Here is a 56,208-nt window from a genome sequence, read left to right as displayed (position 1 = left end):
CCACCGCCGCGTCCTGGCGGTGCTGCGCTTCCTGCGAGTTGCCACCACATAACACGCGATCTCACCCGCATACCCGGGCAACAACGATGCTGATCGCCACGTGACGGGGAACGCGGCCCCCTTCGGACAAGGTGCTCTTCACCACGCTTCGCCGTCCAGCCAGCCCCACACCACGCGCACATCCACCCCGCCGGCCTAGACACCCCCAGCCCCCAGCCCCACCCCCACCCCACACCCACCCCCTCCCACCCGCACAAAACCAACACAAACCACCACACCGCCGGTCGCCGTCGCCCGGGCGGTCCTCGGGTCTGTACTCCCAAGTGGGGCGTCCCGCGGGTCGAAACACGATGTGGTTGTCCAGGACGGCTCCGTTGCCATGATCACCCTCGCCGCCACGGCATGCCTGGACCAACGACGGACTGCCCCAGACGAAGCTGCCTAGAGTTCCGCGAGGTTGTCGACCAGATCGTCAAGGCCGAGAGAGCCCTGGGAAAGCGCCTTCATGTGCCAGGCTTTGAGGTCGAAGGAGGCGCCACGACGACGCTTCGCCTCCGCACGGCCCTGGAGCCAGGCGCGCTCGCCGAGCTTGTATCCGATGGCCTGTCCGGGCCAGCCGAGGTAGCGGTCGATCTCGCTCTTGCGGCGGGCCGCCGGACTGCCGTTGTAGGTGGCCATGAATTCCGTTGCGAGTGCCGGTGTCCAGCGCTCGCCAGGGTGGAAGCCCGAGTCGGCGGGGATGGCGAGTTCGAGGTGCATGCCGATGTCGACGATCACACGGATCGTGCGCAGCATCTGCCCGTCCAGGAAGCCGAGGCGGCGCGCGGGCTCGGAGAAGAAGCCCAGATCGTCCATGAAGCGCTCGGCGTACAGGGCCCAGCCCTCGATGTTGGCGCTCACCATGCCCTCGGTGACCTGGTAGCGGCTGAGCCGGTCGGCAACCGCGACCCACTGGGCGAGCTGGAGGTGGTGGCCGGGAACGCCCTCGTGATACCAGATGCTGACGAGTTGCCAGGTCGGAAAGGTGTCCTGGCCAAGGGTAGGCAGGAAGGTGCGTCCGGGGCGGCTGAAGTCGAGGCTCGGGCCCTGGTAGTAGGGTCCGGAGGCACTGCCCACGGGCGCTATCCGGGACTCGATCTGGCGGATCGGGCCGGACAGGTCGAAGTGGCTCCCGTCGAGAGCGGTGATCGCCTCGTCCATGAGCCGCTGCAGCCAATCACGGATAGCCTCCTCGCCCTTGACCGTATGACCGTGTCCGTCCAAGTGGTGCATGGCTTCCAGGAGGGTGGAGCCGGGCAGTACCCGCTCGGCTTCGACACGCATCTCGGCGAGCGTCCGGTGGAACTCGCTCCATGCCCAGGCGTAGGCCTCGTCCAGATCCAGCTCGGCACCCGTGTTGTAGCGCGCGGCGCGCAGGTAGCGCTCGCGGCCGACGGCGTCCGGGGTGTCCGCCGCCGCGGGGAGGTAGGTGTCGCGCAGCCAGTCGCGGAACTCGGCGACAGCGGCGGTGGCCTTCCGGGCGGCGGCGTCCAAATCGGGGCGCAACCGGTCGGGGCCGTCCGAGACAAAGGCGGCGAACCAGCCCGCGTCCCTGCCCGCGTGCCGCCCAGCCGCCTCCCCGGTCCAGTCGGAGAGCTGGCCGATCACCCCGGTGACCTGCCGGGGAGCGGCAAGCAGGCCGCGGGAGACACCCTCCGTAAGGGTGACCCGGTAACCGTCCAGCGCACCGGGGAGGTTGCGCAGTCGTCCGGCCACAACCGCCCAGTCCTCATCGGTGGTGGTGGGCATGAAGGAGAAGATCGTCCGCACCTGGTCGACGTGCGCACCGACGGTGCGCAGCTGGCGGAAGTTCTCGCCGGCGTCGTCCATCGCGAGCTCGGCGGTGAGGCGTTCGCGCAGTAGCCGGGCGCAGGCTCGTTCAGCCGGATCGTCCGATGCGGGAGTGGCGTCGAGTGCTGCGAGAGTGTGGCGGGCGATCTCGGCGTGGGCCGCGAAGCCTTCCGGCGAGAGATCCGGCTGCCGGTCGTCACCACGTCTCAAGCCCAGCCAAGCCGAGGTTATCGGGTCATGCGCGGCCACTTGGTCCAAGTGTCTGTCGGCAATGGCACGCGGAGTAATCGATTCATCTACCATGCGGGCATTCTGACGTACTGTCGGACACCTGTCTCAAGGCGGTCTCTGTCGCCGGCGCCCGATGCCTCGGTCCCTCATGCCTCCCGGGGCATACCGAAGGCGTCCAGTGTGCCGACCCGGTCCCGCCAGGCGTTCACGGTCGAGGTGGAGGACGCCCTCGCGGCCCTCGGCTGGAGCGCGTCTGACCTCGACCCCGCGTTGCCGGCGCACGTCGCCTTCGGTGGCAACGACTACCTGGTGCCGGCCGCGGCCTCCCGCGAACGGCCGGCCGCGCTCGACTACGATGTCGACGCGCCCGCCGGCGTCATGCACCGGTACGGCTGGACCACCATCGACCTGGTGTGGCGCGAGTCCCCCCGCCCCTTCCACGCCCGGAACCCGTTCCCGTCGGCGGTGTCGTGGAAGACCCGGCGACGGGCGCGGCGGCAGCCGCGTTCGGCGGCTACCTCCGCGACCTGGGCCTGTTCACCGGGCCTGCGGACATCACGGTGCGGCAGGGGGAGGACATGGGCCGCCCGAGCGAGCTCGTCATCGGCGTGACACCCGAGGACGCCCGGGTCCGGGTCACCGGCACAGCCGTGCTCCTCCCCCGCTGACGCCTTTGCCGACACGCCAGGCAGGATCGCCCCCTCAGACGTCGGCCGGCACCCGGCGAGCTGTACGGCGGACGGCAGCAAAGCGGCGAACATCAGGGTGTAGCCGTCGACGACCCGGTGCAGGCCGGTGACGCCGCCGCCGGCGTCGCGCCGGATGGAGGGCAGGAGACGTTGACAACGACGGCGTCCAAGGTGATGGCGAGAGGCCAACGCCGCGGCCGCCAGCGCCGCACGGGCGGCGCCATTTCGGCCGGGCCTGAACGGCAGCCGCGGCCTCGGAGCAGGTGAGCACCGTGCGGTGCATGGCGGCAGGGGGTGGGGCACGGGCTCGGCATGTCGTGATGGCGCGGCGCGCGATCCGGCTGGTGCGTCGTGCCGACCCGTGCCGGCGCGGGGTGGCGTCGGTCTGGCGTCACTTGCCGCCGTAGACGGGGAAGACGCTGTGCTCGCCGTAGTCCAGGTCGCACAGGTCTCGCAGGTTCGCCACGTGGGAACTGCGTGAGACATTCCGTGCGATGCAGGCGGCGTTGGTGGTCTGAACGGCCGGAGCGTTTGTCAGGCTGCTGTCATGAGCGGGCGTTTGCCCCAGCGGATGCCCTTCTCGCTTCGGAGTCGTCGCACAGGTGCGGTTAGGCCTCCTGCGGGGCTCCCGACCCGGTGTGCTCGATGGCCTTCCACCGTTCGTCGGTGAACCGGGGGCCGCAGCCCGTGCACACCGGACGGCGGGCCTCCCGCTCGGCCCGGCGCAGCTCCTCCTGGTGCTCCCGCCGGCGGACGGTGTACTGCGCCGGTCAGCTCAGGTCGGCGAACACGGGGCGGACGGCCGGCTCCGCCCAGTCTCGAAACCGTGGGCGGGGTCCGTATCGATCAGGAGAGGACGCCGCCTGTCCGCTTCGGCAAGAAGTCGGGCAGGCGTGCTGACGTCCGTACGCGTCTTGCCCTCGCCTCCGCGTCGGACCCGCTTCTCATCGAGCATTTGCTGCGCCAGGCGCTCAACGCCCGGGACCGCGTCGGGCCGGCCTGGAGCGTCTGCTTCAGGCCGGCTCTCCCCAACGACTTCAGCTTGCGGCGGGAACTCGGTCGCGGGTTGGTGCGGGCGTCTGCTTGGGATCGGGCTCGGCCGGCACCGTAGAAGGAGCGGGGGTGGGGGCGTAGGGGATCTCTCCGCGCAGGACGGCCCTGGCGCGGTCCTCGTCGAGTTCGCCCTCCCAGCGGGCGACGGCCAGGGTGGCGACGCCGTTGCCGACCAGGCTGGTCAGGGCGCGGGCTTCGGACATGAACCGGTCGACTCCGAAGATCAGCGCGAGGGCGGCGACCGGGACGTGTGGAACCGCGCTGAGCGTGGCGGCCAGTGCGACGAAGCCGGAGCCGGTGACGCCTGCGGCACCCTTGGAGGTGAGCAGCATGACGGCGAGCATGCCCAGCTGCTGGGTGAGGCTGAGGTCGATGCCGACGGCCTGGGCGAGGAAGACCGAGCCCATGGTCAGGTAGATGGCGGTGCCGTCGAGGTTGAAGGAGTACCCGGCGGGCAGCGTGATGCCGACGACCGGTTTCGAGGCGCCCGCGTGCTGGAGCTTGGCCATCATGCGCGGCAGGACGGGCTCGGTGGAGGAGGTGCCGAGGACGATCAGCAGCTCTTCCCTGATGTAGTGCAGGAAGGGCAACAGCCGCAGTCCGTTCAGGCGCATCACGGTCGCGAGGACGACCAGGACGAAAAAAAGGGCGGCCAGCCAGAACGAGCCTACCAACAGGGCCAGGTGACGCAGGGTGCCCAGGCCGTAGTTGCCGATGGTGAAGGCCATCGAGCCGAACGCGCCGACGGGGGCGAGCCGCATGATCCAGCGGATGAGCGTGAACAAAAGCGCGGAGAACTTCTCGATGCTCCGGGCGATGCTCAGGCCGGCCTCCCCGCTGGCGTGCAGGCCGAAGCCGATGAGCACCGACACCAGCAGCACCGGCAGGATCTCGTTGCCGGTCAGGGCGCTGACCAGGGTGGCCGGGATGATGGCGAGGAGGAAGGCGGCGAAGCCCTCGTGGGCCGTGGCCGCCTCCGGCGGCAGGCCCTTGGTGGACAGGGTCGAGAGGTCGATGTGCAGACCGCTGCCCGGCTTCACGACGTTGACGACGACCAGGCCGATCACCATGGCCACGGTGGTCAGCACCTCGAAGTACACAAGGGCCTTCAGGGTCACGCGGCCGACCGTGCGGACGTTGCCCATAGAGGCGATGCCGTGGACGACCGTGCAGAAGATGATCGGCGCGATGAGCATCTTCACCAGCGCGATGAAGCCGTCGCCGAGCGGCTTGAGGTCAGCACCGGCAGACGGCCACAGCCCGCCCACGGCGGCGCCGAGGAGGACGGCGATCAGGCACTGGACGTACAGGTGGGACAGCATCCGTCGGATGCGGCCCGGTGGTGGGGTGACGGTACCCGGGGCGGCGTCGTTGCGGCTCATGCGGGGCGTCCTTCCAGGACGGGAACGAGGAGTTCGGCTCGGGCGATACGCCGGGCGGCGCGGTGCAGGAGCACCGTGGGGGACGCGCCCTCCGGTGCGGGGACGGCTCGGGTGGTGACCACGCCGGCGGGGGAGCCCAGGCGCAGCGTGCCGTCGGCGGTCTGCCGGGCGACGCGGTGGGCGAGGGTGCCGGAGGTGGCGGCGGCCGTGGCCAGGGCCACGGCGGAGGTCAGGCCGATCGCCGGGTGCGGGGCGTGCATGGAGACCATGCGCACGGCCAGGTCGTACTCGTCCTGGTTGACGAGTGTGCCCTGAGTGGTGCGATAGGGGGCGGGGCGGGCGACGATGCCGACTTTCGGCACCGCGTGGCTGACCGGATCGCCCTCGCGGGCCAGGCCCATGGCGAGTGCTGCCTGGCGGCGCAGCAGCGTCAGCGCGGGCACCGCGGTGGCGAACGCGGTGAGGGATTCCGTGCCGTCGAGGCCGAACGCCTTGGCCTCGAACAGCGCGGCGGGCGCCCCGGCGTCCACCAGGGATACCTCGACGGGGCCGTCCGGGCCGGTCAGCTCGTCCAGTGCCCGGCCGGTCGGCAGTGCCCGGCCGGTCGTCGAGCCCGCCGGGTCCTGAAACCCGAGCAGGACCGGCACACCCGGCGCCGAGGTGCCCGGCACCACGGCCGTGCCCTCCTCCGGGGCCACGCCCGCGGGGGTGGGGATGGTGCCGGTCAGGCGGGCCCCGGTGTTGACGTTGAGCATGCGGACGGTGGTGGTGTCCGATGTGATCGGCACGAGATCGTGGTGGACGGCGTACAGGGCCACGGCGGTGGCGCAGTTGCCGCAGTTGCTGGCCCATTCCACGCGCTCGTCGCCGATCCCGACCTGCGCGAAGGCGTACTCGACATCCACGCCCGGCCGGGTCGACGCCTGTACGACGGCGGCCTTGGAGGTGGTGGAGGAGGCGCCCCCGACACCGTCGATCTGGCGGGGGTCGGCGGCGTTGAAGGCGGCAAGCAGGAGGGTATCGACGTCCACGCCCGTGGCGGCCACGTCGCGGTGGTCGAAGATCCAGCACTTGCTGGTTCCTCCGCGGATCATCTCACCCTGCAGACGCAGCACAACCGACTCCTCACAGCCATGAAAGGGGAAGTCCACCGACGGTCTCGCCGTGCGTGGTGTCCTCCACGGTGGGTTACGGCAGCGTGAAGTACAATCTCGGAAATCTGCATGGCTATTAAGCTGGAGTGAATACTGGAGGTGGCGGCATGCTCGACGTCCGGCGCATCCTGCTGTTCACGGAGGTCGCCCGGCGCGGCTCGGTGACCGCGACCGCCCGCGCCCTGAACTACACGCCGTCAGCGGTGTCGCAGCAGATCAGCCGCCTGGAAACGGAGGCGGGCCAGCCCCTGCTGGAACGCCACGCCCGGGGCGTCACCCTCACCGACGCCGGCCGGGCGCTGGCCGAACGAGGACAACGGATCGAACGCGAACTGCAGGCCGCGGAAAACGAACTCGCCGACTACGCCGGCCTGCGCGCGGGCACCCTGCGCATCGGCACCTTCCCCACCGTCGGCGCCTCGCTCCTCCCGCAGGCCGTGATCGCCTTCCGTGACGCCCACCCCGGCGTACGGCTGACCGTCCGCAGCGCCCGCATCGCCGGGCTGTGGACCATGCTGGAGAACCGGGAGATCGAGCTGTCGCTGATGTGGGACTACGACTGGAACCGGATCGACCGGAAGGACATCGTCGTCACCCCCCTCCTCGACGACCCACCGGCCCTTCTCGTCAGCGACCACCATCCACTCGCCGGCCGCGGCACCGCCTCACTCGCCGACTTCGCCCACGACCCCTGGATCACCCGCGCCGACCATCACCCGGTGGCCGAAGCCCTCGTCCGCGGCTGCCGCGCCGTCGGCTTCGAGCCCCACATCGTCTACGAGGCCCACGACTACCAGGAAGCCCAGGCCATGGCCGCCGCCGGCATCGGCGTCGCCCTCGCACCCACCCTGGCTCTGGAAGGCACCCGCCCCGGCGTCAGCGTCCTGCCCCTCCAGCCGCCGGCCCCGATCCGCCGCATCCTCCTGGTCCACATGACCGATCACCCGCTCACCCCCGCCGCCCTGACCTTCGCCGGACTCCTCCACGACACCGCCGCGGCCCGCGCACCCAGACCGTGACACTGCTGGAGTCCGGCCGCCTCAACGCCTTGAGGAGTGAAGACACCAGCCATCCCGGACAAAACAGCCCATTATCGTGTGGCCTCATCAGTGATCACAGGACGAAGCCGGCCGCGCCGCAGGCGTGTTGGATCATTTCGTTTCAAGAGGTCTCCGGTCCCGGCGTGAGCCAGGGCATGTCTGCCATGCGAGACAGGTCCACCGGCCGGCCGCGTTCAGACCCACCTGACGGCGGCGGCGCCAGCAGGGCCGGCACAGTGCGCGTCCGGCTATCCGCCGGTGGCGGTGAACTGCCAGATCGCACCGGACTTCTGATGACGCGCGGGCCGGCATGGTGTGAGTGTGGTGCCGGCACCAGGACGTATACCGTCGAATCTCGTACGGGCCAAGCGGTGTGAACCGCGCTGTGGCCTTCATGGGGTGCTGGTCGGTACCGGATTCTCGGGGAGCTGCCAGTCGCCACCGCGGTCCTGCGCGGAAAGGCGCGCGGCCAGGTCGGGAGGTGCAGGAAGCAGGCCAGTGCGGTGGTGGCCCGGAAGACGTCGATGGCGCGCTGGGCCATCGGCAGGCCCAGGCGCAGCAGGCGCGGGTTGACTTCACCTTGGATCTGGTTGACGAATGGCCGCAGCACGCGGTCGTAGTTCGCCATGCCCTCGACGAACCGCTCGGACTGCCACCCCGCACCGCGGAACCCGCTCGCCCAGAACTCCTGCTGACGCTCGAACGTGAGGGTCTGCCGGTCCCTGCCCGAGGTGTTGGCCATGATCGTCGTCTTGGCCGGTATACGGGCAGGTACTCATGACCACGCGCACGCCGAACCACCAGCTGGGGAACCTCGTCGCCGACTCCGGGCTGACCTATGCGGCCCTGGCCAAGGCGGTCCGGGCGGTGGCCGCCGAGTGCGGCACCGCTTTACGGACCAACAAGTCCACCGTCGAGCACTGGATCGCTGGGCGCCAGGCCCGCCGGCGACACTGGCCGCTACCTCGCCGTCGTGCTGTCCCGGAGCCTGGGCCGCCTGCTGCTGGTCCCCCGTCGCGCCGTCCGCCTGCTCGCCGCCCTCCTCGGCGTCAGCTGATAGCGCCCGCGGTGATCGGATCCGTCGAACTCGCCGAACTGCGCGGCTGGTTGCGGACGGCCAAGGGCATCCGGACCTTCGACGGCACCGCCCGGCGGGCCGGCGCGCTGGGGCTGCATGTGTGCGCGTGCACGCCGCGCCGGGCTCTGGACGGTCGGCTGCCCACCCGCCGCACCGTGATCACCTTCGTCCGGGGCGCCGGCGCCGACGAGGCGAGGGCCGGACAGCTGTGACAGGCCACCGCGGCCGCCGCCCACCGGCCGCCCGCCCGCGCCCGGTACGTGCCAGGCCGGATCCTGGGCCGGGCTATGCGGCTCATCCGCGCCGCGGCCGGCAGCCCGTCCCCGCGTACCCTGGCCGCCGCGTCCGAAGCCGCAGGCCGGCCGGCTTCACGCGTAGCGCGCACCCCAACACCCTGACCGCGAGCATCTGCTGCAGCAGCCGGTCGCACGCCGCGCCGGACCCGGCGCGTACCGGCCGTGTGGTGCCCGCCGCCACGGGCGTGGGGTGGGCGGCCCGTGGTGTATGTACACACCTCAAGAGAGTGCCGCTCCGACAATCCCTTCCGGCCCAATGCGAAGCACAGGGCCGGAAGGGATCAAGCTATGCCCTGTCGAGGAAGAACTTCTCGTCGCCGCCGCCGTTGGCGTTGTACTGGCAGTTCACCGTTCCGCCGGGGCCGGTGGCGGTGGTGACCCCGCTGCCGGTCACCATGCGCAGGAAGATGTTGGTGAAGGTCGCCGACTCGAAGGAGAACGAACCGTCTGGCTGGGCGCGCGCACGGAACTTCTCGTAGGGGCCAATGAAGGACTGGCAGTTGACCGTACCCCCGCCGCTCATGTTGGTCGGCACCCCGGTGCCGTCCATGCGCAGGAACACGCTGGGGAAGGCCACCGACTCGAACGCGTACGAGCCGTCGGCCTGCGGCCGGACCTTGAACGTCGTCCAGGCACCGGTGCCGTACTGACAGTTGACCTTGCCGCCGCCGGGATCGCTGGGGGCGGTCACGCCGGTCCCGTCCATACGCAGGTACACGTTCGGGTAGTGCGTCGACTGGATCGTGATCGGAGTGTCTCCGAGCTTCGCGAAGTCGGCTTCCGATAAGGCCATGTTGGCCGTTCCTTCCGTCTGGAGCTATCGCGGACGAGATGGATGAGCGCCGTCGTCGGCAGATGTCGCGGCGCTGATGTGATGACGTGAACGGGGCCGCAGCGAGGTTCCCGTTCAGCGAATACCGCGTCGCGGCGGGGATCCTCTGGATCGAACCGAATTGCCCTACCGGGTCCGTGCCCGGCCTCCCGTGAGCGTGAAGGGAGAAGTCCGTCAAAGCGCAGGAGAGCGTTGAATGCCGCAGTAAGAAACGCTTTCCGCCCCCTTTTCCTGCAGTAGCAGGCCCGGTACGGACTGTATGGGGGTGGGCACAGTCTGTCTACCCCCGGCACTTCGGAGGGGTATGCAGCGCCCTGGTTCCCGCAGCCCCTTCCGGTGGGTCGGCACACCGGCCTGATCCCGGTCCCGGACGCGTCGTCTTACCAGCAGTCCCGGACCCGCCGTCGAGGTGCTGGACGTCGACGCCATCCCGATGACCAGTGAGAACGTGGCTGAGCAGGACGCTGTCGAGTCGGCAGCGGCTGTGTCGGTGAAGGCCGTGGACGCCCAGCTGATCGACGAGCTGGTGAGCCGCGCCCAGGCCGAGGGACTGCAGTTGACCGGCGAGGGCGGACTGTTGCAGCAGCTGACCAGGCGGCTGCTGGAGTTCGCGCTGGAGGGCGAGATCACCGATAACCTCGGCTATGACAAGCACGCTCCGGCGGGCAAGAACCGGTGGCAACTCGCGCAACGGCACACGCTCCGAGACGGTGCTGACCGACGTGAGGCCGGTGGAGATCGTCGTGCCTCGCGACCGGGACGGCTCCTTCGAGCCGAAATGCTGCGGCTCCCGGGACGTGTCGGGGGTGACGCGCGGTGAGGGCATGGCGGGCAGCGGGTTGCAGGCGAGCGGCGCCCACCGGTCGGCGTTAACGTTGCGCCGGTACCAGTCGGCGGTCTCCCCCAGGCCGGCCTGGAAGTCGTGGTCCGGCTTGTAGCCGAGGGCGGCGAGCTTGCCCCAGTCCATGGCGTACCGCAGGTCGTTGGACATTCGAGGAGTGGGTGACGCAGACCGGCGCCCCATACGTGTGCCAGTGGCTGAGGGCGACCGGATCGCCGGCGGCCTTGGAGGCGGCGTGGGGGACGGTCGGGCGCAGCGGGTGGTCCTCGGTGGCCGCGCCTGGCTGGCCCAGACCTCGCGGGGCAGGCCGAGGGCCTTGGCGGCGTCCCGCAGGATCCGTTTGCCCTGGGGCGGGTCGCTGATCTTGTGCTCGGCGGGCAGCTGGTAGGAGAGCTCGATCAGGCCGCGGAGTACCGCGAGGAGGGCTTCCGGTGAACTCCGCCGCCGCGTGACCCTCGTCCACCGGGGTCTTCTCGGAGGACCAGGTCAGTCCGGGTCCCCGGTGGCCTGGAGGCGGCGCAGGGCCAGGATCAGATTGCCGCTGCCGAACGTCGCGAGCGCGGCGACGCCCCACAGGGCCGCCGTGACACCGGCCCGGTCCAGCACGGCGCCCGCGGCCAGGAAGCCCAGCGGCCCGGCCAGGGTGCCGATCGTGATCACCGCCTGCAACACCTTGGGCCCGAAGCCGTCCGGCAGCCGGGCGGAGAGCACGCCCATCAGCGGCGCGTTCGCCAGGGGCACGGCGGCCGATGACAGGCCGACGGCGACGACGAGCACGCCGGCTGGCGCGGGCACCAGGAGCATCCACAGGGGCAGGGCGACGCAGACCAGGGCCGTACAGGCGAGCCGTACGGGGGCGACCCGTGCCGCCAGCACATAGGCGGCCACCGAGCCCACCATGCCACCGGCGCCCACGGCGGCGATCAGCAGGCCGCCGACCCTGGCGTCCCCGTCGAACCGGGCGAACGCCAGCACCGGCATGGTGATCATCAGGGTCCGCAGCATCAGCCCGAACACCACGGTGGACAGCATCGCCCGGCTCAGGAACCAGTCGCCGCACAGATGCCGCACCCCCGCCCACACGCCGCGGGGCCCGGCCGCGGACCCTCCGGCCCCGCCACCCCCTGCCGGGACGCGGCGCAGCAGCAGCAACCCGGAGAAGGCGAACGTGGCCGCGTCCAGCCATACCACCGATGTGGTCCCCACCAGCGGGATCAGCGCGCCCGCGAGCGCCGGTCCGGCGAACGCCGAGCCGTTCTGCACACCCCCCAGCGCGCTGTTGGCGCGGGCCAGAGAGCGGGCGTGCGGGCTCAGCAGTTCCATCGCCAGCACCCGCTGTGCCGCGTAGTACGGAACGGCCAGCGTCCCGAGTGCCGCGACGATCGCCACGAGGACGGCCAGATCGAGCGCGCCCAGGGTCTGCAGCAGCGGGATCAGCGCCACCACCGGAGCGCGGGCGAGATCGGAGACGACCATGGTCCGGCGGGCGCCCAGGCGCTGGATGACCTCTCCGCCCGCGAAGCCGAGCAGCGCCATGGGCAGCACCTGGGCCGCGAAGACCAGGCCCGCCCGGGTGGCCGAGCCGGTGGTCTCCAGCACGAGCCAGGGCAGCGCGAGCATGGTCATCTGGGTGCCCAACGCCGTCACCGCGCCCGCGACATAGACCGCCGTCAGCGCACGGCTCGGCCTGCCGCCCGGTGTGCCGTTCGGCGCTCCGCCGCGCGGGACGGGGGCTGTGCCGGGCCGGGTCGCCGCGATCGTCATCGGGTCGCCTCTTTCTCCTCGGTGGGTCCGGGCCATGTGGTCGCCCCCGCACCCTGTCGCCCGCCCACCGTCCGGTGCCAGGGAAGGACCGGCAACAGCTCACTGCCGGTGCCGCCGCGCTTTCTTCCCTGCCACGCGGACCGCCCGTCCGGCAGTGTGATGGCCGTCGGAGCCCACCACAGCCAAGGGCACCGACGAAGGCCACCGGCGGCGGAAGCGGACACCAGCGAAGGGAGGGACGGCGATGAGCGGCGGTATCGGAACGGCGGTGCACGTCCCCTCCTTCGCCGCCCGCGACGGACGGCGAGCGGTCGAGACCCGGTATGTGGACGGTCTCCCGCAGATAGTGGCCTGGGATCTGACGACGGGTCAGCGCCGCCAGGCGACCACCGCACCGCTGGGTGTGGAGACCGCCGCCATCGAGCCGGACGGCCACGGCCTGTGGTGGTTCGACGCCGCTCCCGGCGGTCAAGGCCACTGGCTGCGCGGGCCGTTCGAGGGCGGGCACCCGCGCCCGGCGCTCGACGGCATACCCGCCGGGCGGATGCACGGCCTGGCCTTCGACCCCCGCAGCGGCCTCGCCGCCGTCGGCGTCGGGGTCGCGGACCGCACGCGGTACTACCTCGGCCGGCCGGGCGAGCGCGCCCGCCTGGTGGCCGAGGAGCCCGGCTATGCGGCAGTGGTGGGCCTGGCCCCCGGCGGCCGGCTGCTGGCCACCGCGGGGTACCCGGCCGGACCGGCCGCGGTCCGGCTGTGGTCACCGGCCTCCGGCGTGCTCGTGGACGCCATCCCCGGCGCAGCGGGGGACGGCGACGGCGGCGCGGTGTGGGCGCTGGGCTTCCGCCCGGACCTCGCCACCGCACGGCCGGAACTGCTGCTCGTCCTCGAACGCGCGGGCCGCTACACCCTGGCCTTCTGGCGGCAGGGCGAGGGGATCCGTACGCACGGTCCCGGCTCCGCCCTCGACTTCGACACGGAGATCACCGCCTGCTGGTACGGGCCCGGCCGCACGGCGCTGGTCCAGCAGGACCGGGCGGGACGCAGCCGCCTGCTCCGCGCCGACCTCGACCGCGGTACGACGACGGCGCTTCCCACGCCCGAGGGCACGATCATCGACTTCTCCTGCGCACCCGACCGCACGGTCCACTGTCTGTGGAGCCGCGACGGCGAACCGCCCCGGCCACTGATCTGCCACCCGGAAAGTGCGGAGCACCCGGAACCCCCGAAACATCCCGACCGCACCGGCCACTCCGGCCGCTCCACGACGGCGTCACGCGGCACGGCGCCCGGCGGAACGACCGGATCCAGGCGCCGCGAGCTGTGGACACGTCGGCCGTACGGGCAGATCCACAGCTTTGTGGCCACCCCGCCCGGCCGCAGCGCGGGCCACCGCCCCTGGCCGACGGTCTTCCTCGTCCACGGCGGGCCCCACACCCACGACCGGGACGCCTATGACGCCCGGACCGAGGCCCTGGTCCGGGCCGGATTCGCCGTGGTGCGCACCAACTACCGCGGCTCGACGGGCTACGGCCCCCGCTGGCGGGACGACTTCGGCCACCGGGTCGGCCTCGCCCAGCTCGAAGACCTCGCCGCGGTGCGCGGCCACCTCATCGACGCGGGAGTCTCGGAGCCGGGCCGTACCGGCCTGTGCGGCTACTCCTGGGGCGGCTATCTGACGCTGCTGGCGATGGGCGTCCAGCCCCGGCTGTGGGACGTGGGGCTGGCCGTCGCCCCGGTGGCCGACTACACGGCGGCGTACCGGGCGACGACGCCGGCGCTGCGGGAGGTCGACGACCGCCTCTTCGGCGGCACCCCCGAGCAGGTGCCACACCGCTATCGCGCGGCCTGCCCGATGACCTATGTGGGCCGCGTACGCGGCCCGCTCTTCCTCGCCGCCTCGGCGGACGACGAGAAGTGCCCTCCGGAACAGATCGAGCGCTATCTCGCCGCGCTGCGGCGCCGCGACGTCCCGCATCGCGTCCGGTGGCTCGGCGGCGGACACGACGTGGGCCGTGACCCAGCCGGATACGCCGCCGCCTGGGCCGCCATGGTGCGCTACGCCGACGACGCGCTGCGCGCCTCCCCCAGAACCGCCGACCGCCGCAACAGCGGGCGGACCGGCTCGCACCACCCCGTCCACCACACCGAAGAAAGGTCAACCCCATGAAGCGTCACGGACTGCGCGTCGACCCCATCAGCGCCACCGAGCGGGAGCGCGGCCTCATCATTCCGCCGAACACCCATGCCGCCCTGGACCAGGCGGTCCCGGTCCGGCCGAACGGCCCGGCGCGGACCTGCGCCACCCGCACGAAGAAGAACACGGAGAAGAAGTCGCCTCTGCAGTGAGCCCAAGCAGCGCCGTAGCGGGGTGCCACGCCCGGCACCCCGCCGCGGCGCCGGCCGTACCGGTGAGGACAGGAAAACATCATGACCACAGCTACGGCAGCGACGGCAGCACCCCGGACGAACAGCCCCCGGCCGGACAAGCCCGGGACGACGGAACCGCGCCAGAACCCGCCGACGTTCCTCAGCGACCCGTACCCGACCCTGGCCAGGTTGCGGCAATCGGCCCCGGTCTCCGTGCTGCACAGCGACGGCGGCCTGCGGCTGTGGATCATCCCGCGCTACGTCGATGTCCGGGCCGCGCTCTTCGACCGCCGCTTCGCGCAGGATATGCGGCGCGCCCAGGCCCTGGCCGACAGCCGGGTCGAGGGCGTCAACCTGGGCACCGAGATCACCCATATGCTCAGCAGCGATCCGCCCGACCACACCCGCCTCCGCCGCGTGGTCCAGGCGGCGTTCAGCCGCAAGCGGGTCGAGGCGATGCGGCCGATGGTCGAGCGCATCACCCTCGAACTCCTCGACGGCCTGGACGCGGCAGCCGCGCGCCACACGACCCGCACCACCACCGCCACGGTGGACCTGGTCCGTGACTTCGCCTTCCCGCTGCCGATCCTCGTCGTCTGCGAACTGCTCGGCTTCCCGCCCGAGGACCGCGACCTCTACCGGAAGTGGTCGACCGCCATCGTCACCCAGGAGGGCGACCACGCGGCGTTCCAACGAGCCGTCCAGGAGATGGGCTCGTACGTCCTGGCCATCGCCGACCGGCGCATCCGCCGCAATGACCGTCCCGCCGATCTGCTCACCGAACTGCTGGCGGCCCGCGAGCGCGGGGAGCTGACGGACGACGAGATCGTGGGCATGGTCGCCCTGCTGCTGATCGGCGGGCATGAGACCACCGTGAACCTGCTGAGCACCTCCTGCCTCGCGCTGCTGCGCGATCCCGGCCAGGCCGCATGGCTGCGCGCCGATCTCACCCGGATGCCCAGGGCCGTCGAGGAGTTCCTGCGCTACGACTCCCCCATCTGCATGGCCACCACCCGCTTCACCACCGAGCCGGTGGACGTCGGCGGGGTGGAGATCCCGCAGGACGAGTTCGTGCTGCTGTCCCTCGGCGCGGCCAACCGCGACCCGGCACGCTTCCAGGACCCCGACCGCCTCATCCTCGACCGCCGGGACGCCGGCCATCTCGCCTTCGGCGGTGGCATCCACCGCTGCCTCGGGGCCCTGCTCGGCAAGCTGGAGACCGAGATCGCGCTCACCGCGCTCCTCGACCGCTTCCCCGGAACGACCCTGGCCTGCCAGGAGCACGACCTGCGCTGGCGCAACACGATGATGCTGCGCGGCTTGGAGGCGCTGCCCCTCACCCTGCGCCGCTGACCCCCGCCCTGCCTCCCGCACCGTCGCGGCCTGGGCCGGGCCGGTCAAGGAGAACGGGACACGGGGTGCGCAAGGTGGAACCGCGCCAGACGTACGGCAGGCGAACGGGCCGCCGACCGACGCCGACCCGCCGGTCCGCCGATCAGGCGCCCGCCCGGGACGGCCGCCTGCACTACACCGGGCACACCACCATGCCGTCCCAGGCCGCCGGCCACGCCCTGGCCGGCGAACTGACTCCGCCGAGGGGCACGTATCCGTGGGAGGGATGGACGCTCTCCGCAACCCCGCGCCCCTGGCCTGACCGACTCTGTGGAAGCATCCCGGCTCCTGGCCGACCTGGCACGCGCCGGATGGTCCGCCACCACAGTGGATCTCAGAGGCCGCGCAGAGAGGTGGCCGGTCATGGGCGGCGTCGGGGACGTGTGTCCCAGCGGTGGGTGGTCCAAGCTCGGCGGAGCAGATTACGTACGGTGGACCAAGACCGCCTCCGCGTGGCGTGGACGCGACGGGGGTGGCGCGCGGAGTACCGGTTCCGGCTGCTCCGTGAGCCTGACGGCGCGGAAGATCAGGGCGCGACGAGTGCGGCGCTGTACCGGAAGCCTCCGATGGATGTGCCGAGATGGTACGGCCCTGTGATCTGTGTGGCGTTGGATGTACCGGCTGTCGGTCAGTCACGTCCGCACCGGGCGGGGCCGGCTGTCAGCTGACGTCTTGCGGTGGCGGGAAGCGTCGGCGCTTCTTCATCCACAAGGCCGCGCCCCCGGCCGTGATCACGCCGGCGATGGCAAGGGCGGGCCCGCCGAGGGTGATGATTCGCTGGAGGGACGCGGCGGCACCGTAACCGGCGCCGGCTTCGGCGGTGGCCCACAGGCAGGCGGCGGTGGCGCTGTAGGGGGCGATGCAGCGGTAGGACAGGCTGGTGGCGCCTGCGAAGTGGGGGGCGAGGGTGCGTACGACGGGAATGAAGCGGGCCAGCAGGATGGCTCGGCCGCCGTGGCGGGCGGTGAGGGCCTCAGCGCGGTGCCAGAGGGGGGCGGGGACGCGGCGGGCCGCGCGGCCGGTGCGGAGCCGCTGACCGAGAAAGCGGCCGGTGCGGTGGGCGAGGAGGTCTCCGGCGATGACGGCGCCGGCCGCGGTGGCGATGACGAGAGGGAGGCTGATGTGGCCGGCGCGGGCCAGCGCGCCGGCGGTCAGCAGCAGGGTGAGGGTCGGGACGAAGGCGCCGACCAGGAGGATCGACTCGGCCAGCACGGCCAGGGCCAGCACCCCGTAGGCGGCCGGCGGGGGGAGGTGGGCGAGGAGGTCGGTCAGGACGTGCATCTACGGACTCACCTGGTCCAGGCGGCGCTGTGCTGACCGTCGGCGGAGGGCTGGGAAGGCAGCGGGGGGAGTTGCAGGTGCCAGACGTGGGCGGGTGGCAGGTTGGCCCACACGCTCCAGCGGGCGGTGGCGTAGCGGCGCTGGTAGGCGGTCATCACGTGGTCCACGGCGGCGTGCCGGCGTGCTTCGGACTGTGAGGCGAGCAGGGTGCGGGCGCGTCGGGTGCCGAGGTAGGCGAAGTAGGTGAGGGTTCCGCCGGGGTGGAGCAGCTCCAGATAGCGGCCCATGATCCGTTCCACGGTGTGGGGGGCGAAATTGGTCAGCGGCAAGCCGGAAACGATCACGTCGTACCGCTGGTCGGTGTCGAGGTCCTCGACGAGGCTCTGGTGGACGGTGATGTCCGCGGACCGGGACGTCGTGCGGGGGTGGGTGGCGGCGAGGATGCGCAGCTGGTCGGCGAAGCGGGGATTGGCCTCGACGATGTCGAGGCGGCTGCCGCGGGGAAGGCGGGGGATCAGATGCCGGGTGACGGCGCCGGTGCCGGCGCCTGCTTCCAGGACGGCCAGCGGGCGGGGCGAGCGGCTGCGGACGGGCTCGGTCAGGGCGTGGGCGAGGGCCTTACCGCTGGGGGCGACCGCGCCGGTGGTGCGCAGATCACGGGCTGCTTCGATCAGAAACATCCAGCCGTCGGCTTCGCGCTGCGCCAGGACACGTCGGTGGGAGGTGGTCCAGTCATCCATGTAGATGACGCTAGGAATCGCCGCCCGGCAGCAGATCCGCCGTTCTTCGACGGCTTTCCCCGACGAAAGTAGGGGGTGGGCGTCGCCGGTCGTCGGGGGGCGGCGGGCGGCTGTCTGCCTAGGATCGTGACGGTGAACAGCAGCAGCATTCAGGCGTGGGTGGTGGCCGTCGGGCGCGGCGCGGCCGTGACGTTCTTCGCCACCGTCGCGACGGTGAGCGCCGCGCAGCGGTTCAGCGACGGCCGGTATGTGGTTGCCATCATTGCCTCGGCCGTGGCGTGCGCGGTGGTGCTGCTCGTGCCGCGGCTACGCTGGCCCATCGCGCCCATCGTGGTCGCCGCCGTCACCGCGTGGTGGGGGTGGGTCGGCACGTTGCTGCTGGCGCTTGTCATGTATGACCTGGCTGCGGCCCGCCGGACGCGGGCGGCGGTCCTCTGCGCCGCCGCCGCGCTGGGCGCCAACCTCGTTGGCTATCCGCCGACCCGGCTGTGGCACCAGCAGACGTACGTCACCGCGCTGTTCCTATGGGCCTTCGCGTATGTCGTCGGCCTGTGGATCGGCAACCGCCGGCGTCTGGTGCGGGCGCTGGCCGCCGATGTGGAGCACCTGCACGTCGAGGCGCAGCTGCGCGAGGAGGCCGCGCGCATCGCGGAGCGGTCCCGGATCGCGGCGGAGATGCACGACGTCCTCGCCCACCGGCTCAGCCTGATCGCCCTGCACACGGGCGTGCTGGCCACCCGCAGCGACCCCCTTCCCGGACCAATCGCCGAACGACTGGCTCTACTGCGGGACGCCTCCACGGAAGCCCTCGCCGACCTGCGGGACGTGCTCGGTGTGCTGCGTACTCCCGGCACCGCACCGAACAGTGCCGATGCTGTGCCCGCGCCGGTTCCCGGCGACGTCCAGCAACTGGTGGACGACGCCCGCGCCGCCTCCCAGCCCATTGCCATGACGGTCCACGGCCGGCCGGAGGACGCGCCCACCACCCACCGCCTGGCCGTGTACCGCATCGTGCAGGAAGCCCTGACCAACGCCCGCAAGCACGCCGACGGCGCCCTGGTGACCATGAGGATCGACTACCGGCCGCCGGCCACGCTGGTGGAGGTCACCAACCCCGCCGGTCCCCCCGGGCCGGCGGCCGCCGCCGGTTCCGGTTACGGGCTCGTCGGCCTGCGCGAACGCGTCAGCGCCCTCGGCGGCCATCTGACCGTGGGACCGGCCGGCGCGGGCTCCTGGCGCCTGGCCGCGCGCATCCCCCACCCGGCCGACACTGAAGAGAACGGCACTCCCGCATGATCCGCGCAATGATCGTCGACGACGCCCTGGTACGCCTCGGCCTGGCCGACCTCCTCGACAGCGACCCGGAGATCGACCTCGTCGCCCAGGCCGCCGACGGCCTCCAGGCGATCGAACGGGCCAGCGCCCACCGCGTCGACGTCGCCCTGGTCGACGTGCGCATGCCCCGCATGGACGGCATCACCGCCACCGCCCGGCTGAGGGCGCTGCCTCACCCGCCGAAGGTCATCACTTTGACCACCTTCGACCTCGACCAGTACGTCTACGACGCCCTTGCCGCCGGAGCCGACGGCTTTCTACTCAAGGACACCGATCCCGCCGAGATCCTGCGCGCCGTCCACCTGGTGGCAGCCGGCTCCGCCATGCTCCACCCCGCCGCGGCCCGCCGACTCATCGACCGCTACCACACCGGCAACCAGCCGAAGGCCACCGCCGCGCGGGCCCGGCTTGAGCGGCTCACCCCCGGGAGCTGGACGTTCTGGCCCTGCTCGCCCAGGGCGAGACCAACGCTGACATTGCCGCCCGCCTCGCGATGCGGGAAAGCACCGTCAAAGCCCACGTCAGCCGTATCCTCACTGCCCTGGGCGTCACCAACCGCGTCCAGGCCGCCCTCCTGGCCCGCGACGCGGGACTGCCCACCTGATCAAACGGGCAGGTGGCTGGGTGACGTCGTGCCGGTTGCCGCCGGTGAGCGTGACGGCGAGCGGGGTTCCGTGACGGTCGACGATCAGGTGGTGTTTCGAGCCCGGGCGGGCGCGGTCGACGGGCGAGGGGCCGGTGTGTTCCCCCCTCTTGAGGGCCCGGACGTGGGACCCGACCGCGGCGCAGTCGTCCAGGTCCAGCGGGTCGGCGCGGCGCAGCTCGGTCAGCAGGGCGGCGTGCAGGCGAGGCCGGACGGCTGCCGCGGTCCAGTCGCGTAGCCGGCGCCACGCCGTCATGCCGGTGCAGCCCACGGTCTCCGCGGGGACGTCGCGCCAGGCGTCCCCGGTCCGTAGCACGTACAGGACGGCGGCGAGTGCCGCGCGGTCAGGGAAACGCCCGCGCCGGGATGGGCCGGCTCGGTTGACCCGAGCCTTAGGGCTACGCCGATCCGTGTGCGGTGAGCCGGGCGCGCAGTCGGGCCGCGTCCTGCATCGGTGGCAGGCCGTGGATGGCCCGGTACTCGCGGCTGAACTGGGTCGCGCTCTCGTACCCGACGGCGTGGGCGACCTGGGCGGCGGTGACGTCACCGGTCAGCAGGCGGCGTGGGGCCGCCAGCAGCCGCAGGTGCTTGACGTCCCTGCCTCGGCCGCGCTCTCCTCCAGATCGGCTGTGCGAACCGGTCGACGACCTGGGCGACAACCGCGCGGAAGGAAGACGTACGCGAACGCGCTGCTGGCCACCACGGAGGCCGCCCGGCGACTAGAGGTGAACAAGATCAACGGGGCCAGGGGAGCAACCCCGGCACTCTTGACAGCCCAGGCGTTACCGGACAGCATGTCTACTACTGATCAATTTGTATGCTCCTCTGTTGAGAAAGGTCCCGGTCCCGCGGGCGGTCTCCGGCAGCAGTCGATGCTGACCAATGACTGTGGGGACGTATCTCGTCTGGATCCGCGGGGAGCGCATCGAACCCGGACTCAGGAAGGCACACTCTCGTGACCGCCGCCCCACCCTCTCCTGGCGCCCCGCGCTGGTCCGCGCTGCACGGCAAGCGGATCCTCGACCTGTCCCGGTTGCTCCCCGGGCCGTATGCGACCTCGCTCCTCGCCGACCTTGGGGCGGACGTGATCAAGGTCGAGGACCCGCGAGGTGGCGACCCGCTCCGCCTCGCCCCGCCGCTGTTCGACACCCTCAACCGCAACAAGCGATCGGTGGCCCTCGATCTGCGCACAGCCGACGGCCGGAGCGCCTTCCTGCGGCTTGTCCGCACCGCCGACGCCGTCGTCGAGAGTTTCCGGCCAGGTGTCCTCGACCGCCTCGGGCTCGGCTTCGACGCCCTCCACGAAGCCAACCCTCGGCTGATGCTCTGCTCCCTTACCGGATACGGGCAGACCGGTCCCTACGCGAGCAGGCCCGGCCACGAGCTCAACTTCCTCGGCCTGTCAGGATTCTTCGCCGTCCCCGGCCGCCTCGATGGAACCATTACCCGCCCCGGCGTCCGCATCGGCGACATGGCCGGCGCCATGCACGCCGCCCTCGCCCTCACCGCCGCCCTCGCCGGCGAGGGCGAGGGTCAGCACATCGACGTGTCCCTCAGCGAGTCCATCACCGCCTGGTGCTCCCTGTTCGCCCTGCCGCTGGCGGGGACAGAAGACCCACTCGCAGCCGGACTCGTCCAAGGCGACAACGACGTCTTCACCACCGCCGACGGACGCTCCCTGTCGCTGGCGACCTACGAGGACAAGTTCTGGCTGCGCCTGCGCGACGAACTCGGCCCGGAGTTCCCAGAGCTGGCCACGGACGCCTACGACCACAGGGCCGACCGCACCGCCGCCAGAGACGAAGTGAACGCCCTGCTGCGCCAGGCATTCGCCGCCCGCCCCTACGACTGGTGGCAAAAGCGCCTCACCGACATCGACGCACCCTGGGCACCAGTCGTCACCAACCCCGCCGACCTCCTGACCGACCCCCACGCCGTAGCACGCGACCTCTTCACCGAAGCCCTCCCCGAACGATCAACGCCCCAGGCACGCTTCCCGGTCTCCTTCAGCGCCGGACTCCACACCTTCCGCCGACCCGCGCCCACGCTGGGCGAACACGCCCCGGACCTGCTCGACACCGCAGATCAGGTCAGCTCTTCGTCTCCGGCTCTTCCTCCACAGTGACGCGCGAGACAGAGATCGCTGACAGGGCAAGGGAGGGCCCGACCGCGCCGGGCGAGCCTTAAGAGGAGCTGACGTCGGGGGCCGGTCAGGTCCGCCGGCGCTGTTCGCGCAGACGGCGGCTGCGCGCCGCTCGTCGCCGGCCTTCCCTGCACGCCCGCTCGGCCTCGGCACGGTGGCGCAGCGCGCTGACGGGCCGTCTGCGACGGACCGTGGACAGCGACTTCGGAGCGTCCGCAAGGGACTCCTCGACCTGCCTGCGACATCATCTGACTCCGGCGCCTTCGAAAGTCATTCTGGAACGATCAGTTGCGCAGCCGTATCAGCCGAGATGTCGAGCGAAGAACCGCAGCGCGCTGTCCAGCTCGAATGCCGGGATCTCCCCGTGCTTGCCGGGGTTGGCGTGCAGCGTCTTCTCGGCCGAGGCAAAGGCGTCGAACAGCGCCAAGCTCTGGGCCCGCGGCACCCGCTCGTCGTCCCACTGCACCAGGAACTCCACCGGGATGGTGATCCGCGCGGCCGCCTCGGCCGATGCCAGCGCCCCTCCCAAGCCCAGCACCGCCGCGCGGACCCGGGGTTCGTCGGCAACGAACGGAACGCCGAGTCCGCAACCCAACGACACTCCCCAATAGCCCACCGGACCAGCACCGACGTACTCGATTTCCTGGATCGCGTCCAGGACCGCCCGCCACTCCGGGACGGTCTGGCGAGCTACGAGCGCCTGGAAATGAGCGATCAGCGGAGCCGGTTCCTCTCCGGCCTCCACGCGAGCCTGGTTCTCGGTCGCGATCCGGTTGTACCTCTCATCCACCGGCCGGTCGCCATGGCCGGGCACGTCGACCGCCGCCACCGCGAACCCGCACTCGGCCACAGAACGGCGCGCGCGGACCACGATGTCGGGCGCCTTCTTGTGCTGGCCGCCGCCGTGTCCGATCAAAATCAGAGGACGGGTACCGGCGGCACCGTCCGGGGTCCACAACACGCCGGGTATCTCACCGAAGGTGAAGAGCTGTTCGGACACGCCGTCGGACGACGTCTGCAAGGTGAAGCGCATAGCGTTTCAAGCCTTTCGGGATGCCTTCTGCGGGCACTCCCTAGACCATGCGAGAGAGGGAGCCCCGACCTGTCACAGCGTTGATCGGTCTCACCTCCCCGGTTCGCATCGATGCACGGCGGCGGCGACGGTATCACAAAGGACTTCACCCGCGTCCGGACAAGAACGTCGACGGGGCGAACCACGCCTGATGCGGCTCTGGTTCGGGACGACGGGGCTGAAAGCTGTCCCGCATTGCAGCGGCAGTCCCGGGTGCCTCACTCGCCGGTCTCGCCGTCGAGGAGCTCGCGCGCGACGTCGAGGTGACCGACGTGGCGGGCGTACTCCTGGAGCAGATGGAAGAGGATCCGTCCGAGGGACGGGGCCTGTTCGATGGTCTTGAAGCGGCCGCCGAGGCGAGCCTTGTCACTCAAGTCAGCGGCCAGAGCGACAGAGTTCGCGACGGTGACCTCTGCTTCGTAGGCGGCCAGGGCCTGCGCGGTGGAGGTTCCGGCGGCCACCGTCCACTCCTCGGCGGCGAAACCCCATCGCAGCCATCGGCGCTCGACCCAGCCGAGGTGCTGGACCAGGCCGAGCGGCGACCAGCCGAGCGGTTCGACGGGCGTGCGCAACTGGTCGTCGGAGAGCCCGGCGAGCTTGCGCATCAGGGCCGCGCGGTACCAGTCCAGATAGCCGAGGAGGAGTTCATGAGCGTCGGAGACGTCGACGGCCGGGCCATCGAGGAGCGCGGGAACCTGTTCCAAGGGCTGCTGCATCCCGGGAACGTAGCGCGGTCACGGAGCGGGCCGCACGGCCCTGCCATGATCGAGTGCTGTGACCCGATAGGTTCGCCGGGTCGGTGGACGAGGAGCGGACCGTGGCGGGCGCGGGGAGGCGGGCGATGAGTGACAACTGCCTGACGGTGATCCCAACCGATCCGTACTGGCAGCCCAGTAAGGATGTGTGAGGAGATCCGGCCGTATCCGCCCTGCCGCCTGGTCCGTGTCCGTCCGTCACGCGACGGAGGACCTGAGCCGTGCCCCGAGGGACCGTGAGATCCCGCGGGCCGCGACCTGCACCAGCGGGGCGAGGGCGTGCGGGTTCACGGTGTCGGCGTGGGCGACGACCGAGACGGCCGCGACGACGGTGTGGTCCGGACCGTACACGGGGGCGGCGACCGACACGGCGTCCATCGTCACCTGCCGGTCGCTGACGGCGACCCCGGTGCGGCGCACTTCGGCGAGGGCGCGGCGGACCTCGTCCGGGGTGCACAGGGTCTTCTCCGTGTGCCGGACGAGCGGCCGGGAGAGCACCTGTTCCTGGACCTCCCGGGGTGCATGGGCGAGGAGGACGAGGCCGACGCCGGTGGGCGCGAGGTCGAACCGCCCGCCGACGCGGGTGAGGACCCGGACCGCGTCACGGCCGGCGAGGCGCTCCACGTAGACGACGGACAGTTCCTCGCGGACGGCGAGCTGCACGTTCTCGCGGGTGATGTGCCCGAGGTCGGAGAGGTAGGGCAGGGCGGCCTCGCGCAGGCCGAGGCCGCGCGGGGCGAGGGAGGCGATCTCCCACAGCCGCAGCCCTATGCGGTAGCCGCCGTCCGGCTCGCGTTCGAGCGCGCCCCAGCCGGCCAGTTCCTTCACCAGCCGGTGGGTGGTGGTGAGGGGCAGGCCGGTGTGGCGGGAGATCTCGGCGAGCCGCAGGACGGACCGGTCCGGAGTGAAGGCTTCCAGCACCTGCAGAGCCCTGGCCGTCACCGAACAGTTCTCGGTCGGGGCTCGGCGCTGCATGCGGACCTCCTTGTCCGGGTGCTCGCCGCTCCACGGCGGGCTCGGGCACGTCACCGAGAAGCTAGGCAATTCCCTGACGGCCGTCAATGCTCTGGCAAGTATTCGAAGCGACGGGATGCTGGTCGGATGGCGAGCGGTCCGGCATGAGCGGAACGCCCCGGCGGCAACGAGCGTGGCGGTCCCCCGAGGCACGGGTGGGCGCTCGGGCCCTCGCAAGCAGGCTCCCGCCCTTCTCTCAGCCTCCTCAGGGGTCGGGTGGGGAGCGGCTGCCCGTGACCGGAGTGTCCGGGCTACGTCGGCGGTGGGGCGCCACGCGAAACCTTCTGTGCGGGCCGTCCTGACAGCACGCCCCGGCCGTCGCACCGGTCCGTCACGCGATCGTCGAAGATCCGGGAGGAGCCCCATGCGACACCGGGTGTCAAAGATCCAGGACGAGCCTCGGGCACGCCGCCCGGGAGACGCAGATCATCATCGTGTCGTGCGCCTCCTGTTCGGCGGGGGTGAGGAGGGAGTCGCGGTGGTCGACCGTGCCCTCCAGCACGGCCGTCTCGCAGGTGCCGCACGTGCCCTCCTGGCAGGAGAAGAGGACCTGCACCCCGGCCTCCTCGACCGCCTGCAGCACGGACTTGTCCGGCGGGACGGTCACCGTGATGCCGGTCTGTGCCAGCTCGACCTCGAACGCCCCGTCCCGTGCGGGCGCCTGAAGCTCCTTCGGCGCGAACCGCTCGACGTGGAGGGTGCCGGGCGGCCAGCCGGCGCACCGCTCCTCGACGGCCTTGAGGAGTGGTTCCGGGCCGCAGCAGTAGACGAGTGTGCCGGGCCGCGGCGTCCCCAGGAGCGCGTCGAGGTCGAGGAGCCCGTACGCGTCCTCGGGCCGGACCCGCACTCGCTCCCCGTACCGCGTGACGAGTGCGCCGCGGAAGGCCATCGACTCAAGTGTCCGCCCTCCGTACACCAACTCCCATGCGGATCCATGCCGTTCTGCCTGCTCCAGCATCGGGATGATGGGGGTGATGCCGATGCCGCCGGCGATGAAGAGGTACCGCTCGGCGCGCTCCAGGGGGAAGTGGTTGCGCGGGCCGCGCACCCGGACCGGGTCCCCCTCGGCCAGCTTGTCGTGCACCTGGAGGGATCCGCCGCGTCCGTCGTCCTCCCGCAGGACGGCGACGCGCCATACCTGGGCGTCGTCCGGCGAGGAGCACAGCGAGTACTGCCGTACGAGATCCGGGGCGAGCACCAGGTCGATGTGCGCGCCGGGCGTCCAGGCGGGCAACGGGGCGTGGTCGGCCCGGCGCAGGTCGAGGGAGACCACACCGTCGGCCTCGTCGGTGCGGCGGGCCACGACGAGGTCGAGTTCGGCCTCGGGTGCGGTGGTGCTTGTGGTCATCAGAGGTCCTTGAGTACGCGAGTACGCGGGTCAGGCGCCGACGAGTCGGTGGGGGCGGGGCGCGGGGTCCGGGGCGGGGGCGGTGCCCGGGCCCGGGTGCCCGTCGGGATGGGCGAGCAACCACTCCCACAGCTCCACCGGGTCCTCGGACTCCCGGGGCTCGCCGCACCAGCACCAGCCGCGCAGCCGGTCCGTGCCGGGGACCCACACGATCCGGTAGACCGTGTCTCCGTCGAGCATCGTCGTGGGCTGCGGGCTCATCGGACGGCCGCCGCGGCTTCGGCCGCCGTGGGTGTGGCCGTGCCGGCCTCGACGAGCCGCTGGAGGATGCGGCGGGCGGCCAGGCCACCGGTGTCGATGTTGATGCTGAGTTCCTGCGTCCCGGCCGGCTCGGAGGCGATGACCTGCTCCAGCCTGTTGAGTGCGACGACGTCCTGGAGGACGACGGTGCGGTTGTTCTCCCGCAGGAAGTCGGAGACCTCCTGGTCGTCCAGGGCGAAGTCGCGGGCCACGGCCCAGAAGTCGTGAGTGCTGTTCTCCGTCTCCGGAGTGATGGCGTAGACGACCTCGACGTGGAAGGCGTCCGGGTCGCCGCCGTCCGCGTCCGGGCCGGGTGCGCCGACCGGGGCGATGCGCGAGTGCAGGAGGTACAGGCAGGGGGCGTGGTACTCGATGTCCTGCCAGCGCGTGATGCGGCCGGTGATGCCGGTGGACTTGGCGTAGAACGGCGGGCAGGCCGCGTCGTCCATGTGCCGGCTGACGTGCACGACGCCCGCCTTGTCGTCGACCTCTGTGGTGATGGGGGTCTCGGCGACCTCGGGGGTGCCGATGTAGCCGCCGTGCAGGTACGTCTCGTGGGACAGGTCGAGCAGGTTGTCGACGAGGAGGCCGTAGCGGGCCGCCAGCGGTTCCATGCCACGGACGGTGGTGTAGTCGGGCGAGTCCAGCCAGGGGGCGCGGGGGATCAGGGCCTCGTCGGCCTTGTCCTTGTCGCCGATCCACACCCACACGAAGGAGTCCCGCTCCTTGACGGGGTAGGAGGTGAGCCGGGCGGTGCGCGGCACGCGCTTCTGACCGGGCACGCTCACGCACACGCCGTCGGCGCCGTAGGTGAAGCCGTGGTAGCCGCAGACAACCGTGTCGCCGTCCAGTCGGCTCGGCTTCTCGGAGAGCGGGAAACGGCGGTGGACGCACCGGTCCGCCATGGCGGTGACCTCCCCCGCCTCGGTGCGCCAGAAGAGGATCGACTCGCCGCAGATGGTGCGGGTGAACAGTTCCCGCCCGATCTCGCTGCCGTAGGCGGCCACGTACCACTGGTTGCGCGCGAATGACGTCGTCGTCATCGTCATCTCCCTTGCGTCGGGCGAACCCGCCGCATCGACGGATCGGGGACTGCGGACTGGGGTGGTGGGTTTTGGGATCGAGGGTGGGGGTTCGCGGGTTTCGGCTGCCGGTTGCCCCGAGGGGTCGGGGTGGAAGGTCGGCGGTTTCCAGAGTGCTGCGGACACGGGCCCGTGAACAGGGCGCCTTCCGTTGAACGGAAGACCGAGGCGGGGCCCGTTCGACGGGGCGGGCGGCCCATGCCGCCGCCTTCGACGGCGAGGATGTGCCCGGAGATCCATCACTGGCCAGGAGCAGGGCCGCGTACGCAGGGTCTCAGGGCGTTCCCTCCGTGCCGAGGACGATGGCGCGGCGGCGGGCCTCGCGGGCCTCCGGCTGGGATGTTGCGGGCCGCCGTCGACGACCAGATCGCCCCGATCGGTAAGCAGTTGACGCGGATGCCGCGCGGTCCCAGTGTGCTCGCCGCGCCCTTGGTGAGCTGATCCAGGCCGGCCTTGGCCACGCTGTAGACCATGCCGGGACCAGGCCTCCGGGCACCCACGGAAGGGATGTTGACGATCGCGGACCCCCTCCCCCACCATCGGCTCCGCGTGCCGGGTCATCACCAGGCGCTCTTGAGGTTGACGCCCATGAGGCGGTCCCAGTCGTCCGTGCCGACCTCGAAGAGACCAGACCGTTCGCCGGGGGCCACGTTGTTGACCAGGGCGTCCAGGCGTCCGCCGAAGCGCTGCGCGCATACGGTGACGGCGCGTCGGCAGTGCTCGTCGCGGGTGGCTCCGGTGACGAGGGCGCCGCGGCCGCGCAGTCACGGGCCGTCGGCGACGGGGTCTGCGGCGGCGATCGGGTCGTCCGGGGCATCGAAGTCCGCGGTCGCCTGGAGGTCTCCTCATGCATGTCGGCCCGGCCGAGGACGTCGTTTGAGACGGGGCTGTTATACGGGAGACCGCCAGGCGGATCACCGCCTCAGCCGGCAGCCCCGTGCCGCAACGGGCACGGATGCGGGTACGTCGAGGTGAGGGGCCGGCCAAGGCGCCGGCCGGCATTTGTCACGCTCGCAGCGGCACCGTCTCCAGCACCTCCTCCGCCAGCGCCCGGGACGCCACGTCGACGCGGGCGTTGGCGCGGCGGAAGACGTCCTCCGCCGCGGCGGCGGGCCAGTCGGCCGGGAGGTGCTGGATCGGGAGGTGCGGGTCGGCGCGGACGATCTGGAGCCACTCCGTCAACAGACGGAGTTTGACGGCTAGTTCGTCGACGTCCGAGGCATCGCGGCCGTCCGCGAACGCGAACCAGCGGTCGAGGAAGGCGGTGTAGCCGGCGGACGGGGTCGCGAGGTCCCAGGTCTCGTGCACCATGCGGGAGACGTCGGTGGCGGGGTCCGCAGTGGAGCGGAACACCCGGATGTGGGGGCCGAGTTCGGTGTCCTCCGTGATCGCGGTGACGTCCGCCTGGCCCGGTGCGATCCACAGGCCGCCGATGAGCGGGCCGAAGCCCGCCCAGGTCAGCTGGGAGCGCAGGTCGTGGCGCTGCCGCTGGCTGGATTCAGGCAGGGAGAAGGCGAGCAGCGTCCACGTACCGTCCCAGTCGTCGTTGACGGCGCCCTGCTTCCAGATACGGTGCTCGCCGTCGCGGAGGATTGCCGCCGCCCGGTCGGTGAGGCCGAAGTACATGCGGCGGCCCTCGCGGCGGCGCTGCAGCAGGCCGCGGCCCACCATGCGGGTCAGGGTGGAACGGGTGGCGTGCTCGCCCACGCCAGTGCGGCCGAAGACCTCGATGATGCTGCCGGAGTAGACGCAGACGTCGCTGCCCAGCACGAAGTTGCCGAGGAACGTAAGCATGAGGGACTGGGGGCGCAGGGTCACCTCGGAGCCCGGACCCGTCCGGAGTTCGTCCCCCGTGGCCTCGTACACCGCACCCTCGCCACGCCCGACGTCTCCGCCCGCCGCACCGCTTCTGCCGCCTGCCATGTCGCCCTCCCGCCTCACGTCACCGTCGCACGCCCAATGTTACGCACTCTCTTGACCGTTGCAAGGAGAATGCCTAGCGTTGCGCGCAGATCGAACGAGCGGAACGGGACCGGGCACACCCCGTGGGGCGGTGCCACCTCCGCCGCTTCCTCTGCGCTCCCCATCTCTCCGCCCTCAAGGAGATTCACCCATGGACCTTTCCGGCAAGGTTGCCGTCGTCACCGGCAGCGGGCGCGGCCTCGGCCTCGCCTACGCCCGCGCCCTCGCCGCCGCCGGCGCCTCGGTCGTCGTCAACGACGTGGACGCCGAGGCGGCCGAGGCGGCCGCCAAGCAGATCGCCGAGGACGGAGGGCGCGCGGTCGCCGAAGTCGTCGCCGTCGGCACCAGCGAGGCCGCCGACGCCCTGGTGAACCGGGCCGTGGCCGAGTTCGGGCGGCTCGACGTCATGGTCACCAATGCGGGCGTGCTGCGCGACCGCGTGCTGTGGAAGATGTCCGACGACGACTTCGACACCGTCCAGCAGGTGCACCTGCGCGGCACCTTCACCTGCGCCCGCGCCGCCGCGATCCGGATGCGCGAGCAGGGCGAGGGCGGCCGCATCATCGTCGCCGGCTCCCCCGCCGGACAGCGCGGCAACTTCGGCCAGACCAACTACGCAGCCGCCAAGGCGGGCATCGCCGCGATGGTCCGCACCTGGGCCATGGAGCTGGCGAAGGCCGGCATCACCGCCAACGCCGTCGTCCCCAACGCGGCCACCGAGATGACAAAGACCATGCCGCTGTTCTCCCCTTACATCGAGGCGTACGAGAACGACGGCACGCCCTTCCCGGACTCCCTGCGCAAGGGCATCGCCTTCGGAACCGCCGAGGACTGCGCGGGCCTGGTCGTCTTCCTCGCCTCCGACGCGGCGAAGGACGTCACCGGCCAGTGCGTCGGCATCGGCGGAGACAAGCTGTCGCTGTGGTCGCACCCCCAGGAGGTCTCGGCCGCGTACACCGACGGCGGCTGGTCGGCGGACGCGATCGCCGCCGCCTGGCCGACCTCGGTGGGCCAGCGCCCGGAGACGTACGGCATCCCCGCCCCGCAGCTGTAAGGAGACGACCGCCAGATGGCCGGCATCGACATCGACGCGATCACCGCAATCGACGTGCACACCCACGCCGAGGTCTCCTCGCGCGGACGGGGCTCGCTCTCCTCCGAGCTGGAGGAGGCGTCCAGCAAGTACTTCAAGGTGGAGGACGGTCACCGCAAGCCGACGCTCCCCGAGATCGCCGCGTACTACCGCGAGCGGAAGATGGCGTGCGTCGTCTTCACCGTCGACGCGGAGGCCGCGACCGGCGTCCCGGCCGTCCCCAACGAGGAGATCGCCGAGGCCGGCGCCGAGAACCCGGACGTCATCATCCCGTTCGCCTCGATCGACCCCGCCAAGGGAAGGGCGGGAGCCCGTGAAGTCGGCCGCCTGGTAAGGGACTTCGGGGTACGCGGCTTCAAGTTCCACCCGAGTGTCCAGGCGTTCTACCCCAACGACCGGTCCGCGTACGTCCTGTACGAGGCGATCGAGGAGGCCGGTGCCGTCGCCGTCTTCCACACCGGCCAGACCGGCATCGGCGCGGGCGCACCGGGCGGCGGCGGCATCCGCCTGAAGTACTCCAACCCGCTGTACATCGACGACGTGGCCGCCGACTTCCCCGGCATGCCGATCATCATGGCCCACCCGTCCTTCCCCTGGCAGGACGAGGCGCTGTCGGTGGCCACGCACAAGCCGCAGGTCTACATCGACCTGTCGGGCTGGTCGCCGAAGTACCTCCCGCCGCAGCTCGTCCAGTACGCCAACAGCCTGCTCAAGGACAAGGTGCTGTTCGGGACCGACTACCCGCTCCTCACCCCGGACCGCTGGCTGAAGGACTTCGCCGCGCTGCCGATCAAGGACGAGGTCCGGCCGAAGATCCTCAAGGAGAACGCGGCCCGGCTGTTCGGCTTCATCAAGGACTGATCCGACGCACGAAGGAGGGGTCCACTTCACCGAGGACTGATCCGATCCGCCGACGACCGGCCCGCCTCACCAAGGACCCATCCGCGCCCGTTCTCGCAGCACCCAGGGACGCAAAGGAGCTCCCTCATGCGCAACCACGGCATCGGCTCCTGGACCGCACGACGCGCCCGCAAGACCCCCCACCGCCTCGCCGTCGTCCACCAGGGGTCCCGGTACACCTACGCCCAGCTGCACGATCGCACCACACGCCTCGCCCACCGCCTCCGCTCCCTCGGTGTCCGCCGCGGCGACCGCGTCGCCTTCCTCGGCCCGAACCATCCCGCGTTCCTGGAGACCCTGTTCGCGGCGGGCCGGCTGGGCGCCGTCTTCGTCCCGCTCAACATCCGGCTCGCCGACGCCGAGTTGAGGCACTGCCTCACCGACTCCGGTACGTCCGTGCTCGTCCACTCCCCGTCGTTCGGTGCGTTCGCGGCCGCCTCCGGAGTCGGCCGGCTCGTCGCCGTCGACGACACGTACGACAAGGCGCTGGCACAGGCCCCGAACTCCCCCCTCGACGAGAACGTCACCCTCGACGACCTCGCAATGATCATGTACACCTCGGGGACCACGGGCCGCGCGAAGGGCGCCGTGCTCAGCCACGCCAACCTCACCTGGAACAGCATCAACACACTCGTCGACGCCGACTTCGCCTCCGACGAGGTGACCCTGCTGTCCGCACCCATGTTCCACACGGCGGCCCTCAACATGACGTGCCTGCCGACGTTCCTCAAGGGCGGCACGCTGATCCTCGAGGAGTCGTTCTCGCCCTCGCGCACCCTCGACCTGGTCGAGGAGCACGGCGTGACGGTGATGTTCGGCGTGCCGACCATGTTCCAGCAGATCGCCGCGGAGGAGCGGTTCGCCGAGGCCGACCTGTCGTCCGTACGGAAGATGATGTGCGGCGGTGCACCGGTCCCGCAGGCGCTGATCCGTACGTACGAACAACGCGGCCTGCGCTTCCTCCAGGGCTACGGCATGACCGAGGCCGCCCCGGGCGTGTGCCTGCTGGACGCGGAGAACGCCCTGGCCAAGGCGGGCAGCGCGGGCGTGCCGCACTTCTTCAACGACGTGCGGATCGCCGACCCCGCCGGGCACGACGCCGAACGCGGGGAGCGCGGCGAACTGCTCGTCGAGGGCCCCACCATCATGTCCGGCTACTGGGGCCTGCCGGACGCGACCGCGGCCGCCTTCACGGACGGCTGGTTCCGCACGGGCGATGTGGCCATGGCGGACGAGGACGGATACGTCACCATCGTCGACCGCGTCAAGGACATGATCATCTCGGGTGGGGAGAACATCTACCCGGCCGAGGTGGAGAAGGCCCTGTACGAACACCCGGCCGTCGCGGACTGCGCCGTGATCGGCATACCCGACGAGAAGTGGGGCGAGGTGGGTCGCGCGGTCGTCGTCCTCGCGCCGGACGCGGAGGCCGGCGCCGAAGAGATCCTGGCCTTCCTCGACGGCCGTCTCGCCCGCTACAAGATCCCCAAGTCCGTCGTCCTCGCCGACACACTGCCCCGCAGCGGCGCCGGCAAGCTGCTCAAGCCCCGCATCCGGGAAACCTACGGAACCACCGACTCTTCTGGAGCCCCCGCATGACTGCCCTTCGTACCGTCAACGGCCTCGACGAGATCAAGGCCCTCGCCGGCGCCGACTTCGGCCGCACCGACTGGATGGAGATCACCCAGGAGCGGGTGAACACCTTCGCCGACGCCACCGGCGACCACCAGTGGATCCACGTCGACCCCGAGCGCGCGGCGACCGGCCCCTTCGGCGCCCCGATCGCCCACGGCTACCTCACCCTCTCCCTCGTCATCCCCCTCTTCAACGACCTGCTCGCCATCGAGGGCGTCTCGATGAGCATCAACTACGGCCTGGACAAGGTCCGTTTTCCCAGCCCGGTCAAGGCCGGAGCGAAGATCCGCCTGCACGGCGCCGTGGACTCCGTGGAGGAGGTCAAGGGCAACGGCGTCGAGATGCGCCTGACCTTCACGATCGAGGTGGAGGGCTCGGAGAAGCCGGCGTGCGTGGCGTCGGCGATCTACCGGCACTACGTGTAGAACCGGCACGACGCGGAGAAGTCCGCTCGCCCGCCCGAGCCGCCCGCTCCCCTCCCCACCGCATGCGAGGTGCTGTCATGCGTTCCCGTCCATGCACCGAGGACCACGAACTCTTCCGGGACACGGTCCGGGAACTGGTTGACGCATTCCTCATCGGCGGCCGGCACCCGTCGTAGGGCTCCTCCATCAGCATCTCGGCCGGGGTGCGCAGGTGGTGCCGGGCGAACTTGGCCTGGTGGATCGAGTGTTCGCCGCGTCATACACGGCGGTGAGCGCGTCGTCGTTGAAGGTCTGCTTCAACTCGCCGGTGTCGGGGTCCTTCTCGGCGCGGGTCGGCGGGCGCGGCTCGGTCATCAGCTCCAGGCCGGTCGTCGCGGTGCTGCCGCGCGGTGTCGTCACCCGGGCCGCGTACAGGCCGAGGTGGCGGGCGAGGTCGGCCGGGTGCATCGTCGGCAGCTGCGGGTCGTCGCGCTTGTCCCACTCGCTGGCGTCCAGTGCGTTCCAGGGCAGGATGCACAGCTGGACGCAGCGCCGCTGGGAACCTTCCGGGTCGCGGTAGACCCCGGGCCCACGGTCCGAATCCGCGCTGGGTGAGCTGGAGTCCGGCCCGCTCGATCTGCCTGAGTACCTTGTGGCCGGCCGCCAGCCGTCCCGCGCCCTGCTCTTCCTGCGACAGGGCGGCGGGCAGGCCGTAGCGCTCCAGCGCGGACGCGGTGAGGACGAGGATCGGGTCGGCGTCGCGGCCGTTGCGGTGCAGACGTGCCTGCCCGAGGCGGGCCTCGGGCAGCGTCCAGTCGACCAGCGACGGGACGGACTTGGCGGGCACGTCCAGGACCAGGCCGTCGACGCAGTACCCCGACACCTGCCCGTCCTCGCAGTGGATCGCTGCGAGCGGTCCATCCTCGAAGCGCGGGTCGGCGGCGGCCGCCGGGCGTCGTGGTCTTCTTCGCCACCGCCGTCTTCGCACCCGGGCGTCGGGACGATGCGGCGGGCGCCGGACGTGCGGCAGCAGCCGGGGCCGGTGCCGTCGGCGGCGGCCGCCGGGGCGGGAACGGGTGCGGAACCGGTGAACGCCCGACCAGCGTCGCCGACTTGGTCCAGGCGGCCCTCGGACGGCGCGGTGGCTCCGTTCGGATCGGTCGCGACCTCTACAAGGCCACCCACGCTGCTACGCCGCGGCTTTGGCCGCCGACGTCCGGACCGCCGGCGCCAAGGTTCGTGCGGACACCAGCTTCTCGCCGGCAGCCGTCGAGGAGTACGTCCGCGACCACTGCCTGGACGCGGTCGTCGAATCCGCCCTCGCCGACCCGGACGACTTCCGTGCGTCGTCGACCTCCCGGCACCGGATCGAGGTCGTCGCACTCGCGACGCCGGAGGCGTGGAGCCGGCTGGGCATCCGCGTTCGCTTCCTCACCGAGGCCGCCGGCGGAGCGAGCGGCCGGTTCGTGACCTGGGTGAACCACGATTTGTGCGCCACGAACATGCTCGCGACGCTCGCGGTCATCGAGGAGGAGCAGCTCGCCGACCGCATCACTGTGGTGACCCGCGACGCGGTCAAGGCCGTCCGGACGGCGCGTTGAGCACCGCAATGCCCGTGGGAGTGGCGACGTGGGCGGTCGTCCCGCGGTCGCGGTGGGTGTCGATCAGGCCCGCGTTGCGCAGTGTCGTGGCGTGCTCGCTGGCGCTGGCCTTGGCGATGCCGACGAGCGCGGCAAGTTGCTGGGTCGAGCAGCCCGGGTGACAGGCGATGGTGCTGAGCACCGCAGCCCGGGTCTGGCCCAGCACGGATCCAACGGCGTCGACCGCCGGCGCCACCCGGCCATCGCCGGACGGGAAAGCCGCGAACAGCGGCATGACCGCGCCTTTCTGGAGCTGAGCAACCGGATAGGTGAGGACGGGTTGCGGCACCGCGTCGAGGTCGACGATCGGGGCCTCGATGGCGAACACCGACGGCTGGAGCAGCATCCCCTGTCCGGCCAGGTGCACGTCGGCGTCCAGAGCTGAGGCCATCGCGATCTCCAGCACGGGCGCCCGCCAGCGTACTCGCCGCGGGTTGATGCGTGTGAGAAGGGTTTCGATGCCGCCGCTGAGCATCTGACGGGAACGCACCGCGGCGTCGGCCGCCGTCATGGCCTGGATCTGCTGCCAATGAGGGATGAGGGCGTGGCCGGCCACGTGCTCCAGGCTGTCGCACAACTGCTGCAGTAGCAGCGGGTCGTCGGGCAGCCGGTGGGCCCATGAAGGCAGGGGCTGGTGCTGAGCCGTGTGCTCCAGGCTGGCGCGTAAGCGGCTGCGGGACGTGGAACGGATCTGTTCGAGCAACTCGGCGGGTGTCGCGCCGTTCGTGCCGCTCAGGAAGTCGGTTATCCGCCCGCGACTGGGCATGAGTGCGAAGACCATGCGCGAGGCGGGATGCAAGGCGGACAGGGTGCGGTGGCGCCAGGCCCCGAACCGTACCGTATGCGTGCGTTCCTGCAGTTGCCGTGCCGCGGTGCTCAGCTCGATGCAGGGTGCGGGTCCGTCGGCGATGCGGGTCCGCGCGAGATCCCCCACGGTGAAGTGAATGCGTAACGGCACGTCCTCGTAATCCCCCGAAGCCTGACCGGCCTCTGCCGGTGCTGCCGTTCTCCTGCGCTCGGCGGCCATCCTCGTTGAAAGCGGGCGCGCGGGCCAGTAGGGATCAAGCCGACGTCCGGAAGAGGCGGTCGGCTCTGCGAGGAAGTGCTGAGCGGCGACGAGTCATGAGGACGGCGAGCTGGAGTGGGCTGGCGGTTCGTGACCTGGGCGAACCATGACTTGTGCACGAGGAACATGCTCGCGACGCTCGCGGTCGTCGAGGAGGAGGAGCTCGCCGACCGCATCACCGTGGTCAGCCGCGACGGCACGGTGCTGTACGACAACGAGCGTGCCGACCGACGCGGGGCGACCGTCATCTCCATCGGGGCCGCCGGGATCGGGCCGCTGCGCATCACCGAGCACGGCGGCAAGCGGCAGGAGGAGACGTTCACCGACCTCGTCGCCCCGGCGGCCGGGATCATCCTCGGACAGCGCGGCCGAGGGGTGCCGGCGGTCGTCCTGCGCGGCATCGCGTTCGAGCCCAGCGACGAGGGCGTCTCTGCGATGCTCCGCCACCAGCCGTGACGCCTCCCTGGACGACCGTGGCGTGGAACCATCACCCAGCCCGAAGCGGCAGGGCCGCGTCGGGGCCGTCAGGCGGCCACCGGCTGCTCGCGGTCGGCCGAACCAGCCCGCCCCGCCTGCTCGTGCTCGCCCTTGTTCCGCTCGCCGCCCGGGGTCGAGCCGCGCAGAGTCTTGAGGGCGACCACCAGGGCCGTGGAGGCGCACACGCCGGCCGCTACGGCGATCAGGTAGAGGAACGGGTTGCCGATCAGCGGGACCACGAAGACGCCGCCGTGCGGGGCGCGCAGGGTGGCGCCGAAGGCCATCGACAGGGCTCCGGTGAGCGCACCGCCCGCCATCGCCGACGGGATGACCCGCAGCGGGTCGGCCGCGGCGAACGGGATCGCGCCCTCGGAGATGAAGGAGGCGCCCAGGACCCAGGCGGCCTTGCCGTTCTCCCGCTCGGTCTCGGTGAACAGCCGGCCGCGCACGGTGGTGGCCAGGGCCATCGCCAGCGGCGGCACCATGCCCGCCGCCATCACCGCGGCCATGATCTTCATCGCCGAGTCGCTCGGGTCGGAGACGGCGATCCCGGCGGTGGCGAAGGTGTAGGCGACCTTGTTGACCGGGCCGCCGAGGTCGAAGCACATCATCAGGCCGAGCAGCGCGCCGAGCAGCACGGCGTTGGCGCCGCTGAGCCCGGACAGCCAGTCCGTCATGCCCTTCTGCGCGGTGGCGATGGGCTTGCCGATGACGACGAACATCAGGAACCCGACGACGGCCGAGGAGATCAGCGGGATCACCACCACCGGCATGATGCCGCGCAGCGCCTGCGGTATCCGCACCCGCTGGATCGCCGTCACCACCGCGCCGGAGATCAGTCCGGCCGCCAGGCCGCCGAGGAAGCCGGCGTTGATGGTCAGTGCGATCGAACCGCCGACGAAGCCGGGGACCAGGCCGGGGCGGTCGGCGATGCCGTAGGCGATGTAGCCGGCCAGGACCGGGACGAGGAAGGCGAAGGCCACCCCGCCGATCTGGAACATCAGCGCGGCCCAGCTGTCGGTCTGGGTCCAGACGAAGTGGTCTATGACCGAGGGGGCCTTGTTGACCTTGTAGCCGCCGAGAGCGAAGCCGATCGCGATCAGCAGACCGCCGGCCGCGACGAACGGGACCATGTAACTGACGCCCGACATGAGCCACTTGCGCAGCTTGGTGCCGTAGCCCTCGCCGGGTTCTCCGGTGCGTTCGACCGGGGTGCCGGCGGCGGCCGGGGCGGTCGTCTCACCCCGGGCGGCCTTCTGCCGGACCTCGGTGATCAGTTCGCCGGGGCGGTTGATGCCTGCCTTCACGCCGACGTCCACGGTCGGTTTCCCGGCGAAGCGGTCCTTGTCCCGTACGGGGACGTCGTGGGCGAGGATCACGCCGTCCGCCGCGGCGATCAGCGCCGGGTCGAGGCGGGTGAAGCCGGCCGAGCCCTGGGTCTCGACGACGAGTTCGACGCCCGCTTCCCGGCCGGCGTTCTCCAGCGACTCGGCGGCCATGTAGGTGTGCGCGATGCCGGTGGGACAGGAGGTGACGGCGACGATCCTGAAGGGGTGCTCGGGGATGGGATCGGCGGTGGCGGGGTCCGTGGTGTCCTTCGGGTCCGTGGTGTCCTTCGGGGCGGGTGCTTCCGAGAGGGCTGGGGCCGCGTCCGGTGTGCCCGCCTCCGCCGGGGCCGCGTCGTCGGCCGGGGAGGCCTGCGCGGAGCCCGAGGCCGCCTCACCCGAGGCGGGGGCCGCATCCGTCTGCGCCGCGGCGGCCTCCTGCGGAGTCACGTCCCCCGGATCAGCGCCGCCGCCGTCGCCGTGTCGGCGACCGAGCGCAGCGCGGCCGTGAACTCGGCGTTCATCAGCTGGCGGGCCAGGGCGGACAGGATGGTCAGGTGGGCGTCGTCCGCACCCGCCGGTGCGGCGATCAGGAAGACCAGGTCGGCGGGCCCGTCCGCGGCGCCGAAGTCGATCCCGGCGGCGCTGCGCCCGAAGGCGAGCGTCGGCTCGGTGACGTGCGCGCTGCGGCAGTGCGGGATGCCGATGCCGCCGTCCAGGCCGGTCGGCATCTGCGCCTCGCGGGTGGCCACGTCGGCGAGGAAGCCCGCCAGGTCGGTCACCCGGCCCAGGGCCGCCATCCGCTCGGCGAGGGCGCGCGCCGCCGCTTCCTTGGTGTCGGCGGACAGGTCGAGGTCGACCAGGTCCGCGGTGATCATCTCGCTCATCGCGGGCTCCTTCGCACGCGTGTCGCCCGGGCGGCGGGGGAAGCCGGGGCGGGGGTGGGGACGGGGATGCCGTGTGGGGTGGCGGGGGCCGGGGCCGAGGCCCCGGCAGAGGTGCCCTGGGACGGGGCGGAGGCCGAACAGGCCGTCTGGGCCGCGGCCGGGGAGCCCGCGGTCGGGCTCCGGGTCCGGGTTCGGCTCTGGGTTCCCCGCAGAGCGGTGGGAGCCGTGGGTCGGGTCATGGCGCGGGGTCCGTCAGGGGGCGGTCGAGGGGGATATCGGCCGTCACCGTGACCGCCGCCGGGGACAGGTCGGCCGGGGTGGGCATCACGCTGCCGGGCAGTTGGACGGCGGCCGCGCCGTGCGCGACGGCCGAGGCCAGGGCCTCCGGGCCCGCGCCGCCCGCGATGAGGAAACCGGCCAGCGAGGCGTCGCCCGCGCCGACGTTGCTGCGGACGGCGGCCACCGGCGCGCCGCCGTACCAGGCGCCCGCGCCGGTCACGAGGAGTTGCCCGTCGGCGCCGAGGCTCGCCAGCACCGCGCCCGCGCCGAGCGTGCGCAGGTCCTCGGCCGCCTTCAGTGCGTCGCCCACCGTCGCCAGGGGGCGCCCGACGGCCTCAGCGAGTTCCTCGGCGTTGGGCTTGACCACGTCCGGGCCCTCGCGCAGCGCCGCCAGGAGGGCGGGCCCGGAGGTGTCCAGCGCGATGCGCACCCCGGCGGCATGCGCCCGGGCGACGAGGTCGGCGTACCAGGAGGGGGCGAGTCCGCGCGGGAGGCTGCCGCAGCAGGCGATCCAGTCGGCGCCGTACGCCTGGCGCCGTACGGTCCGCAGGAGCAGTTCCCTTTCCTCGGGGCCGAGTTCCGGGCCGGGCGCGTTGATCTTCGTCAGGACGCCGTCCGCCTCGGCGAGGGCGATGTTGGAACGGGTGGTCCCGGCGACCGGGACCGGTTCGACCTCGATGCCCTGCGCGGCGAGGAGTTCGGCGACAAGGGCGCCCGGCGCGCCGCCCAGGGGCAGGACGGCGACGGTGCGGCGGCCGGCGGCGGCCACGGCGCGCGAGACGTTGACGCCCTTGCCGCCGGGGTCCATGCGTTCGCCAGTGGCGCGGACGACCTCGCCGCGGTCGAGGGAGGGGACCTCGTAGGTGCGGTCCAGGGACGGGTTGGGGGTGACGGTGACGATCACGCGCGGACCACCTCCGTGCCGGCGCGCTCGATGGCGGCGGCGTCCTCGGGGCTCAGGGCGCTGTCGGTGATCAGCAGGTCCACGTCGCCCAGGTCGCCGAAGCGGGCGAAATGCTCCTGGCCGTGCTTGGCGGAGTCGGCGAGCAGCACCACCCGGCGGGCGGCGGCGACGGCGGCCCGCTTCACGGCGGCCTCGGCGAGGTCGGGGGTGGTCAGTCCGTGCGCGGTGGAGAAGCCGTTGGCGGCGACGAACAGCACGTCGGCGCGGATCTCGCCGTACGCGCGCAGCGCCCAGGCGTCCACGGCGGCCCGGGTACGGTGCCGTACGCGACCGCCGACCAGGTGGAGCTGGAGGCCGGGGTGGTCGGCGAGGCGGGCGGCGATGGGCAGGGAGTGGGTGACGACGGTCAGCTCGCTCTCCAGCGGGAGCGCGGCGGCCAGACGGGCCACGGTGGTGCCGGCGTCGAGGATCACGGTGCCCTCGACGGGCAGTTCGGCCAGGGCCGCCTTGGCGATGCGGTCCTTCTCGTCGGCCGCCGTGGACTCGCGTTCGGTGAGGTCCGGTTCGAAGTCGAGGCGGCCGGCCGGGATGGCCCCACCGTGCACCCGGCGCAGCAGTCCGGCCCGGTCGAGGGCCTTGAGATCGCGGCGGATCGTCTCCGCCGTCACCTGGAACTCCTCGGCGAGCGACACGACGTCCACCCGGCCGCCGTCACGGGCGAGCCGGAGGATCTCCTGCTGCCGCTCCGCTGCGTACATGTCCGTCTGCCTCCAGCTGATGCCCGAATCTGTGGTTTAACGGGGAGGCTACGCTTGTAGAGCAGGAAAGTAAACAGATACGGGTGCCGTTCGGGCATGAACGGACATCGACAGGGACAATCGGACACGCTCGGGCCGGCCCTCCCTGCTTACGGTCCTCCCTGTTTACAGCGCTACGAAGCCGCCCCCGCGCAGACCGTGGCGTCCGGCCCCGCCGGGGACGCGGGCAGGGTCCGGTCGGGGCGGGGCAGCAGGAGCGGGGTGGCCAGGATGAGGAGGTCGGCGGCCGTGAGCGCGGTGGCAGACCGGGCACGGCTCCGCCCCGATCACCGTGTCGGTGAGCACCATGCCGATGCTGGCGTACAGGCCGGCGAGCACGTCGCGGCGCCGGACGACTTCCTCGCGGTCGAGCCGATACCGGGTCGGCGGCTCACCCCACGCGGCGCGGTAGCAGTCTTGGTGTACCCGCCGGCGCGGAAGGCGGTGTGCTCCTGGTCAGCCTGGTGGATGATGGAGGGTCACCCAGGTGCGGCAGCTCCGGCGCAGACCTTCGGGACGCTCGCGGTCGCTGCGCGGATTGAACACATGCAGTGGCGTATGCGGGTTCTCGGTGAGCAACTCGAAGACGTAAAAAGTCGATGGACAGCCTCCGAAGCGGGACGCCACCAGGGCCACCCCGGGCACGCCGGACGGTCAGGGGGCGGCCACGAGCGGTGGCGGTCCCCAGTCGGCGGTCAGGCCGTGCCGCAGGGCCCGGACGGCGTCCGCGCCGACGCGCTCTGCGAGCACCGACTCGATGACCGCGATGGTCGCCTGGGCGCGCTCGTGGACCCGCCGCCCTTCACCGGTGGTACGGATCAGTCTGCGGCGCGCGGACCCCGGGTCGGGAACCTGTTCGAGCAGTCCCATGCCGATGAGCCCGTGCACCGCCTGATGGGCCGTCTGCCGGGTCACGCCCATGCGGCGGGCGAGTTCGGACACTGTCGTGCCCTCCTCGCCGAGCAGGGCGAACACCGACGCCTGCGCCGTCGTCACCGGCTGCTCCCCCGCCGCCTCCATGCTCGCGAAGAGGGCGTCCTCGAACCAGCGTCTGGCCTCGGTGAACAGCTGGGGCAGGTTGGCGGCGGGATGACTCATGGGGTCAGCGTACGCACCGGGCGGCGAACTCCAGCGTCGCGGTGAAGCACCGCTCCACCCCGGCCTCCGCCACGCCCACCCACAGGTGGTCGCCGCCGCAGACCGGCCGGAAGTCGACCGGGACCCCGGCCCGGCGCAGCGCGGCGGCCAGCCGCTCGCCCTGCGCGAACGGCACGATCGCGTCCCCGGTGCCGTGCAGGATCAAGAACGGCGGCGAATCCGCCGTCACATGGGCGACCGGGCTGGCGTCGCGGGCGCGCTCGGGGACGTCCGCGGGCGCCGCACCGAGCAGGAGCGCCTCGTAGGTGGCGGGGTCGCAGGCGTCACCATGCACGGCGTCCTCGAAAAGGTGGACGAGGTCTGAGGGCGCGTACCAGGTCGCGCAGCCGCGGACCGTGGCCGTGTCCGCCGCACCGGGCGCCGTCACAGCGGCCAGCGCGGCGAGATGGCCGCCGGCGGACTCGCCCCACAGGACCGTGCGGCCGGTGTCCAGGCCGAGCTCGCCGGCCCGGCCGTGCAGCCAGGCCAGCAGCATCCGCAGGTCGTCGAGTTGCGCGGGGTGGGTGGCCTCGCCGCTGAGCCGGTAGCCGGGGCAGACCACGGCGAGTCCGGCCCGCACCAGCCGGGCGAACGGACCGGGCGTCCAGTGCCGGAACCGGGGGCCGAGGTCGTCGCGCAGTCCGGTGCGCCAGGCTCCGCCGTGCACGAACACGACGACCGGCACGGGCCCGGACCGCTCCTCGGGCAGCCACAGGTCCGCCTCCAGCGGCCGGGCTCCGTCCGGGACGCCGTAGACGGCACCCCGCAGCAGCCGTACCCCCGGCACGGCGCGGGCGGCCGGCGGCAGCGGCAGGCGGGCCGGGTCCGGCGGGGCGAGCAGGTCCATGGGGAACGCGGGGACAGGGGATTCAGGGCTGGGCATGGGATGTGCGCTCCTCCGGGGGTCGGCGGGCCGGGTCAGCGGCCCAGGCGCGGCAGCAGGGTGCGTGCGTTGGAGGTGGTCAGGGTGCGCCAGGTGGTGCCGTCCACGGGAGACGGGGCCGCGTCGAAGGAAGCGGCGTGCGCCTCGGCGGCCGGCGCCGGGGTCCAGCAGTAGTCGCTGCCGTAGAGCAGCCGCTCGGGGTCGGCCAGCTCGAGCAGGGCCGGCACCTGGCGGGGGAAGGCGGGACCAGCCAGGTCGTAGTGGAGTCGGCGCAGCTGGGCGACCGCGTCCGGCGCGGGGGTGCCGGCCTGCATGAACAGCTTCATGAACCCGTTGATCCGGTCGGCCAGGACGGGCAGCGCGCCGCCGCAGTGCGGTACGACGACGTTCAGGCCCGGGTGGCGTTCCAGGGTGCCGGCGAACAGCAGGTCGGTGACGGTGCGGGCGGTGTCGAAGATGAACTCGACCATGGGCCGGGGCCTGCCGAGCGCGGACTGCTCCCAGCACACCGGCGAGGTGGGGTGCAGGAACACCACGGCCTGCCTGCGGCCGAGTTCGGCGAAGACCGGCTCCAGGCGCGGGTCGCCGAGGTAGACGCCGTGGGTGTTGCTCTCCAGGATCACGCCGTCGGCGCCCAGTTCGTCGAAGGCGTACGCGATCTCGGCGAGGGCACCGTCGACGTCGGGCAGCGGCAGGGAGGCGAACAGCCCGAAACGGCCCGGATGATCCCGCACGATACGCGCACCCTCTTCGTTGACCTCACGGGCCAGCGCGCGGGCGGCCGCCGCGTCGCCGAAGAACACACCCGGTGAGGAGACCGACAGCACGGCCGTGTCGATGCCGCTGCGGTCCATCACCTCCAGGTGCGCCTCGGCCGACCAGGTCGGCCACGCGGGCACTCCGTCGGGTCGCTCGTGCCCGGCGGCCCTGGCCCGGCGGACGTAGGAGTCGGTGACGAAGTGGCCGTGGACGTCGATGAGCCCGGGGCGGGCTGCGCCCGTGGCCCGGGCCGGTGTGCTCGCGGGAAGGTCACGCGTCATCGGATGCGCTCCTCATCGAGTGCGGTCGTCGTCGGATGCGGTCGTCGTCATCGCATGTGTTCGTCGTCATCGCATCTGTTCCTCGGACGTGACGGAGGGCGGACGCGGCCCGCTCCCCCACGACGATGCCGAACAGCCCGGTCAGGCCCAGCAGGGGTGGCGCGGGCGAGTGGACGCTCAGCGCCCAGTAGACGGCGCCCATCAGGACGCCCGCGGCGAAGGACAGCGCGGCGGCGCGCAGGAACGCGGTGGTACGGGCCGGCCGGGCGACGGTGGTGCGGGTGTGCTCACAGCGCCCCCAGGAGGGCCTGCCCCAGCAGCATGCCGAGCAGTCCGAACAGGGCGACCGGCGGCGGCGCCGGCGACTTCACCCGCACCACCGCGTACGCCACGCCGACCAGGACGCCGGCCAGCAACGCCTTCACGTAGGGCAACGGTCAGCTCTCCGTGCGCCAGGTGTGCCCGGGCAGGAAGCGCACGTCGAACTGGCGGGAGGCGGTCCCGAACTTCTCCGGCTCGGGCACGTACGGCGTGCTGGGCAGGCGGAGGTCCTCCGTGGGTGTGCCCAGGGTCTCGAAGAACCGCTCGAAGGTGCCGCCGGGGCCCGCGGCCACGCCGACGACCCGGTTGTGGTGGCGCTCCATGCGGTAGGCGTGCGTGCAGTTCTTGGGGACGAAGCCGAAGTCGCCGGGGGTCAACAGCTTCTCGTACTGCTCTCCGTCCTGGGCCTCGACGAAAAGGCGGACCGCCCCGTCGGTGACGTAGAAGACCTCGTGGGTGTCGGCGTGGACATGGGCGGGGATGATGTCGCCCTTCGGCCCCTCGACGGTGAAGAAGTTGAAGGTGTTCTCGGTCTGCTCGCCGCCCGCGTAGACGGTGACGAGGTCCCCGAAGAGGTGGGCGCGGTCGCCCAGGCCCTTCTCGATGAAGTACGGCTTGCCCGGCTCGGGCGGGATGAACGAGCGGCTGCGGTGCTTGGTGGCGTACTCGATGGTCATGGGACACCTGCTTTCAATGCCTGGCCGGCTCTCGATCACTCCTATGTCAGGTTACCTGACATAGGAGAGCCGGGGAAGCGTCGTGCTGTGCCCTGTGCGCCATCTGTCCTCGTCCTCAAGGAGTCGACCCCCTTGTCGATCCCCTTGACGAAGGCGCCGCTCGGCCCGACGGCGAAGGCATCGCACAGCATCGCGCTGGCCCGGTGCCGCTCGCGCTGCCGAACAGTGATCACCAGCCTGGTCCTGTCCGGCCGAGGCCTGGGGATGTCAGTGCTGCGGTCCATACTCGTGCCGCGGCGCCACCTGGGTACCGCAGTACGAGGGGAGCAACATGGCTGAGGTGCTGGTCTTCCACCATGGACAGGGGCTGACCGCCGGAGTCCGCGGTTTCGCCGAGCAGTTGCGACGGGCCGGACACACCGTCCACGCGCCGGATCTGTACGAAGGGAAGGTATTCGACAGCCTTGAGGAAGGCGCCGCCTATGCCGAGAGCGTCGGGTTCGACACGATCATCGCGCGCGGAGCCGCCGCTGCCGAGGGGCTGCCTGCGGAACTCGTCTATGTCGGCTTCTCGCTCGGCGTCCTGCCGGCGCAGAAGCTGGCCCAGGCTCGCCCCGGAGCGAAGGGGGCCTTGTTGCTCGAAGCGTGTGTCCCGGTCTCGGAGTTCGGCGCCGCCTGGCCCCGAGACGTCCCGGTTCAGATTCACGGCATGGACGCAGATCCGTTCTTCGCCGGGGAGGGTGATGTGGACGCCGCCCGCGCGCTCGTCGAGAAGGCGACGGATGCCGAGCTGTTCCTCTACGCCGGCGACAGGCACCTGTTCACCGACAGCAGCCTGCCGTCCTACGACGAACACGCCGCGACGCAGGTCACCCACCGAGTGTTCGGCTTCCTCGACCGCCTTAAGTAGGGAAACAACGACCTGATCCTGTCGGCGGCAAGGCGGCCGTGCGCAGAGTTCGATGGCGAAGTCACGGACGATGGAGTGCGTCGCTCGTGGCTGCGCCGGCCGCCCGGGGCGGAGCGGCGCGGCGATTCGCCGGTACCTCGGCACCTGAAGGCCGAGTCCGCGTGCGGGACCCGGGAGGACGCGTCTGGACCTGTCCCAGGCGGTCAGCCAACGTGCGGTAGTCGACATCGGGTTGCAGCGGGTGGAAGGGCTCGTCCGCGGGAGCCGGCGGCCCTCCCGCCCCGGCTGCCCCCGGAATCCGCCCACCGGGACCACCTCGGCTGCCCCCTGGATCCGCCCACCGCCCAACCACCTGTCCGTGCCCACGAAGCGGCGGCAGCGCCCGCGCTACCCCGCAGAGGAAGGGTCGTCCGAGCCAGGTGCTCTCTCCGCGGGGCGCAGCAGCGTCAGGTCGTCTCCGAAGCCGACGATCAGGCCCTCCTCCCCCAGCGCGGCGAGGCTCCCTACCCGGTGGGGGAAGCGCAGCGGCTCGCCCAGCTCGGCCATCTGCCGCACGTCCCACGTCCGTACGGTGCCGTCATGGCCACCGCTCACCGCCACCGGGCGTCCGCCCAGCCTGGTCACGGCCAGGCCTGTGATCAGGCCCCGGTGTCCGCGCAGGGGCATGTCGCGGGCGCGCCCCGTGGTCACGTCCCAGACCCACAGCTGCGGGTCGAACGCTGCCGCGGTCACGGCGAGCACGTCGTCGCCGCAGCGCACCGGCACGATCCGGGACACCGCGCGCCGGTGCCCGCGCATCGGCCCGTCCAGCGGCTGCCAGTGGTTCAGATCCCAGCGCCGTACGGTGTGGTCGGAGCGTGCGATGAGGACGACGGTCGGCCCGTTGTCCGAGGACGCGGTGGCGGCGAGGGCCGTGATCCGGCGCGGAACCGCATCCTCGCGCGGTGGTTTCAGCGCGGGCCGCAGCTGCCGGCCTGTTGCCGGGTCCCACACCCGTACGGTCCCCTCCGCGCTCCCGACCAGCACCGCCGGTCGCCCGTCGAGCACGGCCGTGGCCAGGCACTGCGGCTGCTCGGCGCCGCAGTCGATCGGCGGGTACGCCGGGGTGGCCGTCGCGAGGTCGGTGATCCGTATCAGTCGGTCCTCGTGCCCGGCGGTGACCAGCAGGGTCCGGCCGGTCTCCGTCAGAGTGGCCATGGCGGCCACTCCTCCCCGATGCCTGGTCAGCGCCATGACCGCGGCCTGCGGGTCGGCGGGGTTCCAGGCCCCGGTCTCGCCGCTGTCCGGGTCGTCGCCCACGACCAGCCATCGCCCGGCAACCCGCGCCGTCGCCCGCACCCGCCGTGCCGTGGCGGGTCCGTCCATCGCGCCGCCGCCGTGCCGACGCCGCTCGGGCCGCCACACGCGCACCTCTCCGTCGAAGGCCAGCCCGACCACCGCGGGCTGCCCGTCCGCCACTCCGAACTCCACGTCCACCACCGGCTGTTCAAGCCCGACGAACGGTTCGGGGACGCCGTTCACCCCGGCGTCGTCCAGCGCCCGCCACCGCACGGTGCGGGCGAGGCCGCCGAACGCGATGTACGTCCGCCCGCGGTACCGCCGCACGCGGAGGGCGTCGATCCGCCCGGCCTTGCCCGGCGGGCCCTCGCGCACCGGTCCGGTGAGGCCGTCGTCGGCGATCTCACGCCCCGTCGCCGGGTCCCACACTCGTACATTCCCGGTCCACCGCCCCACCGACACGACGACCGTACGGCCGTCCCGTTCCGCCACGGCCAGGGACGCCGGTCCGTCCGGGGCGTGGCCCGCGTACGGATCGCCGATCTCGCAGCCGGTGGCCGGGTCCCAGACCCGCACCAGCCCGTCGCGGTCGTCGCACACCACCGCGGGCCGCCCGTCCACGACGACTCCGGCGGCCACCATGGCCAGGCCCTTGTCCGGCCCGAACGGCACCCCGACCGGCGTTCCGTCCACCACCTCCCGCAGCCGTAGCGTGCCCGCGCTCTCCCGCCGGCCCGGCAGCCCGGCGCCGTCCGCTTCCTCCCGGCCAGTCAGCGCCAGCAGCCGCTTCCCGTCCGGCACGGCCGCCACCAGTCGGGTCCCGCCACCGGCCGCGAAGCCCGCCCGCCGTTCCCCTGTCACCGCGTCACGGACGCGCAGGTCCCCTCTGCCGTCCAGGTCCAGCACGACGGGCCGTCCGTCCCACACGCCCAACCGGCCGTCCACAACGCAGCGCAGCACGCGGACCAGCCGCTCGTCCGCGCCCCGTCCGGTCGCCCAGACCGGCGCCCACGGCGCGTCCGACGCACCGCCCGCGCCGACGTCCTCGGGCCGCCAGCCGAACCGCAGCGCCTCCAGCGCGAGCACCTGCCCGGGCACCGCCTCCTGGCCGCCGGTTCCCCGCGGTTGGGTCACCGACCGCCGTACGATCTCCGCCCGGCGCGCCGCCTCCCGCTCGTCCTCCGCCACCCGTGCCTCCCCCTGATCGCCCACACCCGCACCTTCCGCAGTCCATGCCCGGGCCGCGTACGGTCGCCGCCGCCAGGGCCGGCAACCTGCCGTGCCCGTAGTGAACACCACCTCTTCGCCAGGCCCCCACTCCCAGCCCGCCGATGGGCGCCGGCACGCCTTCCGCATCGCCCTGCACCGGCCTCGTTCCCTTCTCGGCCCGGGCCCTTAGGGTCGCTTCGCCCACCACCAGCACCGCCAACTCGGCTTGTGCGGCGCCGATCGTGCCGTGCCGCCGACGACCGCCCGGCTGACCGCTGAGTTACCCGGACCCATAGGTGAGGCAGCTGGACGGCTGGTGCGACGGGCCGACTTCGCCTGCTGCGAGTAGGACCGGGCCAACCACGCCCGCCCCGGACGGAGTCACCGTCGCGCATCGGCTTGTGCGCGGGCGCGTTCAATGTGCGGGACGTGACTCTCGGCCCATTCCCGGACGGCGCGCAGGGGTGTCAGCAGTGACCGCCCGAGGTCGGTGAGGGCGTACTCGACATGCGGGGGGTTCGCGGGGATCTCCGTGCGAGAGACCAGACCGTCGTACTCCATCGCGCGAAGCGCCTCGGTGAGCGCCTTCGATGTGATCCCCCGGATGTGCGCCTTGAGCTCGGTGAATCGCATCGGCCCGTTCTCCAGCGCGTTGACGATGAACACCGTCCAACGCGCCCCGATCCGGTGCAGCACGGTGCGGCTGGGGCAGGTCGCGGCCATGACGTTGTAGGCGTTACCCATGCACAACTCCGGTAGCGTTGTGGATACCGGTATCGAATCTATACCTTCGGGGGCCGTGACTGCTCCGGATCGCACAGCCCGTCCCTCAATAGCTCGGCACCGCCGTTTCGTCGCAGCGATCGTCATCGACTCGATCGGCACCGGTGTCTTCGTCCCCGTCTCGATGCTGTACTTCCTGGCCTCGACGTCGCTGACACTGGTGCAGGTGGGCGCGGCACTGACGACGGCCGGGCTGCTGGCGCTCCCGGTGGGCCCTCTGGCCGGAGGACTGGTCGACAGGTACGGCGCCAGACCGGTGCTGCAGGCGGCGAACCTGGCCCAGGCGCTCGGCTTCGCCGGGTATCTCGTCGTGGGCCAGACATGGCAGATCATCGCCTGTGCCTGGCTGAACGGTGCCGGGCGGGCGGTGTTCTTCAGCTGCTACGGCGTGACCGTCACAGCGTTGGCCGGGCCCGGCCGACGCGAGCGCTGGTTCGGTTTCCTGGGGTCGGTACGCAACCTCGGCTACGCATTCGGCGGCCTCCTCACCGCGGTCGCCGTCGGCTTCGGGACTCGCGGCGTCTACGCCGCGATCGTGGTCGTCAATGCCTTGTCCTATGTCAGCGCCTTCGTTCTGATGCGGGCCATGCCGAACACCCGTCCCGAGGTGGGCCAGGAAGCTGCTGGAGGCTGGGGGTGCGTTCTGCGGGACCTGCGGTACCTGGCCGTGGTCGCGCATCAACTGTGCTTCGCGCTCTCCCTGTTCGCCCTCAACATCGCGATTCCGGTCTACGCCGTGGACGTGCTGGGAATGCCTGGCTGGACCGCCGGCGCCGTATTCACGCTCAACACCCTGATGGTCGGCTTCGCCCAGGGCATCATCGTCAGGTCGCTCGGCGGGCGCATCCGCAGCCGCGTCCTCGTCGCCGCACACACCTGCTTCGCGGCCGGCTACCTCCTGTTCCTCGCCGCCGACCGCGTGGCCGCGCTCGCCCTCGCGGCCGGCGTCGTACTGCTCGGCGCAATGAGCTACACCATCGGCGAAATCGTCGGCGCCCCCATCACGTCGACTGTCGCCGCGGAGAGCGCCCCAGACGCTCTCCGCGGCCGGTACCTGGCCCTCAACCAGCTCGCCGTAAGCGTCGCGGGAGCAATAGCTCCGGCCGCCCTCTCCGGGCTGCTGTCCACGGGGGCCGCCGCGATCTGGCTGACCCTGATCGGTGTCAGTGTCCTCGGAGCCACGCTCGCCACCGCGATCGGCAAAGTCGTGCCAGCCGCACAGAGACACATCCAAGGTGTCTAGTGCTCCGACACCGGGCAGTCCGGGCCGAAGCCCGCGTCCAGCAGCCGCTGCGGCAGACTCAGCCCGCTTTCCACGGCGCGCAGGGCCGCGGCGGCCCGCTGTCCGGCCCGCGCACGAATCACCGGCCGGTCCCCGCCTCACCGCCGCACCCGCAGAAACGGTAAGAACCCTGGGCCGGCATGCCGGCTGTCCCCGCGGCGATCTGTATCCGCGGCGTATCAGGTGGCGCTCGGGGTCGCATCAAACCCGGCAGGGTGGGTGGCGGGTCGATGAGGGCCGTCTGCTGTCTGCCGTATCGTTTCGATGGTGGCGTGGTCGCCCGCGTGCGGGGGCGTGAGGGGCGGGAGCGCCCGTACGTTGCCTTTCCGACAGGAGTCGTCCTTGCCCTCGCCCGAGTCCTTCGCCTCCACCGCCCGCGTGCTGCTGGTCGAGGACGACGACCTGATGCGCCGGTCGTTCTCCGTCGCCCTGGAGCGTTACGGCTACGAGGTCCGGGCGGCGGCCGACGGGCTCACGGGGCTGGAGGTCTTCCGCGAGGAGGACTTCGACCTGCTGATCCTCGACGTGATGCTGCCCGGCCTCGACGGGATCGGGCTGTGCCGCAGGGTCCGGGAGACCAGCCTGGTGCCGGTTCTGATGATGTCCGCCCGCGGCGACGGGCTCGACGTGGTCGCCGGGCTGGAGGCCGGGGCGGACGACTACGTCGTCAAGCCGGTGGAGACGTACGTCCTGGTGGCCCGGATGCGTTCGCTGCTGCGGCGCGCCACGTACGCGCCCGTGCCCCCTGACGGGCCGGCGCCGGGTGAGAGCCGGCCGGCGGAGGGGGACGTGCTGGAGTTCGGGGACCTGAGGATCGACACCGCCGGGATGGAGGCGTTCCTCGCCGGCCGGCCGGTGGCACTGACCCCGACGGAACTCAAGCTCCTGCTGGAGTTCGCCGCCCACCCCGGGATCGTGCTGGAGCGCCACACGCTCCTGCGGGACGTCTGGGAGTACGGCTGGGACGGCGACAGCCGCGTCGTGGACCTGTGCGTGCAGCGACTGCGCCGCAAGGTGGGCCGGGACCGGATCGAGACGGTCCGGGGCTTCGGATACAAGTTCCGGCGGTGAGCGTGCGTCCCCTCCCCAGGCCGTGGTCGGGCCGCACCTCGCTGCGCCGGAAGATCGCCGCGCTCGCCGCGGCCACGGCCCTGCTCGTCGTGGCCGCGGTCGGCGTCCTGGTGCACCTGTGGACCGCCGATGACATCCGCGGCCGGGGCGAGGCACGGGCGATGAACACGCTGTACGCGGCCATGGAGGTCTACCGCCGCACCGGCGTCCTCACCGACGGCGCCGAGATCGACCCCGATGGTCTGCCCGCCGCGCTGCGGGACCCGGCCGACGGTGAGCGGCACCCCGCCTACGACGGGCATGTGGAGGCCAACGTCGGGCCGAGCGTCTGGGCGGCCCAGCGCACCGGCGGCCCCGGCAGCCCGGTCCTCGCCGTCCAGATCAATCTGGGCCCCGACCGCGCCAACCTGTCCCGCCTCGACGCGGCCATGGCGGTCGCCTCGCTCATCGCTCTCGCGGCCGCCGTCCCCCTGGCCGTCTACGGCGCGGGCCTGCTGTCCCGGAGACTGGACCGGGTCGCCGAGACGGCGGCGCGCATCTCCGCCGGGGACCTTGACGCCCGCACGGGACCCACGAAGGGCCGGGACGAGGTCGCGGACATCGCCGCGACCGTCGACCGGATGGCCGACAGCCTCGCACTGCGGCTGCGCACCGAGCGCCGGTTCACCGCGGACGTGGCCCACGAGTTGCGCACCCCCGTCGGAGGGCTGCTCGCGGCCGTCGATCTCCTGCCTCCCGGCGAGACCGAGGACCTGCTGCGGGCCAGGGTCCGCGACCTGCGCGACCTCGTCGAAGATCTCCTGGAGATCTCCCGCCTGGACGCCGGTGCCGAGGAGCCGGTCCGCGTCCGGGTGCCGCTCGGCGCCGTCGTCGCCGATGCGGTCTCCCGTACCGGCCTCACCACCGAAGTCGTCGAAGTCACCGACACCGCCAGGACCGCGGCCGAGGGCATCGTGCGGACAGTGGAGACAGACCCCCGCCGCCTGGAGCGGATCGTCGCCAACCTCGTTGTCAACGCCCACCGCCACGGCGCCGCCCCCGTGCAGGTCACCGTAGACGCAACGGCGGTCGTCGTCCGTGACCACGGCCCCGGCTTCCCGGACGACCTGCTGCTGCACGGCCCGCGCCGCTTCCACACCGGTGCTCGCGAACGCGGCTCCGGTCACGGCCTGGGGCTCACCATCGCGTCCGGTCAGGCCCGGCTCCTCGGCGCCGAACTGCTGCTGGCCAACGCCCCGGACGGAGGGGCCGTCGCCACCCTGCGACTGCCCTCGTGACGAACGGCCGCAGAACCGGTACGCGGTCGAGCGGGCGCTGACACGCGACGGCTCAGAGCCCGATTACGTTGCTCCGGCGCGCTTCGACGGACAGCGCGTCCCGCACCGGACTGCGTGGGGCCCCCTCCGAGGAGGCCACCGTGAACCCGCCCGCCCCATCATCGCCCTGTCCCGCGGCGCCTTGGGGGTCGGTGCCCTCACCGTCGTCCCGTCCCTGCTGCTCGTCATCGGCGGACGCACCACGCACACCGCGGCGGGCGAGAAGGGACAGCCCGCCGGAGTGCTCGGCGAGACCGGTCTGTTCCACGGCGGAAAGCTCCCGGCCGCCGGCCTGCTCGCCCGCTCGATCGCCTCCCCGGCCAGACGCCGGGAACGGCGGCCGCCCTTCCCGGGCCTCCCCGCGGTGCCCGCGTCCTCGACGCCCGGACACCGTGGGGAAGCCCTCGCGCGTACCTGGTCCGCTACACCTTTGCCGCACGCCCGAGCCGCCACCGATACACGGCGGCCCAGGCCCCGATACGTTGCCCGGACACCCTTCACGTGCGCTTTCCGTACGAGAAGAGGAGCCCTATGACCGCCGACCTCCTGCCGCCGCACCCGACGACCGGCATCGCGGCCGCGACCACCGACCTGTCCAAGGTCTACGGCAGCGGCGACACCCGGGTGGTCGCCCTGGACCGGGTCAGCATCGCCTTCCGGGAGGCCGAGTTCACCGCGATCATGGGCCCGTCGGGCTGCGGCAAGTCCACCCTGATGCACTGCGCCGCCGGACTCGACTCCCCCACGTCCGGATCGGTGCGCGTCGGCACCACCGAACTCGCCCGCCTCAAGGACCGGCAGCTCACGCAACTGCGCCGGGACCGCATCGGGTTCGTCTTCCAGGCGTTCAACCTGCTGCCGACGCTGACCGCGCTCGAGAACATCACCCTGCCGATGGACATCGCCGGCCGCCGCCCCGACCGTGAGTGGCTGGACCGGGTCGTCTCCATGGTCGGCCTCTCCGACCGGCTCGGCCACCGGCCCGCCCAACTGTCCGGCGGCCAGCAGCAGCGCGTCGCCGTCGCCCGGGCGCTGGCCTCGCGCCCGGCGATCGTCTTCGGCGACGAACCCACCGGCAACCTCGACTCGCGCTCCGGCGCAGAAGTCCTCGGCTTCCTGCGTGACTCGGTGCGCGACCTGGGCCAGACCGTGGTCATGGTCACCCACGACCCGGTGGCCGCCGGCTACGCCGACCGCGTCGTGTTCCTCTCCGACGGGCGCCTCGTCGAGGAGATGTCGCGGCCCACCCCACACCGCGTCCTCGACCTGATGAAGAGCCTGGGCTCCCGCTCCCACGTCCGCTGAGCCGAGCCACCCCCCCCCTGGCCCCGCCCGGGAAGGTTTCCGCCTTCCCGGACATCAACGGAACCCCCTGGAAAGTCTCCACGACTCATGCTGAGAACAACCCTGCGCAACCTCCTGGCCCACAAGGCCCGGCTGGTCATGACCGTCCTTGCCGTCTGCCTGGGCGTCGCGTTCGTCAGCGGCACCCTCGTCTTCGCGGACTCCACCGCCGCCGCCCACCGGGCCGCCGCGTCGAAGACCTTCGCGGGAGTCGACGTCACCGTGACCGACAAGGCCCCCGCACCCGGTACGGACGACGGGTCCGGGACCGGCGTGCTCGACGACGCGCTCGTCGCGAAACTCGCCCGCCTGCCCGGCGTCGCCGCCGTACGCCCGTCGGTCGACGGCTCGGCCACCCTGAACGCGGCGGACGGCACCCCCCTGCGGGCCGACCGAGCCTGGTCGAACCTGGCCGGAGCGTACGTACCGGCCCGGAACGGCAAGGACAACCGCTACCCACTGGACGAGGGCCGCGCCCCCGCGAACAGCGGCGAGATCGCCGTGGACGGCGAAACCGCCGCCGCGGGCCGCTTCCGGCTCGGCGACACCATCACCCTGGCCACGGACGGCCCTGTCATGACCAAGCGGCTGGTCGGCATCGTGACCACCGACGACACCCGCGTCACCGCCGGCGGCACGCTCGTCCTCTTCGACAAGGCCACCGCCCAGAAGCTGTTCGCCGCCCCCGGTCACTACACCGGCATCGACCTGACCGCCTCCCCCGGAACGACCGCGTCCGAACTCGCCGACCGGGTCACGGCCGTGCTGCCCGCCGACCGCGCCGAGGCCACCACGGGCCAGGCCCAGGCAGCCCAGCAGGCCATCCTCGTCGACACCCTGACCCGCGGCTACGAGAAGGTGCCGATGGTCTTCGCCGGGGTCTCCCTCTTCATCGGCTCGTTCCTCATCGTCAACACCTTCACCATGCTCGTGAAACGGCGCACCCGCGAAACCGCGCTGCTCCGGGCGATCGGCGCCTCGCGGCGCCAGGTGTCGCGCTCCGTCCTCCTGGAGGCCCTGCTGGTCGGCCTGGCCGCCTCGGTGGCGGGCTTGCTGCTCGGGCTCGGCATCGCGGCGGTGCTCCCCCACGTCCTCGGCGGCGCCCATGTCCTGCCCAGCGGCCCCCTGGTGATCGGCCCGCGCTCGGTCGCGGCGGCGCTCGGCGTGGGCGTCGGCGTCACCGTGCTCGCCGCGTGGCTGCCCTCCCGGCTGGCCGCCAGGACCTCGCCCATGGAGGCCATGCGGTCGGCAGAGCAGCCGCCTGCGGCACAGCGGTTCCGCTTGCGCGGCACGATGGGCCTGGGGCTGCTGGTGCTCGGCGCCGGCTGGCTGATCTCGCTCAGCGGCGCGGAGGACGCCTCGGAGGAGAACCTGCGCGACGCGATGGCCGGCTGCGGCCTGCTCGCCACCGCCCTGATCGTGCTCGCGCCCCTGCTCGCCGCCCCGGTGATCCGGCTGACCGGGCGGCTGACCGGGCGCTTCGGCGTCACCGGCCGCCTCGCCCGCGAGAATGCCCTGCGCGACCCGCGTCGTACCGCGGCCACCGCCGCCACCCTGCTGATCAGTACCGGCCTCGTCACCGGCCTCGCCGTCATCGGACACTCCACCGCACAGGCTCTCGACCGCCAGGCCGCGGCCGGGCTCGGCGCCGACTACGTCGTCAGCACCCGCTCCACCATGACGGGCATCGACCCCGATGCCGCACGACGACTGGCCGGCACCTCCGGCGTACGTGCCGCGCACCCGATCGCCGACTCGACCCTGTTCACCGGCAGCGGCGTGCGGCAGATCTCCGGCGTCGACCCCGCCACCGTGCGCGACACCATGAAGCTCGACTTCGTCTCCGGCTCCGCCGAAGACCTGGCGCCGGGCCGGATCGCCGTCTCGGCCACCCTCGCCCGGGAGAGCGGGGTGGCCACCGGCGGT

The 56,208-nt window shown here is 72.0% G+C and carries 52 protein-coding genes and 5 pseudogenes (2 of these 57 running past the window's edge); 24 read left to right on the top strand and 33 right to left on the bottom strand.

Features of this window, described 5'->3' with window-relative positions:
* A protein-coding gene (locus BLW85_RS37610; RefSeq protein WP_074995896.1) for a response regulator transcription factor crosses the window boundary here: on the top strand, positions 1-52 show its final stretch. It extends 599 nt beyond the left edge of the window; the window shows 52 of its 651 coding nt (coding positions 600-651); its start codon lies beyond the left edge, outside the window; the stop codon is at positions 50-52.
* Positions 53-441: 389 nt separating this feature from the next.
* On the opposite strand, the gene BLW85_RS37605 is transcribed toward BLW85_RS37610, so the two are convergent.
* A complete protein-coding gene (locus tag BLW85_RS37605) occupies positions 442-2,133 on the bottom strand; it encodes a DUF885 domain-containing protein (protein ID WP_074995895.1) in 1,692 nt (563 codons plus the stop codon).
* 102 nt (positions 2,134-2,235) lie between these two features.
* Between BLW85_RS37605 and BLW85_RS37600 the strand changes: the two are divergent.
* Positions 2,236-2,729 (top strand): annotated as a pseudogene (locus BLW85_RS37600) (PhzF family phenazine biosynthesis protein); the annotation flags it as partial.
* Between the two features lie 1,058 nt (positions 2,730-3,787).
* Here BLW85_RS37600 and dctA read toward each other — a convergent pair.
* Both dctA and BLW85_RS37590 read right to left on the bottom strand, forming a co-directional pair.
* A complete protein-coding gene (gene dctA / locus BLW85_RS37595) occupies positions 3,788-5,185 on the bottom strand; it encodes a C4-dicarboxylate transporter DctA (RefSeq protein ID WP_074995894.1) in 1,398 nt (465 codons plus the stop codon).
* The gene (locus tag BLW85_RS37590; protein ID WP_074995893.1) at positions 5,182-6,300 is read right to left on the bottom strand and encodes a PrpF domain-containing protein; all 1,119 of its coding nucleotides are present in this window, start codon (positions 6,298-6,300) and stop codon (positions 5,182-5,184) included. Before BLW85_RS37590 ends, dctA begins: the two co-directional genes overlap by 4 nt.
* Before the next feature lie 146 nt (positions 6,301-6,446).
* Here BLW85_RS37590 and BLW85_RS37585 point away from each other — a divergent pair, with 146 nt between their 5' ends.
* Entirely contained in the window at positions 6,447-7,358 is a 912-nt protein-coding gene (locus BLW85_RS37585) for a LysR family transcriptional regulator (protein WP_074995892.1), read from the top strand.
* Between the two features lie 142 nt (positions 7,359-7,500).
* Here BLW85_RS37585 and BLW85_RS39850 read toward each other — a convergent pair whose 3' ends face one another.
* On the bottom strand, positions 7,501-8,121 hold the full coding sequence (locus tag BLW85_RS39850) for a hypothetical protein (RefSeq protein WP_208624943.1): 621 nt from the start codon (positions 8,119-8,121) through the stop codon (positions 7,501-7,503).
* Between the two features lie 326 nt (positions 8,122-8,447).
* On the opposite strand from BLW85_RS39850, the gene BLW85_RS37575 reads away from it, so the two are divergent.
* The gene (locus BLW85_RS37575; protein ID WP_074995891.1) at positions 8,448-8,669 is read left to right on the top strand and encodes a hypothetical protein; all 222 of its coding nucleotides are present in this window, start codon (positions 8,448-8,450) and stop codon (positions 8,667-8,669) included.
* A gap of 370 nt (positions 8,670-9,039) precedes the next feature.
* Here the strand turns inward: BLW85_RS37575 and BLW85_RS37570 are convergent, their stop codons facing one another.
* Positions 9,040-9,546: a fascin domain-containing protein gene (locus tag BLW85_RS37570; RefSeq protein WP_070025704.1), complete on the bottom strand. Its 507-nt coding sequence runs from the start codon at positions 9,544-9,546 to the stop codon at positions 9,040-9,042.
* Between the two features lie 472 nt (positions 9,547-10,018).
* On the opposite strand from BLW85_RS37570, the pseudogene BLW85_RS37565 reads away from it, so the two are divergent.
* Positions 10,019-10,379, top strand: a pseudogene (locus BLW85_RS37565) (transposase); the annotation flags it as partial.
* 533 nt (positions 10,380-10,912) lie between these two features.
* On the opposite strand, the gene BLW85_RS37555 reads toward BLW85_RS37565, so the two are convergent.
* Positions 10,913-12,190, bottom strand: coding sequence for an MFS transporter (locus BLW85_RS37555; RefSeq protein WP_074995889.1), 1,278 nt, complete (start codon positions 12,188-12,190; stop codon positions 10,913-10,915).
* 244 nt (positions 12,191-12,434) lie between these two features.
* On the opposite strand from BLW85_RS37555, the gene BLW85_RS37550 reads away from it, so the two are divergent.
* From BLW85_RS37550 to BLW85_RS37540, 3 genes are all read left to right on the top strand, one after another.
* Positions 12,435-14,357 carry a prolyl oligopeptidase family serine peptidase gene (locus BLW85_RS37550; protein WP_074995888.1) on the top strand — a complete coding sequence of 641 codons (1,923 nt, stop codon included), beginning with the start codon at positions 12,435-12,437 and terminating at the stop codon, positions 14,355-14,357.
* Positions 14,354-14,536, top strand: coding sequence for a hypothetical protein (locus tag BLW85_RS37545; protein WP_070025708.1), 183 nt, complete (start codon positions 14,354-14,356; stop codon positions 14,534-14,536). Before BLW85_RS37550 ends, BLW85_RS37545 begins: the two co-directional genes overlap by 4 nt.
* Positions 14,537-14,617: 81 nt before the next feature.
* On the top strand, positions 14,618-15,910 hold the full coding sequence (locus tag BLW85_RS37540) for a cytochrome P450 family protein (protein WP_244175004.1): 1,293 nt from the start codon (positions 14,618-14,620) through the stop codon (positions 15,908-15,910).
* Between the two features lie 699 nt (positions 15,911-16,609).
* On the opposite strand, the gene BLW85_RS37535 is transcribed toward BLW85_RS37540, so the two are convergent.
* Entirely contained in the window at positions 16,610-17,230 is a 621-nt protein-coding gene (locus tag BLW85_RS37535; protein WP_070025709.1) for a DedA family protein, read from the bottom strand.
* 8 nt (positions 17,231-17,238) lie between these two features.
* Positions 17,239-17,970, bottom strand: coding sequence for a class I SAM-dependent methyltransferase (locus tag BLW85_RS37530; RefSeq protein ID WP_074995886.1), 732 nt, complete (start codon positions 17,968-17,970; stop codon positions 17,239-17,241).
* Positions 17,971-18,102: 132 nt separating this feature from the next.
* On the opposite strand from BLW85_RS37530, the gene BLW85_RS37525 reads away from it, so the two are divergent.
* Both BLW85_RS37525 and BLW85_RS37520 read left to right on the top strand, forming a co-directional pair.
* The gene (locus BLW85_RS37525) at positions 18,103-19,266 is read left to right on the top strand and encodes a sensor histidine kinase (protein WP_079172572.1); all 1,164 of its coding nucleotides are present in this window, start codon (positions 18,103-18,105) and stop codon (positions 19,264-19,266) included.
* Positions 19,263-19,909: pseudogene (locus BLW85_RS37520) on the top strand (response regulator). Before BLW85_RS37525 ends, BLW85_RS37520 begins: the two are co-directional and overlap by 4 nt.
* On the opposite strand, the pseudogene BLW85_RS37515 reads toward BLW85_RS37520, so the two are convergent.
* Positions 19,863-20,345, bottom strand: a pseudogene (locus BLW85_RS37515) (transposase); the annotation flags it as partial. The pseudogenes BLW85_RS37520 and BLW85_RS37515 overlap by 47 nt on opposite strands.
* Before the next feature lies 1 nt (position 20,346).
* On the bottom strand, positions 20,347-20,607 hold the full coding sequence (locus BLW85_RS40485; RefSeq protein WP_074995884.1) for a helix-turn-helix domain-containing protein: 261 nt from the start codon (positions 20,605-20,607) through the stop codon (positions 20,347-20,349).
* A gap of 296 nt (positions 20,608-20,903) precedes the next feature.
* Between BLW85_RS40485 and BLW85_RS37505 the strand changes: the two genes are divergently transcribed.
* Positions 20,904-22,073 (top strand): CaiB/BaiF CoA transferase family protein, encoded by a 1,170-nt coding sequence (locus BLW85_RS37505; protein ID WP_074995883.1) that lies wholly within the window; start codon positions 20,904-20,906, stop codon positions 22,071-22,073.
* A 319-nt stretch (positions 22,074-22,392) separates the two neighbouring features.
* Here BLW85_RS37505 and BLW85_RS37500 read toward each other — a convergent pair whose 3' ends face one another.
* The 8 genes and pseudogenes from BLW85_RS37500 to BLW85_RS37460 form a co-directional block, all read right to left on the bottom strand.
* Entirely contained in the window at positions 22,393-23,124 is a 732-nt protein-coding gene (locus BLW85_RS37500) for a dienelactone hydrolase family protein (protein WP_070025715.1), read from the bottom strand.
* A gap of 257 nt (positions 23,125-23,381) precedes the next feature.
* On the bottom strand, positions 23,382-23,879 hold the full coding sequence (locus BLW85_RS37495; RefSeq protein WP_074995882.1) for a DinB family protein: 498 nt from the start codon (positions 23,877-23,879) through the stop codon (positions 23,382-23,384).
* A gap of 237 nt (positions 23,880-24,116) precedes the next feature.
* Positions 24,117-24,893, bottom strand: a complete 777-nt coding sequence (locus BLW85_RS37490) for an IclR family transcriptional regulator (protein ID WP_074995881.1) — start codon at positions 24,891-24,893, stop codon at positions 24,117-24,119.
* 418 nt (positions 24,894-25,311) lie between these two features.
* A complete protein-coding gene (locus tag BLW85_RS37485) occupies positions 25,312-26,280 on the bottom strand; it encodes a PDR/VanB family oxidoreductase (RefSeq protein WP_074995880.1) in 969 nt (322 codons plus the stop codon).
* A 30-nt stretch (positions 26,281-26,310) separates the two neighbouring features.
* Positions 26,311-26,541: a hypothetical protein gene (locus BLW85_RS37480; protein ID WP_070025719.1), complete on the bottom strand. Its 231-nt coding sequence runs from the start codon at positions 26,539-26,541 to the stop codon at positions 26,311-26,313.
* Complete coding sequence (locus BLW85_RS37475; RefSeq protein ID WP_074995879.1) at positions 26,538-27,623, bottom strand: aromatic ring-hydroxylating oxygenase subunit alpha; 1,086 nt, start codon at positions 27,621-27,623, stop codon at positions 26,538-26,540. Before BLW85_RS37475 ends, BLW85_RS37480 begins: the two co-directional genes overlap by 4 nt.
* A gap of 278 nt (positions 27,624-27,901) precedes the next feature.
* A pseudogene (locus tag BLW85_RS40480) lies at positions 27,902-28,426 on the bottom strand (SDR family NAD(P)-dependent oxidoreductase).
* Between the two features lie 241 nt (positions 28,427-28,667).
* Complete coding sequence (locus BLW85_RS37460; protein WP_079172569.1) at positions 28,668-29,585, bottom strand: PaaX family transcriptional regulator; 918 nt, start codon at positions 29,583-29,585, stop codon at positions 28,668-28,670.
* A gap of 190 nt (positions 29,586-29,775) precedes the next feature.
* On the opposite strand from BLW85_RS37460, the gene BLW85_RS37455 reads away from it, so the two are divergent.
* The 5 genes from BLW85_RS37455 to BLW85_RS40475 all read left to right on the top strand — a co-directional run bounded on the left by BLW85_RS37455 (position 29,776) and on the right by BLW85_RS40475 (position 33,853).
* A complete protein-coding gene (locus BLW85_RS37455; RefSeq protein ID WP_074995877.1) occupies positions 29,776-30,678 on the top strand; it encodes an SDR family oxidoreductase in 903 nt (300 codons plus the stop codon).
* Positions 30,679-30,693: 15 nt separating this feature from the next.
* A complete protein-coding gene (locus BLW85_RS37450) occupies positions 30,694-31,578 on the top strand; it encodes an amidohydrolase family protein (protein ID WP_074995876.1) in 885 nt (294 codons plus the stop codon).
* 126 nt (positions 31,579-31,704) lie between these two features.
* Positions 31,705-33,216: an acyl-CoA synthetase gene (locus BLW85_RS37445; protein WP_074995875.1), complete on the top strand. Its 1,512-nt coding sequence runs from the start codon at positions 31,705-31,707 to the stop codon at positions 33,214-33,216.
* Complete coding sequence (locus BLW85_RS37440) at positions 33,213-33,677, top strand: MaoC family dehydratase (protein ID WP_074995874.1); 465 nt, start codon at positions 33,213-33,215, stop codon at positions 33,675-33,677. The genes BLW85_RS37445 and BLW85_RS37440 overlap by 4 nt, the downstream gene beginning before the upstream one ends.
* A 77-nt stretch (positions 33,678-33,754) precedes the next feature.
* On the top strand, positions 33,755-33,853 hold the full coding sequence (locus tag BLW85_RS40475; RefSeq protein WP_244175003.1) for an acyl-CoA dehydrogenase family protein: 99 nt from the start codon (positions 33,755-33,757) through the stop codon (positions 33,851-33,853).
* Positions 33,854-33,863: 10 nt separating this feature from the next.
* Here BLW85_RS40475 and BLW85_RS37435 read toward each other — a convergent pair whose 3' ends face one another.
* Entirely contained in the window at positions 33,864-34,124 is a 261-nt protein-coding gene (locus tag BLW85_RS37435) for a hypothetical protein (RefSeq protein ID WP_244175002.1), read from the bottom strand.
* A gap of 734 nt (positions 34,125-34,858) precedes the next feature.
* Between BLW85_RS37435 and BLW85_RS40470 the strand changes: the two genes are divergently transcribed.
* Positions 34,859-35,257 (top strand): zeta toxin family protein, encoded by a 399-nt coding sequence (locus BLW85_RS40470; RefSeq protein ID WP_074995873.1) that lies wholly within the window; start codon positions 34,859-34,861, stop codon positions 35,255-35,257.
* On the opposite strand, the gene BLW85_RS37425 is transcribed toward BLW85_RS40470, so the two are convergent.
* Positions 35,232-36,323 (bottom strand): winged helix-turn-helix domain-containing protein, encoded by a 1,092-nt coding sequence (locus BLW85_RS37425; RefSeq protein ID WP_244175001.1) that lies wholly within the window; start codon positions 36,321-36,323, stop codon positions 35,232-35,234. The genes BLW85_RS40470 and BLW85_RS37425 overlap by 26 nt on opposite strands.
* Positions 36,324-36,437: 114 nt before the next feature.
* Between BLW85_RS37425 and BLW85_RS39845 the strand changes: the two genes are divergently transcribed.
* Positions 36,438-36,818: a zeta toxin family protein gene (locus BLW85_RS39845; RefSeq protein WP_079172568.1), complete on the top strand. Its 381-nt coding sequence runs from the start codon at positions 36,438-36,440 to the stop codon at positions 36,816-36,818.
* A 68-nt stretch (positions 36,819-36,886) separates the two neighbouring features.
* Here BLW85_RS39845 and BLW85_RS37415 read toward each other — a convergent pair whose 3' ends face one another.
* The 10 genes from BLW85_RS37415 to BLW85_RS37375 form a co-directional block, all read right to left on the bottom strand.
* Positions 36,887-38,614, bottom strand: coding sequence for a PTS fructose transporter subunit IIC (locus BLW85_RS37415; protein WP_425275382.1), 1,728 nt, complete (start codon positions 38,612-38,614; stop codon positions 36,887-36,889).
* Positions 38,611-39,051, bottom strand: coding sequence for a PTS sugar transporter subunit IIA (locus BLW85_RS41005; RefSeq protein ID WP_425275383.1), 441 nt, complete (start codon positions 39,049-39,051; stop codon positions 38,611-38,613). The genes BLW85_RS37415 and BLW85_RS41005 overlap by 4 nt, the downstream gene beginning before the upstream one ends.
* Positions 39,052-39,286: 235 nt before the next feature.
* Complete coding sequence (pfkB, locus tag BLW85_RS37410; protein ID WP_074995872.1) at positions 39,287-40,234, bottom strand: 1-phosphofructokinase; 948 nt, start codon at positions 40,232-40,234, stop codon at positions 39,287-39,289.
* A complete protein-coding gene (locus tag BLW85_RS37405) occupies positions 40,231-40,992 on the bottom strand; it encodes a DeoR/GlpR family DNA-binding transcription regulator (protein ID WP_074995871.1) in 762 nt (253 codons plus the stop codon). Before BLW85_RS37405 ends, pfkB begins: the two co-directional genes overlap by 4 nt.
* 693 nt (positions 40,993-41,685) lie before the next feature.
* Positions 41,686-42,129, bottom strand: coding sequence for a MarR family winged helix-turn-helix transcriptional regulator (locus tag BLW85_RS37400; RefSeq protein WP_074995870.1), 444 nt, complete (start codon positions 42,127-42,129; stop codon positions 41,686-41,688).
* 4 nt (positions 42,130-42,133) lie between these two features.
* Positions 42,134-43,051 carry an alpha/beta hydrolase gene (locus BLW85_RS37395; RefSeq protein ID WP_074995869.1) on the bottom strand — a complete coding sequence of 306 codons (918 nt, stop codon included), beginning with the start codon at positions 43,049-43,051 and terminating at the stop codon, positions 42,134-42,136.
* A 35-nt stretch (positions 43,052-43,086) separates the two neighbouring features.
* Positions 43,087-44,091, bottom strand: a complete 1,005-nt coding sequence (locus BLW85_RS37390; protein ID WP_074995868.1) for an amidohydrolase family protein — start codon at positions 44,089-44,091, stop codon at positions 43,087-43,089.
* Positions 44,081-44,317, bottom strand: coding sequence for a DUF1427 family protein (locus BLW85_RS41000; protein WP_425275381.1), 237 nt, complete (start codon positions 44,315-44,317; stop codon positions 44,081-44,083). The genes BLW85_RS37390 and BLW85_RS41000 overlap by 11 nt, the downstream gene beginning before the upstream one ends.
* Positions 44,318-44,378: 61 nt before the next feature.
* Positions 44,379-44,516: a DUF1427 family protein gene (locus tag BLW85_RS37380; RefSeq protein ID WP_239697800.1), complete on the bottom strand. Its 138-nt coding sequence runs from the start codon at positions 44,514-44,516 to the stop codon at positions 44,379-44,381.
* Positions 44,517-44,528: 12 nt separating this feature from the next.
* A complete protein-coding gene (locus tag BLW85_RS37375; RefSeq protein WP_074995866.1) occupies positions 44,529-45,089 on the bottom strand; it encodes a quercetin 2,3-dioxygenase in 561 nt (186 codons plus the stop codon).
* 331 nt (positions 45,090-45,420) lie between these two features.
* Here BLW85_RS37375 and BLW85_RS37370 point away from each other — a divergent pair, with 331 nt between their 5' ends.
* On the top strand, positions 45,421-45,999 hold the full coding sequence (locus BLW85_RS37370) for a dienelactone hydrolase family protein (protein WP_074995865.1): 579 nt from the start codon (positions 45,421-45,423) through the stop codon (positions 45,997-45,999).
* Positions 46,000-46,386: 387 nt separating this feature from the next.
* On the opposite strand, the gene BLW85_RS37365 is transcribed toward BLW85_RS37370, so the two are convergent.
* Both BLW85_RS37365 and BLW85_RS37360 read right to left on the bottom strand, forming a co-directional pair.
* Complete coding sequence (locus tag BLW85_RS37365) at positions 46,387-48,489, bottom strand: WD40 repeat domain-containing protein (RefSeq protein ID WP_167381469.1); 2,103 nt, start codon at positions 48,487-48,489, stop codon at positions 46,387-46,389.
* Positions 48,490-48,867: 378 nt separating this feature from the next.
* On the bottom strand, positions 48,868-49,230 hold the full coding sequence (locus BLW85_RS37360; protein WP_070025744.1) for a winged helix-turn-helix transcriptional regulator: 363 nt from the start codon (positions 49,228-49,230) through the stop codon (positions 48,868-48,870).
* Between the two features lie 55 nt (positions 49,231-49,285).
* Between BLW85_RS37360 and BLW85_RS37355 the strand changes: the two genes are divergently transcribed.
* Positions 49,286-50,512, top strand: a complete 1,227-nt coding sequence (locus BLW85_RS37355; RefSeq protein WP_244174999.1) for an MFS transporter — start codon at positions 49,286-49,288, stop codon at positions 50,510-50,512.
* On the opposite strand, the gene BLW85_RS40685 is transcribed toward BLW85_RS37355, so the two are convergent.
* Positions 50,509-50,634 (bottom strand): hypothetical protein, encoded by a 126-nt coding sequence (locus BLW85_RS40685; protein WP_279628628.1) that lies wholly within the window; start codon positions 50,632-50,634, stop codon positions 50,509-50,511. The two genes, BLW85_RS37355 and BLW85_RS40685, sit on opposite strands and share 4 nt — an antisense overlap.
* Positions 50,635-50,956: 322 nt before the next feature.
* Between BLW85_RS40685 and cseB the strand changes: the two genes are divergently transcribed.
* From cseB to BLW85_RS37330, 4 genes are all read left to right on the top strand, one after another.
* A complete protein-coding gene (gene cseB, locus BLW85_RS37350; RefSeq protein ID WP_244175067.1) occupies positions 50,957-51,622 on the top strand; it encodes a two-component system response regulator CseB in 666 nt (221 codons plus the stop codon).
* A complete protein-coding gene (locus tag BLW85_RS37345) occupies positions 51,619-52,899 on the top strand; it encodes a HAMP domain-containing sensor histidine kinase (protein ID WP_167381468.1) in 1,281 nt (426 codons plus the stop codon). The genes cseB and BLW85_RS37345 overlap by 4 nt, the downstream gene beginning before the upstream one ends.
* Before the next feature lie 570 nt (positions 52,900-53,469).
* A complete protein-coding gene (locus BLW85_RS37335) occupies positions 53,470-54,243 on the top strand; it encodes an ABC transporter ATP-binding protein (RefSeq protein ID WP_074995862.1) in 774 nt (257 codons plus the stop codon).
* A gap of 87 nt (positions 54,244-54,330) precedes the next feature.
* Positions 54,331-56,208, top strand: partial view of an ABC transporter permease gene (locus BLW85_RS37330; RefSeq protein WP_074995861.1) — the 5' portion only. It continues 681 nt past the right edge of the window; only the first 1,878 of its 2,559 coding nucleotides appear in the window; its start codon is at positions 54,331-54,333; the stop codon falls past the right edge of the window.

It is taken from the genome of Streptomyces misionensis (genome assembly GCF_900104815.1).
Classification (GTDB): domain Bacteria; phylum Actinomycetota; class Actinomycetes; order Streptomycetales; family Streptomycetaceae; genus Streptomyces; species Streptomyces misionensis.
The sequence above is the reverse complement of the archived record's forward strand: the minus strand, read 5'-3'. Positions and strand labels throughout refer to the sequence as shown.

Bases quoted from the DNA above. Each gene is read 5' to 3' on its own strand.
- BLW85_RS37605 (WP_074995895.1), bottom strand. From the start codon at position 2,133: ATGGTAGATGAATCGATTACTCCGCGTGCCATTGCCGACAGACACTTG.
- dctA (WP_074995894.1), bottom strand. From the start codon at position 5,185: ATGAGCCGCAACGACGCCGCCCCGGGTACCGTCACCCCACCACCGGGC.
- BLW85_RS37585 (WP_074995892.1), top strand. From the start codon at position 6,447: ATGCTCGACGTCCGGCGCATCCTGCTGTTCACGGAGGTCGCCCGGCGC.
- BLW85_RS39850 (WP_208624943.1), bottom strand. From the start codon at position 8,121: ATGGCCAACACCTCGGGCAGGGACCGGCAGACCCTCACGTTCGAGCGT.
- BLW85_RS37570 (WP_070025704.1), bottom strand. From the start codon at position 9,546: ATGGCCTTATCGGAAGCCGACTTCGCGAAGCTCGGAGACACTCCGATC.
- BLW85_RS37555 (WP_074995889.1), bottom strand. From the start codon at position 12,190: ATGACGATCGCGGCGACCCGGCCCGGCACAGCCCCCGTCCCGCGCGGC.
- BLW85_RS37550 (WP_074995888.1), top strand. From the start codon at position 12,435: ATGAGCGGCGGTATCGGAACGGCGGTGCACGTCCCCTCCTTCGCCGCC.
- BLW85_RS37545 (WP_070025708.1), top strand. From the start codon at position 14,354: ATGAAGCGTCACGGACTGCGCGTCGACCCCATCAGCGCCACCGAGCGG.
- BLW85_RS37540 (WP_244175004.1), top strand. From the start codon at position 14,618: ATGACCACAGCTACGGCAGCGACGGCAGCACCCCGGACGAACAGCCCC.
- BLW85_RS37535 (WP_070025709.1), bottom strand. From the start codon at position 17,230: ATGCACGTCCTGACCGACCTCCTCGCCCACCTCCCCCCGCCGGCCGCC.
- BLW85_RS37530 (WP_074995886.1), bottom strand. From the start codon at position 17,970: ATGGATGACTGGACCACCTCCCACCGACGTGTCCTGGCGCAGCGCGAA.
- BLW85_RS37500 (WP_070025715.1), bottom strand. From the start codon at position 23,124: ATGCGCTTCACCTTGCAGACGTCGTCCGACGGCGTGTCCGAACAGCTC.
- BLW85_RS37495 (WP_074995882.1), bottom strand. From the start codon at position 23,879: ATGCAGCAGCCCTTGGAACAGGTTCCCGCGCTCCTCGATGGCCCGGCC.
- BLW85_RS37490 (WP_074995881.1), bottom strand. From the start codon at position 24,893: ATGCAGCGCCGAGCCCCGACCGAGAACTGTTCGGTGACGGCCAGGGCT.
- BLW85_RS37485 (WP_074995880.1), bottom strand. From the start codon at position 26,280: ATGACCACAAGCACCACCGCACCCGAGGCCGAACTCGACCTCGTCGTG.
- BLW85_RS37480 (WP_070025719.1), bottom strand. From the start codon at position 26,541: ATGAGCCCGCAGCCCACGACGATGCTCGACGGAGACACGGTCTACCGG.
- BLW85_RS37475 (WP_074995879.1), bottom strand. From the start codon at position 27,623: ATGACGACGACGTCATTCGCGCGCAACCAGTGGTACGTGGCCGCCTAC.
- BLW85_RS37460 (WP_079172569.1), bottom strand. From the start codon at position 29,585: ATGGCAGGCGGCAGAAGCGGTGCGGCGGGCGGAGACGTCGGGCGTGGC.
- BLW85_RS37455 (WP_074995877.1), top strand. From the start codon at position 29,776: ATGGACCTTTCCGGCAAGGTTGCCGTCGTCACCGGCAGCGGGCGCGGC.
- BLW85_RS37450 (WP_074995876.1), top strand. From the start codon at position 30,694: ATGGCCGGCATCGACATCGACGCGATCACCGCAATCGACGTGCACACC.
- BLW85_RS37445 (WP_074995875.1), top strand. From the start codon at position 31,705: ATGCGCAACCACGGCATCGGCTCCTGGACCGCACGACGCGCCCGCAAG.
- BLW85_RS37440 (WP_074995874.1), top strand. From the start codon at position 33,213: ATGACTGCCCTTCGTACCGTCAACGGCCTCGACGAGATCAAGGCCCTC.
- BLW85_RS40475 (WP_244175003.1), top strand. From the start codon at position 33,755: ATGCGTTCCCGTCCATGCACCGAGGACCACGAACTCTTCCGGGACACG.
- BLW85_RS37435 (WP_244175002.1), bottom strand. From the start codon at position 34,124: ATGCACCCGGCCGACCTCGCCCGCCACCTCGGCCTGTACGCGGCCCGG.
- BLW85_RS37425 (WP_244175001.1), bottom strand. From the start codon at position 36,323: ATGGCCGCCGAGCGCAGGAGAACGGCAGCACCGGCAGAGGCCGGTCAG.
- BLW85_RS41005 (WP_425275383.1), bottom strand. From the start codon at position 39,051: ATGAGCGAGATGATCACCGCGGACCTGGTCGACCTCGACCTGTCCGCC.
- BLW85_RS37405 (WP_074995871.1), bottom strand. From the start codon at position 40,992: ATGTACGCAGCGGAGCGGCAGCAGGAGATCCTCCGGCTCGCCCGTGAC.
- BLW85_RS37400 (WP_074995870.1), bottom strand. From the start codon at position 42,129: ATGAGTCATCCCGCCGCCAACCTGCCCCAGCTGTTCACCGAGGCCAGA.
- BLW85_RS37395 (WP_074995869.1), bottom strand. From the start codon at position 43,051: ATGCCCAGCCCTGAATCCCCTGTCCCCGCGTTCCCCATGGACCTGCTC.
- BLW85_RS37390 (WP_074995868.1), bottom strand. From the start codon at position 44,091: ATGACGCGTGACCTTCCCGCGAGCACACCGGCCCGGGCCACGGGCGCA.
- BLW85_RS37375 (WP_074995866.1), bottom strand. From the start codon at position 45,089: ATGACCATCGAGTACGCCACCAAGCACCGCAGCCGCTCGTTCATCCCG.
- BLW85_RS37370 (WP_074995865.1), top strand. From the start codon at position 45,421: ATGGCTGAGGTGCTGGTCTTCCACCATGGACAGGGGCTGACCGCCGGA.
- BLW85_RS37360 (WP_070025744.1), bottom strand. From the start codon at position 49,230: ATGGGTAACGCCTACAACGTCATGGCCGCGACCTGCCCCAGCCGCACC.
- cseB (WP_244175067.1), top strand. From the start codon at position 50,957: ATGCGCCGGTCGTTCTCCGTCGCCCTGGAGCGTTACGGCTACGAGGTC.
- BLW85_RS37335 (WP_074995862.1), top strand. From the start codon at position 53,470: ATGACCGCCGACCTCCTGCCGCCGCACCCGACGACCGGCATCGCGGCC.